At 70.4% G+C, this 56,892-nt stretch carries 47 protein-coding genes and 1 pseudogene (2 of these 48 cut by a window edge); 31 read left to right on the plus strand and 17 right to left on the minus strand.

The features are described 5' to 3' along the window. The 3 genes in view from ACZ5VC_RS12190 to ACZ5VC_RS12200 are tightly spaced (at most 18 nt apart) and all read right to left on the minus strand, a layout consistent with a single transcriptional unit that may run on beyond the window. On the minus strand, window positions 1-344 hold the beginning of the coding sequence (locus tag ACZ5VC_RS12190; protein ID WP_469119966.1) for a serine/threonine-protein kinase. The gene continues 697 nt to the left of window position 1, outside the view; the window shows 344 of its 1,041 coding nt (coding positions 1-344); it begins with the start codon at window positions 342-344; its stop codon lies beyond the left edge, outside the window. Beyond that, a complete protein-coding gene (locus ACZ5VC_RS12195; protein ID WP_469119967.1) occupies window positions 344-1,204 on the minus strand; it encodes an SH3 domain-containing protein in 861 nt (286 codons plus the stop codon). The genes ACZ5VC_RS12190 and ACZ5VC_RS12195 overlap by 1 nt, the downstream gene beginning before the upstream one ends. Window positions 1,205-1,222: 18 nt before the next feature. Next, entirely contained in the window at window positions 1,223-3,766 is a 2,544-nt protein-coding gene (locus ACZ5VC_RS12200) for an FHA domain-containing protein (protein WP_469119968.1), read from the minus strand. 141 nt (window positions 3,767-3,907) lie between these two features. Here ACZ5VC_RS12200 and ACZ5VC_RS12205 point away from each other — a divergent pair, with 141 nt between their 5' ends. Beyond that, window positions 3,908-4,516, plus strand: coding sequence for a TetR/AcrR family transcriptional regulator (locus ACZ5VC_RS12205; protein ID WP_469119969.1), 609 nt, complete (start codon window positions 3,908-3,910; stop codon window positions 4,514-4,516). 104 nt (window positions 4,517-4,620) lie between these two features. On the opposite strand, the gene ACZ5VC_RS12210 is transcribed toward ACZ5VC_RS12205, so the two are convergent. Next, a complete protein-coding gene (locus ACZ5VC_RS12210; RefSeq protein WP_469119970.1) occupies window positions 4,621-5,442 on the minus strand; it encodes a class II aldolase/adducin family protein in 822 nt (273 codons plus the stop codon). 259 nt (window positions 5,443-5,701) lie between these two features. Between ACZ5VC_RS12210 and ACZ5VC_RS12215 the strand changes: the two genes are divergently transcribed. Together ACZ5VC_RS12215 and ACZ5VC_RS12220 are read left to right on the plus strand one after the other, a co-directional pair. After that, a complete protein-coding gene (locus tag ACZ5VC_RS12215; protein ID WP_469119971.1) occupies window positions 5,702-6,388 on the plus strand; it encodes a ThuA domain-containing protein in 687 nt (228 codons plus the stop codon). Between the two features lie 130 nt (window positions 6,389-6,518). Further along, a complete protein-coding gene (locus tag ACZ5VC_RS12220; protein WP_469119972.1) occupies window positions 6,519-7,919 on the plus strand; it encodes an NADP-dependent succinic semialdehyde dehydrogenase in 1,401 nt (466 codons plus the stop codon). 25 nt (window positions 7,920-7,944) lie between these two features. Here the strand turns inward: ACZ5VC_RS12220 and ACZ5VC_RS12225 are convergent, their stop codons facing one another. The 5 genes from ACZ5VC_RS12225 to ACZ5VC_RS12245 form a co-directional block, all read right to left on the minus strand. Next, window positions 7,945-8,913, minus strand: coding sequence for a glutathione S-transferase family protein (locus tag ACZ5VC_RS12225; RefSeq protein WP_469120223.1), 969 nt, complete (start codon window positions 8,911-8,913; stop codon window positions 7,945-7,947). 50 nt (window positions 8,914-8,963) lie between these two features. Continuing rightward, window positions 8,964-10,010, minus strand: a complete 1,047-nt coding sequence (locus ACZ5VC_RS12230; RefSeq protein ID WP_469119973.1) for a PHP domain-containing protein — start codon at window positions 10,008-10,010, stop codon at window positions 8,964-8,966. Between the two features lie 101 nt (window positions 10,011-10,111). Then, window positions 10,112-12,247, minus strand: coding sequence for a SpoIIE family protein phosphatase (locus ACZ5VC_RS12235; RefSeq protein WP_469119974.1), 2,136 nt, complete (start codon window positions 12,245-12,247; stop codon window positions 10,112-10,114). A 118-nt stretch (window positions 12,248-12,365) separates the two neighbouring features. Continuing rightward, window positions 12,366-13,148: a VOC family protein gene (locus ACZ5VC_RS12240; RefSeq protein WP_469119975.1), complete on the minus strand. Its 783-nt coding sequence runs from the start codon at window positions 13,146-13,148 to the stop codon at window positions 12,366-12,368. A gap of 146 nt (window positions 13,149-13,294) precedes the next feature. Further along, window positions 13,295-14,002, minus strand: coding sequence for a nitroreductase family protein (locus ACZ5VC_RS12245; RefSeq protein WP_469119976.1), 708 nt, complete (start codon window positions 14,000-14,002; stop codon window positions 13,295-13,297). A 101-nt stretch (window positions 14,003-14,103) separates the two neighbouring features. On the opposite strand from ACZ5VC_RS12245, the gene ACZ5VC_RS12250 reads away from it, so the two are divergent. The 3 genes and pseudogenes from ACZ5VC_RS12250 to ACZ5VC_RS12260 all read left to right on the plus strand — a co-directional run bounded on the left by ACZ5VC_RS12250 (window position 14,104) and on the right by ACZ5VC_RS12260 (window position 17,553). Then, the gene (locus tag ACZ5VC_RS12250; RefSeq protein WP_469119977.1) at window positions 14,104-14,304 is read left to right on the plus strand and encodes a hypothetical protein; all 201 of its coding nucleotides are present in this window, start codon (window positions 14,104-14,106) and stop codon (window positions 14,302-14,304) included. Between the two features lie 217 nt (window positions 14,305-14,521). Further along, a pseudogene (locus ACZ5VC_RS12255) lies at window positions 14,522-14,659 on the plus strand (transposase); the annotation flags it as partial. 458 nt (window positions 14,660-15,117) lie between these two features. Further along, complete coding sequence (locus tag ACZ5VC_RS12260) at window positions 15,118-17,553, plus strand: immune inhibitor A domain-containing protein (RefSeq protein WP_469119978.1); 2,436 nt, start codon at window positions 15,118-15,120, stop codon at window positions 17,551-17,553. Window positions 17,554-17,702: 149 nt separating this feature from the next. Here the strand turns inward: ACZ5VC_RS12260 and ACZ5VC_RS12265 are convergent, their stop codons facing one another. From ACZ5VC_RS12265 to ACZ5VC_RS12275, 3 genes are all read right to left on the minus strand, one after another. Further along, window positions 17,703-20,591 carry an ATP-binding protein gene (locus ACZ5VC_RS12265; protein WP_469119979.1) on the minus strand — a complete coding sequence of 963 codons (2,889 nt, stop codon included), beginning with the start codon at window positions 20,589-20,591 and terminating at the stop codon, window positions 17,703-17,705. Between the two features lie 153 nt (window positions 20,592-20,744). After that, window positions 20,745-21,194 (minus strand): hypothetical protein, encoded by a 450-nt coding sequence (locus ACZ5VC_RS12270; protein WP_469119980.1) that lies wholly within the window; start codon window positions 21,192-21,194, stop codon window positions 20,745-20,747. A gap of 259 nt (window positions 21,195-21,453) precedes the next feature. Continuing rightward, on the minus strand, window positions 21,454-22,683 hold the full coding sequence (locus tag ACZ5VC_RS12275) for a M6 family metalloprotease domain-containing protein (RefSeq protein ID WP_469119981.1): 1,230 nt from the start codon (window positions 22,681-22,683) through the stop codon (window positions 21,454-21,456). A gap of 1,120 nt (window positions 22,684-23,803) precedes the next feature. On the opposite strand from ACZ5VC_RS12275, the gene ACZ5VC_RS12280 reads away from it, so the two are divergent. The 5 genes from ACZ5VC_RS12280 to ACZ5VC_RS12300 are packed head-to-tail and all read left to right on the plus strand — an operon-like array spanning window position 23,804 to window position 28,455. After that, window positions 23,804-24,997, plus strand: coding sequence for a branched-chain amino acid ABC transporter substrate-binding protein (locus ACZ5VC_RS12280; RefSeq protein ID WP_469119982.1), 1,194 nt, complete (start codon window positions 23,804-23,806; stop codon window positions 24,995-24,997). Between the two features lie 12 nt (window positions 24,998-25,009). Next, window positions 25,010-25,903: a branched-chain amino acid ABC transporter permease gene (locus tag ACZ5VC_RS12285; protein ID WP_469119983.1), complete on the plus strand. Its 894-nt coding sequence runs from the start codon at window positions 25,010-25,012 to the stop codon at window positions 25,901-25,903. Continuing rightward, the gene (locus ACZ5VC_RS12290; RefSeq protein WP_469119984.1) at window positions 25,903-26,940 is read left to right on the plus strand and encodes a branched-chain amino acid ABC transporter permease; all 1,038 of its coding nucleotides are present in this window, start codon (window positions 25,903-25,905) and stop codon (window positions 26,938-26,940) included. The genes ACZ5VC_RS12285 and ACZ5VC_RS12290 overlap by 1 nt, the downstream gene beginning before the upstream one ends. Next, a complete protein-coding gene (locus tag ACZ5VC_RS12295) occupies window positions 26,940-27,752 on the plus strand; it encodes an ABC transporter ATP-binding protein (protein WP_469119985.1) in 813 nt (270 codons plus the stop codon). The genes ACZ5VC_RS12290 and ACZ5VC_RS12295 overlap by 1 nt, the downstream gene beginning before the upstream one ends. Then, window positions 27,745-28,455, plus strand: coding sequence for an ABC transporter ATP-binding protein (locus tag ACZ5VC_RS12300; protein ID WP_469119986.1), 711 nt, complete (start codon window positions 27,745-27,747; stop codon window positions 28,453-28,455). Before ACZ5VC_RS12295 ends, ACZ5VC_RS12300 begins: the two co-directional genes overlap by 8 nt. Before the next feature lie 263 nt (window positions 28,456-28,718). Here the strand turns inward: ACZ5VC_RS12300 and ACZ5VC_RS12305 are convergent, their stop codons facing one another. Continuing rightward, window positions 28,719-29,150 (minus strand): nuclear transport factor 2 family protein, encoded by a 432-nt coding sequence (locus tag ACZ5VC_RS12305; RefSeq protein ID WP_469119987.1) that lies wholly within the window; start codon window positions 29,148-29,150, stop codon window positions 28,719-28,721. A gap of 112 nt (window positions 29,151-29,262) precedes the next feature. Here ACZ5VC_RS12305 and ACZ5VC_RS12310 point away from each other — a divergent pair, with 112 nt between their 5' ends. From ACZ5VC_RS12310 to ACZ5VC_RS12320, 3 genes are all read left to right on the plus strand, one after another. After that, window positions 29,263-29,832: a PadR family transcriptional regulator gene (locus ACZ5VC_RS12310; RefSeq protein WP_469119988.1), complete on the plus strand. Its 570-nt coding sequence runs from the start codon at window positions 29,263-29,265 to the stop codon at window positions 29,830-29,832. After that, complete coding sequence (locus ACZ5VC_RS12315; protein WP_469119989.1) at window positions 29,819-30,661, plus strand: SGNH/GDSL hydrolase family protein; 843 nt, start codon at window positions 29,819-29,821, stop codon at window positions 30,659-30,661. Before ACZ5VC_RS12310 ends, ACZ5VC_RS12315 begins: the two co-directional genes overlap by 14 nt. Window positions 30,662-30,760: 99 nt before the next feature. Next, window positions 30,761-31,951: an acyl-CoA dehydrogenase family protein gene (locus ACZ5VC_RS12320; protein ID WP_469119990.1), complete on the plus strand. Its 1,191-nt coding sequence runs from the start codon at window positions 30,761-30,763 to the stop codon at window positions 31,949-31,951. 933 nt (window positions 31,952-32,884) lie between these two features. Here ACZ5VC_RS12320 and ACZ5VC_RS12325 read toward each other — a convergent pair. After that, window positions 32,885-34,666, minus strand: a complete 1,782-nt coding sequence (locus ACZ5VC_RS12325) for a PucR family transcriptional regulator (RefSeq protein ID WP_469119991.1) — start codon at window positions 34,664-34,666, stop codon at window positions 32,885-32,887. 208 nt (window positions 34,667-34,874) lie between these two features. Here ACZ5VC_RS12325 and ACZ5VC_RS12330 point away from each other — a divergent pair, with 208 nt between their 5' ends. The 15 genes from ACZ5VC_RS12330 (at window position 34,875) to ACZ5VC_RS12400 (ending at window position 52,614) form a co-directional block, all read left to right on the plus strand. Next, window positions 34,875-35,357, plus strand: a complete 483-nt coding sequence (locus tag ACZ5VC_RS12330) for a general stress protein (RefSeq protein ID WP_469119992.1) — start codon at window positions 34,875-34,877, stop codon at window positions 35,355-35,357. 53 nt (window positions 35,358-35,410) lie between these two features. Beyond that, on the plus strand, window positions 35,411-37,312 hold the full coding sequence (dnaK, locus tag ACZ5VC_RS12335) for a molecular chaperone DnaK (protein ID WP_469119993.1): 1,902 nt from the start codon (window positions 35,411-35,413) through the stop codon (window positions 37,310-37,312). An 8-nt stretch (window positions 37,313-37,320) separates the two neighbouring features. Further along, window positions 37,321-37,932 (plus strand): nucleotide exchange factor GrpE, encoded by a 612-nt coding sequence (locus ACZ5VC_RS12340; protein WP_469119994.1) that lies wholly within the window; start codon window positions 37,321-37,323, stop codon window positions 37,930-37,932. 6 nt (window positions 37,933-37,938) lie between these two features. Further along, a complete protein-coding gene (locus ACZ5VC_RS12345) occupies window positions 37,939-38,892 on the plus strand; it encodes a DnaJ C-terminal domain-containing protein (RefSeq protein ID WP_469119995.1) in 954 nt (317 codons plus the stop codon). Beyond that, complete coding sequence (locus ACZ5VC_RS12350; RefSeq protein ID WP_469119996.1) at window positions 38,889-39,296, plus strand: chaperone modulator CbpM; 408 nt, start codon at window positions 38,889-38,891, stop codon at window positions 39,294-39,296. Before ACZ5VC_RS12345 ends, ACZ5VC_RS12350 begins: the two co-directional genes overlap by 4 nt. Then, complete coding sequence (gene clpB, locus ACZ5VC_RS12355; protein WP_469119997.1) at window positions 39,287-41,926, plus strand: ATP-dependent chaperone ClpB; 2,640 nt, start codon at window positions 39,287-39,289, stop codon at window positions 41,924-41,926. Before ACZ5VC_RS12350 ends, clpB begins: the two co-directional genes overlap by 10 nt. Then, entirely contained in the window at window positions 41,923-42,381 is a 459-nt protein-coding gene (trxA, locus tag ACZ5VC_RS12360) for a thioredoxin (RefSeq protein ID WP_469119998.1), read from the plus strand. The genes clpB and trxA overlap by 4 nt, the downstream gene beginning before the upstream one ends. A gap of 6 nt (window positions 42,382-42,387) precedes the next feature. Then, window positions 42,388-42,648: a UBP-type zinc finger domain-containing protein gene (locus ACZ5VC_RS12365; protein WP_469119999.1), complete on the plus strand. Its 261-nt coding sequence runs from the start codon at window positions 42,388-42,390 to the stop codon at window positions 42,646-42,648. Next, window positions 42,648-44,429, plus strand: a complete 1,782-nt coding sequence (locus tag ACZ5VC_RS12370; protein ID WP_469120000.1) for an FAD-dependent oxidoreductase — start codon at window positions 42,648-42,650, stop codon at window positions 44,427-44,429. The genes ACZ5VC_RS12365 and ACZ5VC_RS12370 overlap by 1 nt, the downstream gene beginning before the upstream one ends. A gap of 46 nt (window positions 44,430-44,475) precedes the next feature. Continuing rightward, window positions 44,476-44,973, plus strand: a complete 498-nt coding sequence (locus ACZ5VC_RS12375) for an Hsp20/alpha crystallin family protein (protein WP_469120001.1) — start codon at window positions 44,476-44,478, stop codon at window positions 44,971-44,973. 471 nt (window positions 44,974-45,444) lie between these two features. After that, the gene (locus ACZ5VC_RS12380; RefSeq protein ID WP_469120002.1) at window positions 45,445-47,367 is read left to right on the plus strand and encodes an MFS transporter; all 1,923 of its coding nucleotides are present in this window, start codon (window positions 45,445-45,447) and stop codon (window positions 47,365-47,367) included. A gap of 31 nt (window positions 47,368-47,398) precedes the next feature. Continuing rightward, a complete protein-coding gene (locus ACZ5VC_RS12385) occupies window positions 47,399-47,791 on the plus strand; it encodes a DUF2267 domain-containing protein (protein ID WP_469120003.1) in 393 nt (130 codons plus the stop codon). Between the two features lie 35 nt (window positions 47,792-47,826). Then, the gene (locus ACZ5VC_RS12390; protein ID WP_469120004.1) at window positions 47,827-48,126 is read left to right on the plus strand and encodes a DUF2267 domain-containing protein; all 300 of its coding nucleotides are present in this window, start codon (window positions 47,827-47,829) and stop codon (window positions 48,124-48,126) included. Window positions 48,127-48,818: 692 nt separating this feature from the next. Further along, the gene (locus ACZ5VC_RS12395) at window positions 48,819-49,952 is read left to right on the plus strand and encodes a hypothetical protein (RefSeq protein ID WP_469120005.1); all 1,134 of its coding nucleotides are present in this window, start codon (window positions 48,819-48,821) and stop codon (window positions 49,950-49,952) included. Window positions 49,953-50,445: 493 nt separating this feature from the next. Beyond that, a complete protein-coding gene (locus ACZ5VC_RS12400) occupies window positions 50,446-52,614 on the plus strand; it encodes an FUSC family protein (protein ID WP_469120006.1) in 2,169 nt (722 codons plus the stop codon). Here the strand turns inward: ACZ5VC_RS12400 and ACZ5VC_RS12405 are convergent. Next, the gene (locus tag ACZ5VC_RS12405; protein WP_469120007.1) at window positions 52,588-53,124 is read right to left on the minus strand and encodes a phosphate-starvation-inducible PsiE family protein; all 537 of its coding nucleotides are present in this window, start codon (window positions 53,122-53,124) and stop codon (window positions 52,588-52,590) included. The two genes, ACZ5VC_RS12400 and ACZ5VC_RS12405, sit on opposite strands and share 27 nt — an antisense overlap. Window positions 53,125-53,305: 181 nt before the next feature. Here ACZ5VC_RS12405 and ACZ5VC_RS12410 point away from each other — a divergent pair, with 181 nt between their 5' ends. Next, window positions 53,306-53,641 carry an adenine nucleotide alpha hydrolase family protein gene (locus tag ACZ5VC_RS12410; RefSeq protein ID WP_469120008.1) on the plus strand — a complete coding sequence of 112 codons (336 nt, stop codon included), beginning with the start codon at window positions 53,306-53,308 and terminating at the stop codon, window positions 53,639-53,641. Between the two features lie 224 nt (window positions 53,642-53,865). Here the strand turns inward: ACZ5VC_RS12410 and ACZ5VC_RS12415 are convergent, their stop codons facing one another. Together ACZ5VC_RS12415 and ACZ5VC_RS12420 are read right to left on the minus strand one after the other, a co-directional pair. After that, entirely contained in the window at window positions 53,866-55,119 is a 1,254-nt protein-coding gene (locus tag ACZ5VC_RS12415) for an MFS transporter (RefSeq protein ID WP_469120009.1), read from the minus strand. Between the two features lie 5 nt (window positions 55,120-55,124). Further along, window positions 55,125-56,486: an NAD(P)-binding domain-containing protein gene (locus ACZ5VC_RS12420; protein WP_469120010.1), complete on the minus strand. Its 1,362-nt coding sequence runs from the start codon at window positions 56,484-56,486 to the stop codon at window positions 55,125-55,127. A 208-nt stretch (window positions 56,487-56,694) separates the two neighbouring features. Between ACZ5VC_RS12420 and ACZ5VC_RS12425 the strand changes: the two genes are divergently transcribed. Continuing rightward, on the plus strand, window positions 56,695-56,892 hold the 5' portion of the coding sequence (locus ACZ5VC_RS12425) for an ArsR/SmtB family transcription factor (protein WP_469120011.1). It continues 174 nt past the right edge of the window; 198 of the gene's 372 nt are visible here — the first part of the coding sequence; its start codon is at window positions 56,695-56,697; its stop codon lies beyond the right edge, outside the window.

A 56,892-nucleotide genomic window follows, 5' to 3' on the forward strand; every position in this document is an offset into this window, starting at 1 on the left:
AGCGCCCGCAGGTCCTGCCCGGCGACGAACCGCATGGCGATGTACAGCACGCCCTCCGTCTCGCCGGCCTCGAAGACCGGGACGATGTGCGGATGGTCGATCGCGGCGGCCACCCGCGACTCATGGGCGAAACGCTTGCGGAAGGTGTCGTTGCGCGCCAGCTCCGGCGCGAGCAGCTTCAGCGCGACCGTGCGGTCGAGGCGCAGGTCCCTCGCCCGGTAGACGACGGCCATTCCGCCGCGTCCGATCTCGCTCTCGACGAGATAATCCGCGATCTGCTTGCCGAGCAGGCCCGAAGGCCGGCCGATGGGCAGGTCCGTGTCACCGGCGCCGGGCGCGGCCATCATCCCTCACCCGTCGCGGCGGACGGCCGCCCGTCCTCGTCGCGTTCCACCAGCCGGGTGGCCTCGGGCCGGGGGCCCTCGTCGTCCCGCTCCACCAGCCGGGTGGCTTCCGGTCCGGGTTCCTGCCGAGCGCTTTCGTGGTCCCGCTCCACCAGCCGGGTGGCTTCCGGCCCGGGTTCCTCCCGAGCGTCCTCGTCGTCCCGCTCCACCAGCCGGGTGGCTTCGGGCGGGCCCTTCGGTGGCTGGAGGCCCACCACCTGCGTCGGTTCGCGCCGCACCGCGCCGGGGCCCGCAGCCGCGGGCGCGACCGGTGCCGGCGGCTCGACGGCGGAGACCGGAGCCGCTGCCGACGGCCCCGCCGACGCGGCGTACGTACTCAGCCGGGTGCCGTCGCAGTGCACCCAGCGCTCGTGCTCGGCGTCGTACAGCCACATCGCCTCGCCGTCCACGACCATCCCGACGCGCAGACCGCGCGTCGCCGCGCGGAACCCCTCGCCGTCCATGCGCCCCGCCGCGAGATCCTCCGCGGACCGCCGGTACCTGGCCAGCGACTCCTCCGCACGCGCGAGCAGCGGACGGGGATCGGCCGCCCTGGCCGGTGGCTGGCCGGCGGCGGGCGGGTCCGGAGGTACGGAGACGAGCAGCCGCCCGTCCACCCACGCGGACCAGCCGTTGGAGCACAGGATCCGCCCCCAGTCGCCGACCCGGTCCAGCAGCTGCACCGGCAGGAACGGATCGAGCGGTTCCGTCGGGCGGTTCGGGTCGGGGGCCTCCCACGCCGGCATCCCCCCGCGCGGCACCACGTGGGTCGGCCGGAAGTCCGGGTCGAAGGAGCTGGCTGGACTGACGGGAAGGACCATGGGCGGCGCCTACTTTCGCTACTTACGCATGATCACAGGCTCGTGCCGGCGGAGCAGCTTCGCGACCACGAACCCGAGAACCAGACAGAGCACCACCAGCATCCCCATGTCGAGCAGCCACGCGCTGACCGTGTGCGCGAAGAGCGGATCCGCCGTCTTCTCGTTCGGGGCGATCTTCCCGAGGTCGACGGTCGATCCCATCGCCCCGAACGCCCAACGGGACGGAACCAGCCAGGCCAGCTGCTCGATGACCGGCGAGCCCTTGATGGTCAGCAGTCCGCCGCAGAACACGACCTGGACGATCGCGAGGAGCACCAGGAGAGGCATGGTGACCTCCTCCTTGCGCACCAGCGCGGAGACGAACAGCCCGAGCATCATCGCCGTGAACGCCAGCAGTGCCACCGCGAGGGTGATCTCCACCAGCGGCGGGAGCAGCACACCCTTGCCGCCGGGGGCGTTCAGCGGGACCCCGATCAGGGCCACCAGGGTCAGAACCACGGCCTGCACGACGGTTATCAGGCCCAGTACCACGATCTTGGACATCAGATACGCGGACCGGGACAGACCCACGGCTCTCTCCCGGCGGTAGATGGTCCGCTCCTTGACGAGCTCGCGCACCGCGTTGGCGGCGCCCGTCAGCACTCCGCCGACGCAGAGGATGAGCAGCACGTTCATCGTCGACTCGGGCCCGAACTCGCCCTCGGAGAGCGCCCTGGCCATCGCGCCCATCACGAACGGCAGCGCGATCATGATCGCCAGGAAGGTCCGGTCGGCGCCGAGCGCGGCCGCGTACCGACGCACCAGTGTCCGCAGTTGAGCACCCCAGCTCTGCGCCTTCGGCGGCGGCTCAGGGGGACCCACCTGCGCCCGCCCGGCCGCCACACCCGGTCGCTGCCTGGCGCTTTCGCTGTCGATGTACCGCTGCTGGAAGGCCGACTGCCGGTACAGCCCCGCCCAGTCACGGCCCCGGTCGTTCTCGAACGCCTCGAACGCCTCCGGCCACTGCGAGAAGCCGAAGAAGGAGAGGGAGTCCTCGGGCGGGCCGAAGTAGGCGATCTTGCCACCCGGGGCGAGGACGAGCAGCCGGTCGCACACGTCCAGGCTGAGCACACTGTGGGTGACGACGATGACCGTACGGCCGTCGTCGGCGAGGCCGCGCAGCATGTGCATCACCGAGCGGTCCATCCCGGGGTCGAGGCCGGACGTCGGCTCGTCCAGGAACAGCAGCGACGGCTTGGTCAGCAGCTCGAGAGCCACGCTGACGCGCTTGCGCTGGCCGCCGGAGAGGCTGTGGATCGCCTGGTCCGCGCGCTGTTCCAGACCCAGCTCGCGGATGACCTCGTCCACCCGGTCCCGGCGCTCCGCCTTGGCCGTGTCCTCGGGGAAGCGCAGCTCGGCGGCGTACGTGAGCGCGCGCTTGACGGTCAGTTGCAGATGGAGGATGTCGTCCTGCGGTACGAGGCCGATGCGCCGGCGCAGTTCCGCGTAGTCCCGGTAGAGGTCGCGGCCGTCGTAGAGGACCGTTCCCCGGTCGGCGGGGCGCAGTCCCGTCAGCGCGTTGAGCAGCGTCGACTTGCCGGCGCCGCTGGGGCCGACGACCGCGAGCAGGCACTTCTGCCCCACGGGGAACGACACCTGGTCCAGGAGCGTCTTGCGGCCCTGGTCGACGGTGACCGCCAAGTCCTGCACATCGAGCGAGACCTCGCCGGTGTCGGTGAACTCCACCAGTTGGTCGCCGATGAGACAGAACGCGGAGTGACCGATGCCGACGATGTCATCGGGGGTGACGCGCGCGTGGTCGACGGGGCGGCCGTTGAGGAAGGTGCCGTTGTGACTGCCAAGGTCGTGGATCCAGTACGTGCCGTCCGGCTCCGCGCGCAGCTCGGCGTGGAGCCGCGAGACCGTCAGATCGTCGATGACCAGGTCGTTGTCGGGGCCGCGCCCGATCCGGACGGTTCTGACCGGCAGCGGACGGACCGAGGTCGGCCGGCGGAAGGTGCCGGTGGCGGCGGGCATCGAGACGGAGGACGGGCGGGGCGTGGGGGGCGGGCCCTGCCCCGGCGAAGCCGGTGCGGGCGCGGGCCCGGGTTCGGCCTGGGGGTAGGGCTTCGGTTCGGGTGGTCCGGGTTCATATGCTCCCGGGAGTTGGGGTTCGGGCGGCGGTTCCCGCACGGGTTCTACGGGCGGTTCCGGCACGGGTTCTACGGGCGGTTCCGGCGACGGCGCCGCCGGTTGCTGCACCGGCGCCCCGAAGAGAACGCCCAACGGACCGTCCTCGGGATGCCCGAAGCGGATGACGGTTCCGGGCCCCACACCCCGGGCCTCGATGCGCCGTCCCTCCGCGAACGTACCGTTGGTGCTGCCCTCGTCCCGCAGCGTCCAATGGTCACCCTCGGGGCGCAGCACCGCGTGATGCCACGAGATGCGCGCATCCACCAGCACGATGTCGCTCAATGGGTCGCGCCCGATGCGGTATGCCCGGCTCGGACTCATCACCGTGGTGTCCCCGTCGATCTCGAGGACCAGCTCGGGCGCGGCGGGCACGACGGGCCGCTTTCCCATACATGGAGTTTAACTTTCCGGGCTCCGCCGCGCTCGGGGGCGCCTCCCGGCCAGTGGGGCGGCCCCCCGCGCGGCCGAGCCCGGCTCGGTGGGCCGAAGGTATCGTGGTCGCCCCGGTTCACGTCGGCGAAGGAGGGGCCCGTGCCCAAGGGTGTGACCAAGCGCCGGCCCCGGACCCGCGCCGCGCTGCTGGCGGCCGCACTCGAGACCTTCGCCGAGTACGGCTTCCACGCCACCTCCATCGAGCAGATCTGCGAGCGCGCCGGCTATACCAGGGGCGCTTTCTACTCCAACTTCAGCAGCAAGGAAGAGCTCTTCCTCGCGCTGTTCGACGCCCACAGCGAACGCACCCTCAACCGGCTCGCTGCGGCGGTCGACGCGGTCGACGCCGAGGACTTCACCCTGGAGCGGCTCGCCGAACTCGCTTCCCGGGTAGAGCCGGACGAGCGCGACTGGTATCTGGTCACCACCGAGTTCACCCTGCACGCCATCCGTGACCCGCAGGCCGCCTGGGTGCTGGCCCAGCACGACGCGCGGCTGCGGGCGGAGATCGCGCGCGGCCTGACGACCGTACTGCGCCGGGCCGGACGCGAACTGACCGTGGACGCCGACGAGTTCGCGAGGCTCCTCATCGCCGTCCGGGAGGGCGGCCTCGCGCAGAGCTATGTGGAGCCCGACAAGCTGCCGCCCGGCACCCTCGAACGGACCTTCCTGGCCGCCCTGCTGTCGGCCGTCACCACCGGGCGCTGAGCGCCGCTCCACGGACGACGGCGAGCCGACGGCCGCGTCGGTCTCACAACCGCTTCAGCCGCTCAGCCGCTCAGTCGTCCGGTCGTCCGGTCAGCCCCGTCGCGTCAGTCGAAGAGTTCCGGGTCGGACGCCGTGATCTGGTCCCACAGCGGGCGCGCCTGGAACCATCCCGCCAGATGCGTCCCCACCTGGGAGCGGGTGATCAGAGCCGTCTCCCGGTCGATCAACTGCGGTGTCCCTGCGGCCATGGCGAGGAGCTGTGCCTGGCACGAGCGCTCCATGGTGATGAACCACCACACCGCCTCGGCCACCGAGTGACCCACCGTCAGCAGACCGTGGTTCTTCAGGATCACCGCCTTGTGCTCGCCGAGCGCGCGGGCCACCCGCTTGCCCTCCTCGACCTCGTTCACCACGCCCCTGTAGTCGTCGTAGATCCCGTGGTCCTCGAAGAACGCGCAGGCGTCCTGGGTGATCGGGTCCAGCGGGATGCCCAGGCTGGAGAACGCCTTTCCGTGCAGTGAGTGGGAGTGCGCGGCCGCGATCGCGTCCGGACGGGCGGCGTGCACCTGGGAGTGGATGACGAAGGCCGCCCGGTTCACGGGGCGCCGGCCCTCGAGCAGCGTGCCCTGGTGGTCGACCAGGATCAGGTCGGACGCCTTGATCTGCTGGAAGCTCATGCCGAACGGATTGACCCAGAAGGCGTCCGGGTTCTCCGGATCGCGGACGGTGATGTGCCCGGCGACCCCCTCGGAGAACCCGAACTTCCCGAACAGACGGAACCCCGCCGCCAGTTGCTCCTTGCGGTACTGGCGTTCCTCCTCGACCGAGTCGAAGGTGGGCGGCATCGGCAGGGTGACGCCCTCGGGCATCGGACCGACCGCCGCGGCGAGGGCGGAGGGGAGTTCGGTGCGCGCATCGGTGCTCATGAGGAACTCCAGGGGAGGAGGGGAGAAGCGGGAGTGAGCCAAAAAGATACAGTCGTGTATCCGTTTGAACAATGGCCGGGCTCCGCGTGAGTCCGGGCGTCGGCGGGGTAGGGGCCTTGTGTCCCGGGGAGGCGGTGGCTACGGTCGCAGAAAGCGCTTACTCCGATGCTTGCGACTTGCGACTTGCGACTCATGACGACGATGACGATGACTTCCCGCTGCATGTGAACGTCAGCCGACGACCTCGCCAGGAGCCCCTGTGCCGACCACGCCCCACCCGCCGTCCCGCACAGACCTGCTCATCTATACCCGCACCCACGGCTACCGACATGACTCCATCCCGGCCGGCGCCACCGCCCTCGCCGAACTCGCCAAGGACCACGGCCTCGACCCCGAGACCACCGAGGACCCCGCCACCCTCGCTCCCGACCGCCTCGCCCGCTGCGCCGCGGTCGTCTTCCTCTCCACCACCGGCCCGGTCCTCACCGACCGGTCCCGCGCCGCCCTGGAGACGTATGTACGCGGCGGCGGCGGCTTCCTCGGGGTGCACGCGGCCGCCAACGCCGAACCCGACTGGCCGTTCTACGGAGAGCTCCTCGGCACCCGCTTCGACGGCCACCCCGAGATCCAGCGCGCCGAGGTCCACGTCGAGGACCCGCACCACCCCGCCACCGCCCATCTCCCGGCCCGCTGGAGCTGGACGGACGAGTGGTACAACTTCACGGCCAACCCGCGCGCGGCCCCCGTACACGTCCTGGTCCGCGTCGACGAATCCACCTACCGCGGCGGCACGCTCGGCGCCGACCATCCCCTGGCCTGGTGCCACGCCGTCGGGCGGGGCCGCTCCTGCTTCACCGCGCTCGGCCACAGCGCGGAGGCGTACGCCGATCCCGACTTCCGCGCCCACCTGGCCGGAGCCCTGCGCTGGGCGGCCCGCTCACCCTGACACGCCGGCGCACCCCGCCCGGCACTCCCGCCCCATCCCGCCGCTCGGACCCCGCCCCCGGCCCGCCTTGCGAGGCCGGTCCCGAGGCGTCAGGGTCGAGTAGGCGACCGACCCCGAGGAGGACGGACCCATGCCTATCGCCACGGTGAACCCCGCGACCGGCGAGACACTCAAGTCCTACGAAGCGCTCGGCCCCGACGGCATCGAACGGTGTCTGGCCGACGCCGACGCCGCCTTCCGGGCCTATCGCACCACGGGGTTCGCCGAACGCGCCGAGCTGCTCGAACGCGCCGCCGACCTGCTGGAGCAGGACCAGGAGGACATCGCCCGGACGATGACCCTCGAGATGGGCAAGCCGCTCGCGGCGGCGCGCGCCGAGGCCGCCAAGTGTGTGAAGGCGATGCGCTGGTACGCCAAGAAGGCTCCGGAGCTGCTCGCCGACGAACACCCGGCGGAGTCGGACGTCCGCGATTCCGGCGCCTCCGCCGCGCGTACGCACTACCGGCCCCTCGGTGTAATCCTGGCCGTCATGCCCTGGAACTTCCCGCTCTGGCAGGTCGTACGATTCGCGGCGCCCGCGCTCATGGCCGGCAACGTCGGGCTCCTCAAGCACGCCTCCAACGTGCCGCAGACGGCGCTGTACCTGGGCGACCTCTTCCACCGGGCCGGCTATCCCCGCGGCTGCTTCCAGACCCTGCTCATCGGGTCCGGAGCTGTCGAGTCGGTCCTGCGCGACCCCCGCGTCGCCGCCGCGACGCTGACCGGCAGCGAGCCGGCCGGCCGGGCGGTCGCGTCCGTCGCCGGTGACGAGGTCAAGAAGACCGTGCTGGAGCTGGGCGGCAGCGACCCCTATGTGGTGATGCCGTCGGCCGACATCGACAAGGCCGCGGCGACAGCGGTGACCGCCCGGGTGCAGAACAACGGCCAGTCGTGCATCGCGGCCAAGCGGTTCATCGTCCACACCGACGTGTACGACGCCTTCGCGGAACGGTTCGCCGCCGGGATGGCGGCGCTGACCGTCGGCGACCCGCTGGACGAGTCCACCGACGTGGGGCCGCTCGCCACCGAGCAGGGCCGCGCGGATCTGGAGGAGCTGGTCGACGACGCCGTGCACCACGGGGCCACCGTGCTGTGCGGCGGGGGCCGCCCGGAGGAACACGACCGTGGCTGGTTCTACCGGCCCACCGTCCTGGCCGACGTCACCCCGAAGATGCGGATCGACCAGGAGGAGACCTTCGGGCCCGTCGCCACGCTCTACCGTGTGGCGAACCTGGACGAGGCCGTCGAGCGCGCCAACGCCACGCCGTTCGGGCTCAGTTCCAATGTGTGGACCCGTGAGGACGAGGACGTCGAACGGTTCGTCCGCGATGTGCAGGCGGGCGGGGTCTTCGTCAACGGCATGACGGCTTCCCACCCCGCCCTGCCCTTCGGCGGCGTGAAGCGCTCCGGCTACGGACGCGAGCTGTCGGGCCACGGCATCCGCGAGTTCTGCAACGTCACCACGGTGTGGCAGGCGGCGGACAAGGGCTGACGCCGGGAAGCCCGGTGGGGCGAGCTCAGAGCGGAGGGAGCGGCGGCGTCGGGATTTCGGCCGACGGGCCCGGTGCCGTCCCCTCGCCGAACGGGCTCCCGGCCAGCTTCTCCCGGTGGTGCGGCGTCAGCCAGCCCGCCGGGTCCGGGCCCGCCGGCACGATCCTGGTCGGATTGATGTGCTTGTGCACCTGGTAGTAGTGGCGCTTGATGTGATCGAAGTCGACCGTGTCGCCGAATCCCGGCGTCTGGTACAGATCGCGTGCGTACGCCCACAGCACACGGTCCTCGGCCAGCTTGTTCCGGTTGCACTTGAAATGACCGTGGTAGACGGCGTCGAAGCGGACGAGCGTCGTGAACAGCCGGATGTCCGCCTCCGTGATCGTGTCGCCCATCAGGTACCGCCGGTCCGCGAGGCGTCGCGACAACGCGTCCAGGCGGGCGAAGAGCTTGCCGTACGCCTCCTCGTACACCGCCTGCGAGCGGGCGAATCCGGCCTCGTACACGCCGTTGTTGACGTCGCGGAAGACGTCCTCCATCAGCGCGTCCATCTCGTCGCGCAGCGGCTCCGGATAGAGGTCCGGGGCCCCCTCCCGGTGCAGGGCGGTCCACTCGGTCGCGAAGTCCAGGGTGATGCGCTGGTAGTCGTTCGTCACCAGCGCCCGGGTCGGGATGTCGACGATCGCCGGAACGCTCACCCCGCCCGGATAGTTTTTCTCTCGCGCGTCATAGGCCTCCTTCAGGAAGCCGATCCCGAGCACCGGGTCCCGGCCGTCCGGATCGAGGGTGAAGCGCCAGCTGCGCTCGTCCTGGATCGGGTCGGCCACGGCGACGGAGACGGCGTGCTCCAGGCCGAGCAGCCGCCGCGAGACCAGCGCGCGGCTCGCCCAGGGACAGGCGCGGCTGACGACCAGCCGGTAGCGGCCCGGCTCCACGGACCAGCCGTCGCGGCCGTCGGCCGTGATCCGGTCCGTGAAGTGGCTGGGAGAACGCATGAAAGCGTCACTGTCGCCCGCCGAAGCGGCGCGTGTACGGGTCTTGCTGTTCACGAGGACGCTCCCTCCGGTCGATGCGCGGGTACCCGACGGGTGCGTGTCCACTCCACGAGCTCGTCGGCCGTCCAGGTGTTGATCACCCGCTCCACCGGCACTCCGCACTCCTCGGCCCGCGCGCAGCCGAAGATCTGCCAGTCCAGCTGGCCGGGCGCGTGCGCGTCCGTGTCGATCGCGAAGAAGACCCCGGCGGCGACCGCCTGGCGCAGCAGTCTGCGCGGCGGGTCGAGCCGCTCGGGACGGCTGTTGATCTCCACCGCCGTCCCCGCCTCGGCGCACGCCGCGAACACCTGCTCCGCGTCGAACTGCGACTCGGGCCTGCCACGCCCGGTGACGAGCCGTCCCGTGCAGTGCCCGAGGACGTCCATCAGCGGGTTGCGCACGGCCTTCACCATGCGCCGGGTCATCGCGGGGGCGTCCATCCTGAGCTTGGAGTGGACCGAGCCCACGACGAGATCGAGCCGGTCGAGCAGCTCCGGTTCCTGGTCGAGCGAACCGTCCAGCAGAATGTCGCACTCGATCCCCGTCAGCAGGCGGAAGGGCGCCCACCGCTCGTTGAGCCCGGCCACCACGTCCAGCTGCTCCCGCAGCCGCTCCGGGGAGAGTCCGCGCGCGACGGTCAGCCGCGGCGAGTGATCGGTGAGGACGGCCCACTCATGGCCGAGGGCCTCTGCCGCCCGGCCCATCTCGTCGATGGGGCTCCCGCCGTCCGACCAGTCCGAGTGCAGATGGCAGTCGCCTCGCAGGGCGGCCCGCATCGCCTCTCCGCCCCCGGTCCGGGGAAGCCCGCTCTCCTCCTCCAGATGAACGAGATAGGAGGGAGCCTCACCGGCCAGTGCCTCCCGCACGACCTGGGCCGTCTTCGGGCCGATGCCCTTGACGGCCTCCAGTGTGCCGGCGGCGGCCCGCTGGGCGGCCTCGCCGTCGGCCATGGCGGCGACCGCCGCCGACGCCGTACGGAAGGCCTTGACGCGGTACGTGGGCGCCTGCGAGCGCTCCAGCAGAAAGGCGATCCTGTCCAGGGCCGCAACGGGATCCATCGCCGCGTCTCCTTCCGTCGCCCCCTGCCGCCCCGTCGGTCCGGGCTTCTCGCGGCGCCTGGGCGGTCACGCCGGCCCGCTCTCGCCTCACGCCGGCCGGCTCACGCCGGTTCGCTCACCCCGTCGCGGTCCGGTCGGCCCGAGCCGGCCGGCGGGCCGATCTCGCACCACACCGCCTTTCCCTCGCCCCGGGGCTCCACACCCCAGCGCGTGGCAAGCGCGTCCAGAAGGAGCAGCCCCCGCCCGGAGGTCGCCGCCTCACCGGGCGTACGCCGCCGGGGCCAGGCACTCGAACGGTCCTGCACCGACAGCCGCACCCGCCGCACCGGCTCAGGCAGCACCTCCAGTGTCAGCACCGCGCCGCCCTCGGTGTGCAGCAGCACATTGACCAGCAGCTCCCCGGTGATCAGCTCGGCGTCGTCGGCCAGCGCGCCCATGTCCCAGTCGCGCAGCGCCTCGCTCACGGCCGCCCGGGCGTCGGAGAGACCCTGCGGATCCGCCTGGTGGATGTACTGGTGTATGCGCGGCGCGCGCGGCGTGCCCGGGTCCGGGCTGCGCCGCAGTACGAGCAGCGCCACGTCGTCCCCGGCACCCCAGCGCTCCCACAGCTGCTCCGACAGATGGTCGGCGAGCGCCTCCGCCTGCGGCGGGCCGGTACTGATCGCCTCCGCCAGGGCGTCGAGCCCGGCGTCGATGTCGGACCCCGGCTGCTCGACCAGACCGTCCGTGTACAACACCAGCGTCTCGCCCGGCACCAGGTCGAGCCGGGTCTCCGGGAACTCCTCGTCCCCGAAGACGGAGGCGAGCCCCAGGGGCAGCCCGCCGCGGAGCTTGGGAAGACCCACGCGGCCGTCCGTGTGGCGGATCATCGGCCCGAGATGGCCCGCGCGGACCGCCCGAACCGTGCCCCCGTCAAGGTCCACCTGCGCGTACGTACAGGTCGCGAACCGCGCGGTGTCCAGTTCGGCGAGAAAGCGCGAGGCCCGGGCGAGCACGGTCGACGGGGCGTGCCCCTCACCGGCGTAGGCCCGCAGCGCGATCCGCAGCTGGCCCATGATCGCCGCGGCGTGGGTGTCATGCCCCTGCACGTCCCCGACGACGATGCCGACCCGTCCCCGCGGCAGCGAGATCACGTCGTACCAGTCGCCGCCGACCTGCCGGCCGCTCCACGCCGCGTGATAGCGCACCGCGATCTCGCCGCCCGTGATCTCCGGGATCCGGCGCGGCAGCATCGTCGACTGCAGACCCGTCGCCAGCTCCCGCTCCTCGTCGAAGAGGATGGCCCGCTGGAGCGACTGCGCGACGATCGCGGCCAGTCCGAGGCAGAGGTTGCGCTCATCGGCGGTGAACGCCGTACGGCCCCGGTAGAACAGCGCCATACCGCCGAGCGAACGCGCCTGGGCGATCAGCGGCAGATAGGCGGCGGCCTTGAACTTCAACCGGCCGATGTAGGGCGCGAGAACGGGAAAGTCCCGGCCCAGCGTGGAGAACTTGCTCACGAACAGCGGCCGGCCGTCCATCACCGTCTCGGCCAGCGGCAGCCCGCGCTCCAGCCGTCGCGCCCTGAGCCCGTCGAGCACCTCCAGCGAATCGCCGCTGAGCGCGATGATGTTCAGCGACCCGTTCTCGACGAGTCCGAGCGCGAGGCCGTCCGCTCCCAGCCGCGCGAGCCCGCCGGGGCCGGTGAGGGCCGCCGTCACATCGTCGACCGTCACCGCCCGGGACAGCGCGTGCGTGGTGCGCTCGACGATGCTCGTCTGCACCTGCCGGCGCTTCTCCAGTTCCAGCAGGAAGGCCGAATGGGTGACCTCGGCGGTCGTGTCCCGGACGATCCCGACGATCCGGTGCCCTCTGCCGGTCGCGTCCCGCAGGATCCGGGCCTGCACATGCGTCCACTGCTCCGCGCCGTCCTCCGCCGACATCCGGAAATGCGCCGTGTACGAGGAACGGCCGCTGCTCAGGGCCTCTCGGATGACGGAGTCCAGCTGGTCGCGCTCTTCCGTGTCGAGGTTGTGGACGAGCGCCGTCGGCCGGCCGTCGAAGGTGGCGGGGTCCAGGCCGAAGACAAGCAGGCCCGCCTCGTCGACATCGATGGTTCCTGAGTCGAGATCCCAGTCGAAACTGCCGGTGCGGTTCATGGCGAGCCGCTCCATTGGCCCGATCTCGCCGCTGAGCTGCCCGTCCGGTGCCGGGCGTGGCGGCGAGCCGGTGAGCTGTCCCCGGTCGTCGTCGGTCATCCCACCCATTGTCGAACCCACCGCCCGGGAATGCCATGGCGGCGACACAGGCAACCGTGCGCCGATCGAGTGGCCTTCCGCCCGCACCGGTGGGCCCGGACGGCTCGCCGCGGACGCGTCAGGTGTGCTGCGGCGCGGGCTGCAGAACGGCGAACACGGCCCCGGAGGGATCCGCGAGCCACGCGATCCTGCCCACATCGGGGACGTCGGCGGCGGGCATCAGGACCGTTCCGCCGGCCGCCCGGGTCCTGGCGGCGATGGCGTCCGCGTCCTCCGCGGTGAAGTACGGGACCCAGCGCGCCTCCTGGGCATCGCCCTGGAGCGGGGCGATCCCGCCGAACGAGGCGTCCTGCTGATCCCCGTCGGCCGTCGAGAGCACCCTGTACGTCATGCCCGGCGCCGGCATCTCCCGCGAGCGCCAGCCGAAGAGCGAGCGGTAGAACGCGAGGGCGGCCTCCGGATCGCCCACGTGCAGTTCCGCCCAGCACAGCGTGTGGGTGTCCGAGGCCGTCTCGAGACCCTTGACGGCGGCCGGCTGCCACACGGCGAACTCGGCACCGCCCGGGTCGGTGAGGCAGGCCATCCGGCCGGCGTCCATGACGTCGAGCGCGTCGACACGGACGGTCCCGCCGCTCTGCTCGGCCGCCCGCGCGGTGGCGTCGGCGTCGGGCGTCTGGAAGTACACCGTCCAGGCGGGACGGGCCCCTTCCTCGGTGAGCGGCCCGAGCGCGCCGAGCGTCTTGCCGTCCCTCTTGAAGAAGCCGTAGCCGCCCGCGTCGGGTCCCGCCGACTCGAAGTCCCAGCCGAAGACCGCCCGGTAGAAGTCCGCGGAGGCCGTGGTGTCGGGGCTGCCGAGATCGAGCCAGCTGGGGGAGCCGGTGGTGAAGTCCGTACCGAGCATGGGGCGGTTCCTGCCTTTCTGAGGGTGTCTGCTGCCACGATTGCCCATTGCCCGCTCGGGGCCCGGTTCGCGGCAGCCGTAAGGCCCGGGGTTCATCCGCACGGACCACCACCCCTGCGGAACCGCCGTCCGGGAGGCCGCCCCGCTCACCAGCCGTCTCGGTGCACCACGCTGCGCACCGGCTTGCGGCTGAGCGGCCCGAACCGGCCCATCGGCCAGCCCACGGGTATCACCGCGAACGTCCGCACGTCCTGGGGGATCCCCAGGGCCCGCTTCCACTCCCGCTCAAGCATCAGGTGCCAGATGGTGATGTTGGCGCCGAGCCCCAGGCCTCGCGCCGCGAGCAGCAGGTTCTGGACGCCCGGGTAGACGCTGGCGGCCTCCGCCAGTACCCCGAAGCGGGCCCGGCCGCGCATGAGACGGGCGAGACCGCCCGCGCCGAGGGCGGCCGCCGATGCCTTCGTACCGGCGAGGTCGGGCCGTACGGACGGATGGCGGTAGCAGGGGATGACCAGCGCCGGGGTCTCGGCGAAGTTGTCGCGCTGGTAGCGGATGGCCTTGATCAGGCGCTCGAACGCGGTGTCGTCCATGCCAGGAGGCGCGGACCGGCCCGCCGTGGCCAGATAGGCGTCCACGCACCTCTCCCAGAGCGGCGCCAGCCGGGCCATCACCGCCCGGTCGGTGACGACCACGTACTGGTAGCGCTGGGCGTTGGAACCGCTGGGCCCCCAGACCGCGGCCTGTATCAGCCGGTCCAGCAGCTCATCGGGCACCGGGTCGGGCCGCAGGCGTCGCATCGCCCGCGCGGTGGACATGATGTCGAAGAGACCCGGGTCCTCGTGATCGTCGCTCATGACCGCGGAGCATAGGGCTCCGGCGCCCTCGCCGGTCGCCCGGATGCGGTACGGGTGGACGGCCAGGAGAATGACGTCATCCGGACTAACGAGGAGGCGGCATGAACGCTGAGTCCGATTCGACCTCGAAGACGCAGGGCCCGACCCCGGACAGTCTTCTGCACACAGGCTCGGAAGGTGAGATCGCGGCCGAGGACCTGGTGCTGGCCTCGGGGCGGGATGTGACACCCGCGAGTCTCGCGTGGGCGGAGCGGCGACTGGCCGCGAAGGGGCGGGCGTCCCTCGACGAACTGCTGCCCTGACGCGCGGGGCCCGGACGGGCCCGGAGCACGGGAGCGGGCCGGCCCCGGCTGAGGGCGGGCCCGCGTCCCGGTGGGTCGGCACGCAGCCCCGTGAACCGGCGCCGGCCCCAGTACCGCAACCGACCTCAGGGGTTGCGTGCGCCGGCCTGGTGAGAGCCGCAGGGGACAGAACCACGCGGCGCGCATTCCGGGATTCTGGAACGCTCGGGCAGCGCGGATGGTCAAGGAATCCACTGAGGTGATGTGGGACCGGATTGCGCCGCTGCTGTCGGCCGATCCGGTCCGCGGCAGGCGGTGGGCCGATCACCGCCGCGCTTTTGAGGCCATCGCGTGGACGTACCGCACCAGCCGCCCCGGAGCGACCGTGAGCCTGCCGACCACGCTCTCGGACGCTCGCGTGGCGGGCTGAGCACCAAGGCCCTCTCGGTTCGCCGCCGTGGCCCACCCGACGTTCGACTCGCGGGCCCGCAAGACGGTCAAGCAGGCGTGGGCGGCGGCCATGGCGAGGGCGGTGTGGCGGTCCAGCCGACATAGCGGTGAGTGGCCGGCTTTTCCGCAGGCGTCCAGCCGTTCTCCCGCTCCAGCGGAGTTATCAACCCCCGCTTGTACGCCGGCGCCGGCTCCCGGGGCTCCACCCAGGCGAACCGTGCACGAACCATCCACGCAGCTCAGCCGGCCTCACCGACCAGCCTGGGCAGCCGCCCGCACCGCTTCCTGCGCCGTAAACCGCCACCACGCCGGCAACCGCCAAGCAGTCACACGAAGAACCGTTGCGGCACCAGGTCTTGCTCTTTTCCGTCCCCCTCCTGTGCAATGTCACACACTACAAGGAGGCTTGCTTTGAGACATCAGAGACGTACCAGTGCGCCCGCTACCTTGCTCACTGCCGCGGCCGTGCTGGCCGGATTGGCCCTGGTCGCCGTACCTTCCACGGCCGGCGCCGGCCCCACCGAGCGTGCTTCCGATGCCATGGCAGCCACGGTCGACCCCGGCGCGGAACTCGGCCCCGACCAGCACGACCTGCCTGGCCCCTTCACCAAGAAGAACCGGGCCCAGCGCAAAGAAGCCCTCGAGCAGGTTCTCTCCGGCAAGGCGTCCGCCAAGAAGCACGGCGCCTCCCAGGTAGTGCGCCTGGGCAAGGGAAAATACGCCGAGCTTGGCCGCCAGAAGACCGACAAGATACTCGTCATCCTCGCCGAGTTCGGTGACACGGTCGACAACACGACCACCTACGACCCGGACGGCACCGGTCCCAAGCCGCCGCTGGTCAAGTACGGCGGCGAGCCCGGGCCGGCGCACAACCGGATCGCGAAGCCGGACCCGACCATGGACAACTCCACCGCCTGGCAGGCCGACTACAACCGCGACCACTTCCAGGACCTGTACTTCTCGCACGACGCCGGCAAGGAGTCGGTGGCCAAGTACTACGAGCGGCAGTCCTCGGGCCGTTACTCCGTGAACGGCACAGTCGTCGACTGGGTGAAGGTCCCCTACAACGAGGCTCGCTACGGCTCCGACTTCTGCGGCGCCCACATCTGCGACAACGCCCAGGACCTGGTCCGCGACTCCGTCCACGCCTGGGTGACTGACCAGAAGACCAAGGGCCGTACCGACCAGCAGATCAAGGCCGACCTCGCCTCCTACGACCAGTGGGACCGCAACGACTACGACGGCGACGGCGACTTCAACGAGCCCGACGGCTACATCGACCACTTTCAGATCGTCCACGCCGGTGAGGACCAGTCCGCCGGCGGGGGCACCCAGGGGAGCAGCGCCATCTGGGCCCATCGCAGTTACGTCTATGGCCAGAACGCCGGGAACACCGGGCCGGCGGGCAACAAGGCCGGCGGCACCCCCGTCGGCGACACCGGCCTGTGGGTCGGCGACTACACCATGCAGCCCGAGAACGGCGGCCTCGGCATCTACGCACACGAGTACGGTCACGACCTCGGCCTGCCCGACCACTACGACACCAGCGGCACCGGCGAATCCTCCTCCGGTTCCTGGAGCGTGATGTCACAGGGCTCCTGGCTCGGCCGAGGCAAGAGCACCATCGGTGACCTGCCAGGCGACCTGAACGCTTGGGACAAGCTCCAGCTGGGCTGGCTCGACTACGCCACCACCAAGGCCGCCACCAAGGGCACCTACAAGCTCGGCTACGCCGAGTTCAACAGCAAAGACCCGCAGGCCCTGCTCGTCGACCTGCCCGACAAGCAGATCGCGACTCCCATCACCACCCCCGCCCAGGGCAGCAGACAGTGGTGGTCGGGCATGGGCGACAAGCTGACCAACACCCTCACCCGCTCCCTCGATCTCACCGGGAAGGCCACCGCCACCCTCGCCCTCAAGGGCTGGTGGGACATCGAGCAGGACTGGGACTTCCTCTACACCGAGGTCTCCACCGACGGCGGCACCACCTGGACCGCCCTGACCGGCACCACCGACGGCGCGCCCATCGGCCACGACGGCGCCGGCAGGCCCGCCCTGACCGGCACCGCCGGCGCCTACAAGAACCTGGCCTACGACCTCTCCGCCCACGCCGGCCAGAGGATCGACGTCAGGTTCCGCTACGCCACCGACGAAGCCGTCCAGAACAAGGGCTTCGCAGCCGACGCGATCACCATCACCGCCGACGGCGCCACCCTGCTCTCCGACGACGCCGAGGGCGGCGACAACGGCTGGACCGCGGGCGGCTTCTCCCGCATCGGCGAGGCATTCGTCAGCCGGTACCCGCAGTACTACATCGCTGAAAACCGTCAGTACGTCTCCTATGACGCCACTCTGCAGACCGGCCCGTACAACTTCGGCTGGCGGTCCACCCGGCCCCGGTGGGTGGAGCACTACCCCTTCCAGAACGGCCTGCTCATCTCGCTGTGGGACACCTCCCAGCCGGACAACAACGTGGGCCTGCACCCCGGCCACGGCCAGATCCTGCCCGTCGATGCCCACCCCACCCCGCTGCGCTGGCCCGACGGCACACCGATGACGAACCTGATCCAGGCCTTCGACGCCCCCTTCGGCCTTCAGCCGACCGACGCCTTCACCCTGCACCGCAACGACGTCGAGGTACGGGTGCCCACGGCGCCTGGCTTGCCGGTCTTCGACGACAACCACCGTGACCGCTACTACGACCCGGCCAACCCCACCGGCGGTGTGATCGTCCCGGACACCAACACCAGGATCACCGTCCTGAACGAAGCCGGCGACGGCCACCACGTCGTCCTGCGGGTCGAACCCTCCAACGGATGACGATGATCGGTCCGGCCGCCCGCGGGCACAGCCCCTTCACGCCGCACCACCTGACGGCGTGCCAGGCGGTGCCCGCGGGCCCGGCCGAGCAGGACCGGGCGACTCCGTCGAGAGTCCACACGGCCTCCGTCGATCTGGGCGATACCCCGTCATGAGCCTTTGCGGGCCAGGACGTCGTGGATGCCCTGCCTCGTGGCTCCCAGCTTCTTGAGTGTGCGGGCGACGTGGTGTTCGACTGTCCGGGGAGAGAGGAACAACGCCTCCGCGATCTCCCGGTTCGTCGCGCCTTCGGCGAGCATGCGGGCGACTTCCTGCTCGCGCGGTGAGAGTCGGTCCCCGTAGCCACGGCGGCCGGGCAGGGAAGGACGAGCCAGTCCCAGTTCCCGCAGTGCGTGCCGACATCGTGCCGCGTCGAGCGTGGCGTCGAGACGACAGTAGATCTCCATGGCCGTCGAGAGACCTTCGGCGAACTCGTCCGGGTCGCTGTGGGCGAGCGCCCGCGCCCGCAGCTCCGTGGCGCGAGCGACATCGTACGGACGGTTCATGCGGTCCCACAGGCGGCGGGCGGACTCGAAGTGCCGGGCACCTGCGGCGGGATCGGTGTCCTGCAGCAGGAAGCCGCGGGCGAGGTGGATGTCAGCGGTGGCGGCGGGTGCGTCCCGGCCCTGCATGCCGCGTTCGGCATCGTCGGCGAGGCGCTGGGCATCCCGGCGCCGGCCGCAGGCCAGAGCCGTCGCGACCGCGGTGGGAATCAGGCCGTTGCTCCTGGCCCATGCACAGGCTCGGCGCATGGCATCCACAGCGGGCGCAGCGGTTGACCAGGCCGCCTCCGGTTCTCCTTCGGCGAGCCGGATCGAGGCGATCCCGGCAGCCGCGCGGACCGCCGAGGTGACCTGGCACTCCCTGTCTCCGTAGGCAGCAGCGGCACTGAACAGCTCCAGCGCGCGGGCGCGTTGCCCGGCAGCGGCCGCCAGCAGGCCGCAGGTCAGGGCCTGTTCCGCCGTGACCATCGCGATGTAGGGGAACTCCGCGCCGAGGGTCGAGAACCGCTCATCGAGACCGGCCCAGTGCCCGGCGAGCCCCTCCAGGCGCAGTTGGGCGGTGCGGCTGTAGCACTCCGCCCGCGGGTACCCGACGTTCCGGGCGAGTTTCCGGCTCTCCTCCAGCAGAGCGGCGGCCTTCTCGGTGTGCCCGAGCTCGATGGCGATTTCGCCGACGTTGAAGAGGGCCCGCGTGGTCTGTCGCAGCATTGCCGGATCGTCCGAGTGGCGCGGCAGTTCTTCCACGGGCCCCCACACGGCAGGGCTGCCGTTCCTGGCCATGAGGGTGAACCGGGTGACGTCGAGCGCCGCCCGGGCGGCCGCGTCGGAGCTGCCCCGCAGCGCGTCGTGCGCACGCTCCATCCACGTAGCGGCCTGCTCGGAGGCTCCGTCCTGCTCGTTGGTGGCCAGCAGGGCCATGGCGCGGCAGGCGGCTTCCGGATTGCCGGCCAACTCGTCGACGGCCTTCTCCAGTTCCCGGAAACCGGCACGGTCGCCGGCGTGATGGACCATGAGGATCCCGAGGCTGAGTCGGACCTCGCCGCGCACCGAGGCCGGCAGCTGCGGATCGGCGAGGATGCGGCGCAGGACTGCGGCGCTCTCGGTGTAGTCCACCGCGTTGACGGCTATGCGGGCCAGGGCGAGAGCGGCCCGGCCCCGCAGGCCGGAGTCGACCCGCTCCTCGGTGAGGATCTGTTGCAGCAGGGTTGCCGCAGTACCTTCGTCACCCAGAGTGACGGCCTGGTCGGCGGCTGCCTCCGCCTGTTGGAGCCAGCCCTCGCGGTCGCCGAGTGACAGGGTGTGGTGCGCGATCTGAACCAGCGGAGGCGGCGACAGTGCCCGCAGGGCCTGGATCGCCCGCAGGTGCAGTCTGTTCCGCCGGGGACCAGGGATGTGCTGGTAGACGACCTGCTGGGCGAGGACATGCCGGAACACGTAGCGGGTGGAGCCCGCCTCGTGCAGTACGCGCGATCCCAACGCCTCGGTAAGACCTCGGACACCCTGCTCGGTGTCGAGTCCGCTGACCTGGGAGAGAATGGCCTCCGTCGCGGGAACCGCGACCACGGCCGCCGCCTCCAAGACCGCCACTCCGGGCGGTGACAGCCCCGTCAGGCGCTCGGTGACCGCTTCCCGGAGTTCCCTGGGCACCTCGGCGTGCTGGAGTTCGGTGACGTAGTCGCCGGCGGTGGCGAAGTCGGCGTAGCGGCCGTGCCCGGCGAGGGTGATCAGGTCCTCCTCGGCGACCAGCGGCATGCCCGCGCTGCGTTCGTACAGCACCCTGCCCACTGCGGCGGCGGCCTGCGGGCCGAGGGCAGCGGCGGCCAACTGCCGGACTTCGGACTCGGACAGCGGGGACAGGTGGATCTCGGCACCGCCGGTGCCGGGCGGACGGCGATAGGCGACACCCAGCACGGGCATGGGGTCGGGCAGGTCCTCGCCGCGGTAGGTGACGACGAGAGCGAGCTGCTCGGGCAGGTCGCGGGCGAGGAGCAGGAGCAGCTCCCGGGTCGCCTGGTCGATCCAGTGCACGTCCTCGATGACCAGCACCACCGGGCCCAACGCTCCGAGTACCGTGCGCGCTGCCTGGACGAGTTGGTGCTTCTCGCCACTGAGGTCGGGAGGGCGTGGGAGCGGGGGCGGCAGCCGGTCCGCCAGGTCCGGCAGCAGCGGAACCAGGGCGCCCGCGGTCGGAGGGATCTTGCCGGCGGGCGGGAGCCATGGGCCGACGCGGCGCAGGGCATCCACCACGGGTCCGAAGGGGAAGGGTTCACGCAGCGGGTGACAGAGCCCCGTCAGTACCCGCCCACCCTCGGCGGACAGTGCGGCGGCGGCTTCGTGGACCAGACGGGACTTGCCCATGCCGGCCTCTCCCTCGATCATGACGACCGCAGGGGGACGGCGCACGGCGTCGAGCAGGAGCTCCAGCTCCCGTCGGCGACCAACGAAGGGCAACTCTCCGCCGGAGTTCGTCTCCGGGTGATCGGAACGTAGCGCCATGGAAGACCGCCTACCTCGCGGACTCGCGGCACCGCGACGGACTCATCGGCGGTACCCAGTCCCCGGTCGCAGCCACGGTATCGCCACCTCTCGCACCTGGGCAAACCCCTACATCCCGTACCAGGGCGTCGCCCGTGACAGGTCCGAGCAGCGTCATCCCACCAGCCGTGGCACGCCCGCTTCGACGGCATGGTCGCCGTCGCGGGGGAGGGGCAGGACCGGTTCGGCCGCGGGATGGTCTTCGCCCTCGGCCTCCCCGAGGGGGTCGGCCGGCAGCTCCAGCACCTCGCACCGATGTGTCCTGATCCAGCGGATCGTCTCCCGGGCGGCCGCGTCGTCAAGGGAAAGGACGAACGGTCCGGGAATGATCAGGACCTGGTAGTAACCGTATGAGATCAGATCGAGCAGCCGCGTCTGCTGCGGCAGCGGTCCGCGCGACCGACTGCCGTTGTCCACGTAGATGAGCGGCTCCGGCAGGCCGGAGCGCGCGGCGTGCTGCATCAGCGCCTGGCGGTGGACCGCCATCTCCCACATGTCGCGGGGGTAGCAGCGAAGGTAGCCCGCCACCGTGGTCCGCCCGCTTCGAAGATCGCAAAGGTGCATTTCTGCCTCCATCTCCAGGGATGCCGGAGAACGGTCTGCGTAAGCCCGGCTCTGCCTTCAGCACACACGGTCGATCACCGCGGTATCAATGCGTACCGGCCCCCATCCCGGTGGCCGAAGCATGGGTATGACCGGACGGCCCTGCGGGAAAGGGCCGGCTTTCCGGCCCGTCGGAGCCACGGCACCGCGGGGTGGTGCCGTGGTGCGAGCCGCACCACCACACCACCCTGGGTGATCAGGAGGTTCCCTAACCGTGCGGTCACCACTTGACGGCGTTCACCGTGTCACCGTAGGCACCCGCGGACTGGATGTTGAACGTCACGTTGCTGGCGGCGTCGTAGTAGCTCTGACCCGCTGTCCAGGTCATGTCCATGGCGGTGCAGCCCGCCGGGGGTGCGGCGGCGTTGGGGTTGGTCACCACCTGAACGGGGCCGTTGCCGGACGCTACGGAGGTGTTGACCTTGTAGATGACCACGCCCGTGGCGCAGGGGTTGGGGTCGTTGTGGGCGGCCCGTCTGGACTCGGCGACGATGGCGGTGGTGGCGCTGGTGCGGACGACCAGGAGCTTGCTGCCCCCGGTGTACTCCACCGCGGTCAGCGCGACGGTGTTCTGGGTGTTCGACTGGTGGACGCAGGTGACCTGGCCGTCCGTGATCCAGCCGTTCTTCCAGCCCATCCAGCCGAAGAACTGCGGCCCCCGGCCGTTGATGTCGCCCATGACGTCCCAGCCGCCCACGAATCGGTGCTGGGTACCGCTGGAGGCGTAGAGGTCGGGCCAACCGAAGGTGTGGGAGGTCTCGTGGGCTGCGACCAGGTAGCGGGTGTTCCAGGTCCACATGTCCGTACCGAAGGTGACGGCCCACTTGATCGTGGTGCCGTTGATACGGACGTTGGCGGGGTTGCTGGGCCACCAGTCCCAGGCGGTGGAGCGATTGATCCACGAGTTGCTGGTCGGGATGACGTAGAACATGTCGTACGCAGCCAGGTTGGCGCCGGCATTGGCGGCTGCCTGGAGTGCGTCCCTCACGTACTGGCTGTGCTGCGCGTAGGTCGGGCTGTTCGGGAAGCCGTAGCTGTTGGAGTTCAACGGCATCCGTACCCACTGGTTCAGCGGCGCCTGCATGCTCAGCCAGGTGCGGCCGTAGGAGGCGTTCCACATCCAGTTGGCCGCTGGGGACAGGGTGTTGTAGTAGTCGGCGACATTTCCTGCTCCGGCGGCATCGGGGAAGTCGACGTAGACCACACCCACGTCGATTTGCTGCCCGGGCTGCTGGTACTGGGTGTAGTCGGTCTGCTGCCCCACGTGCCGCCCCGCGATGGTCCCTTGCAGTGCGCAGGACGAGGCGCTCCCGTTGTACGCAACGGCGCGGTCGGCGGGGACGACGAGCAGCGTGAGTATCGCGAGCAGGGTGGCCAGGACCACCAGGGGCAGTGCAGGCAGCGGGCGCGACCTTCGTCCGCTGCCGACGGGCATGCTTGGGATGCGCATGGAGGACCCCTCCGGGGAGATATGGGATCGGGATGTTCCGTCCGGGCCCCACGCGCTCCGGGGGCCGCGCGCGGTCCTGCGCTGGGCACGGTCGCCAGAGGACGGGGGCGGACAGGACCCGGCCTGTCGTGGAGCGTCGCCGCTGAGACGGCAGGCGGGGAAACCAAGTTGAGCTCGGCGTTCGACTCAAGGGAAGGCCGGCCGCAGCCGCCCTCCGGTTCACGAGACGGTTGTTGCTGCGGGTGGCGTCCGCGCGTGTGATGAGTGGCGCACGTGTACCGCTGCGGTCCTCGTCGTGAGGCTGCCCGGCGGACAGCGGGGACGAAGGGTAGGGGTGAATCGACTCAAGGGATCGTCCCGGAGATGTCCAGGCCCGTGGTTGAGTGGACGCACCGTACTACCGGGCCCAGGTCACGGCAATACACCTCCGGGATTTCCATGGGCCGATACGAGGGTCCGTGTGGTCGGCGCTCCCAAAGCACGTGGTCCCAGGCCCGCTTGGCGGCCTTTTCGCAGACACGCAGACACCTGAACTGCCGTAGGCCGGCGCCGTGCCGCTGCGGACGGGCCCATGCGGTGGCCGGTCTGTGAAGCCACCGCCGGGGTCTTTCATGTGGCGAGCAGTCAGCCGGTGCCAATCGCCACTCGGATCGGTGGCCGATGGACCCGGGCATGGGCGAGCCGCCGCCGTCGTCAACTCCGCTTCATGGCAGGAGTGTGACGGCGACGGCGACGGCGGCGGGGAGCCGCGCCCATGACGTCGTCGGGCCCCGCACCCAGCTCACACCTGTGATCACCGGGAATCAATGCGGAGGATCCCCTGTCCGAGGGGTCGAAGCGTAGGTACGGGGGAGAGGGCAAAGCGTGGGGTGGGCGGGCATCCCGCCGGCCGGGTGGGGCTTCGCGGGCGCAGTCGGCGCCGTGGTCGGTACGCCGGCCACCCAGGGCTGCGCTCGGCGCGACGGATCACGTTCGCATCTCGCCTATTGACCAACCGGGTACAGCACAGTGCAATATCACACATCACATGAGACAAGTGCTCGCCGCCTGGCTTTCGGCCGGCCTGCCCCCGCATCCCCGGCGCCGCCTCTCCCCGGCAATGACTCCCACAGGAGCAACCGTGAACAGACACGTCACCGCTCGGTCCTCCGCTTTCCGTAGATCCCGCCTCCCGGCACTGGCCGTGGTCCTCACGACGGTCGCCCTGTCCACCACCGCCTGCAACGGACTGCTCGGAGGTGGAGCGACAGGCGGACACGAAGGCCCACTCGTCCTGGGCATGCACGTCCCCCTGTCGGGGAACAGCGCGGACATCGGTCCCTATATGAAGAACGGCGCGCAGCTCGCCGTCGACGAGATCAACGCCGCGGGCGGCGTGCTCGGCCGGAAGCTGCGTCTGCAGGTGGAGGACGACGCCTGCGATCCCAAGACAGCGGTTGCGGCAGCCAACAAGCTCGTCGCGGCCGGAGCGACGGTCTCGGTCGGCGGCTACTGTTCCGGAGCGACGCTGCCCGCGCTGCCGATCTTCGACAAGCGGAAGATCCCCATGATCATCCCGGCGGCCAACTCCAACGAGCTCGTCGCCCAGCGCCTGAAGCACGTCTTCCTCATCAACGGGACCGGCAGCCAGCAGGCCGCCGCCGCCGTCGACTGGCTGACCAAGGACGGGGCCAAGAGGGTCGCCGTCATCGACGACAACACCAGCTACTCCAAGGACATCGCCGACCTCACGGCCGCCCGCCTGGGCACGGCGGGCGCACCGGCAAAGGCCACCGAGCAGACGGTCAACCCCGGCGAGAGCGACTACAGCCCGAACGTCACCAGCGTGCTGAAGTCGAACCCCGACTACATCTACTGGACCGGCTACTACCAAGAGGGCGGTCTGCTCATCCGTCAGTTCCGCCAGGCCGGCTACAAGGGGAAGTTCCTCGTCGCGGACGGATCGGTCGACCCCAAGCTCGTCAAGATCGCGGGTGCCGCCGACAGCCAGGGCGTCTACGCCACCATGACACAGACACCGCAGACCACCCCGGGCGCCGAAGGCTGGATCGCCTCCTACAAGAAGAAGTTCGGCTCCGCGCCGGGCCCGTACTCCACCCAGTCCTACGACGCCGTGCGAGTCGCCGCCGAGGCCGTCAAGAAGGCCGGCAGCACCGACGGGGACAAGATCACTACGGCGCTCGAAGGCCTGAACGGCTTCGACATCTTCTCGGGCCCCCTGAAGTTCACCCCCGAACACACCCTGAGCAACGGTGGCTTCGTGATCCTCTCCGTCAAGGACGGCGATTTCGTCCTGCGGGACTCGCTCAAGTAGCCCGGAGCTCTCATGGCACAGCTCATCTGGAACGGACTGTTCGTCGGCTCGTTCTACGCACTGGTCGCCCTCGGCTACAGCATGGTGTACGGGATCATCAAGCTGCTCAACTTCGCCCATGGCGACCTCTACATGCTCGGAGCGTTCACCGGGTACGCGATGGTCGGCGCACTGGCCGCAGCCGTCCCGGGCGGCTCGCTCATCACCCTGTTGGTCGTGCTCGCCCTGGCGATGCTGACGACGGGCCTCAGCGGCGTCATGCTGGAGCGGGTGGCGTACCGGCCGCTTCGCGGAGCGCCACGACTTTCCCTCCTGATCACCGCGGTCGGCGCGTCCTTCGCGCTGGAGTACGGCGTCCGCATCGTCGCCGGCCCCAACCCGCAGGTCTATCCGGTGCGCCTGGAGGGCACGAGGGTGTCACTGCTCGGCGCCGAGGTCACCGTGCAGCAGATCGTCTTCATGACCGTCGCCGCCGGGCTGATGGTCGCCCTCAACGCCTTGGTCATGCACAGCCGGCAGGGCCGGGCGATGCGCGCCATCGCACTCGATCCCAAAGCGTGCCTGATGATGGGGGTGGACGTCGACGCGGTCATCTCCCGCACCTTCTTCATCGGGTCGGCCCTGGCAGGCGCCGCGGGTGTCATGTCCGGCGCCTACTACGGGAAGATCGACTTTCTGATGGGCTTCATCATCGGGCTCAAGGCATTCACCGCCGCCGTGATCGGCGGAATCGGCAACATGAAGGGCACCATGCTGGGCGCCTTGGCCCTCGGTCTCCTGGAGTCCTTCAGCACCGACTGGTTCGGCGGCCAATGGCGGGACGTGTTCGCCTTCGGATTCCTCATCCTCTTCCTGACCGTGCGGCCGACCGGCCTGCTCGGCGATCGTGTGACGGAGCGAGTGTGATGGCAGTCGTTCAGGACCCACCGGTCAAGCCCGTCCGGGGCAGGGGCCCCTCGTTCGTCACCCGACTGCTGGAGAGCAGAAGGGCCGGCTGGGGCGGGCTGGCGATCGCCGTCCTCGCTCCGTTCGCCACCGCCACGCCCTACGCGCTCAACGTGATGACCAGCGCCGCCGTCTTCGTGATGCTCGCCGTCGGTCTGAACATAGTCGTCGGCTACTGCGGGCTGCTCGACCTCGGCTTCGCGGCCTTCCTCGCCGTGGGCGCGTACACGAGCGGCATCCTCGCCACACAGCTGGGAACCCCGCTCGTGGCCACCGTGCCGGTCGTCATCGTGGTGACCGTGCTGGCAGGGGTGGTGATCGGAGGCCCGACCCTGCGGTTGCGCAGCGACTACCTGGCCATCGTGACCCTCGGCTTCGGCGAGATCATCCGGATCGTCGCCAACAACCTGCACGTCACCGGCGGTCCTTCGGGCATCTACGGCATCCCGGGCCTCTTCGGCGACAGCCTCTCAGGGCCGGTCGCCTTCTACTACGCCACCGTAGTGATCGTTTCCGCCGCGGTACTGTTCGCCGCGCGGCTCGGCCGCTCCCGCATCGGCCGCGCGTGGCGGTTCATTCGTGAGGACGAGGACGCGGCCGAGGCGAGTGGGATCAACACCTACCGGGCCAAGCTGGCCGCCTACATCGCTGGCGCGGTGTGGGGTGGACTCTCGGGAGTGTTGTTCGCTGCCCAGCTGTCGGCGGTCTCCCCTGCAAGCTTCAGCTTCCTCCAGTCAGCCCTCGTCCTGATGGCGGTCGTTCTGGGCGGCATGGGCTCGACCCGCGGCGTCGTCATCGGTGCCGTCTTCATCAGCCTGCTGCCGGAGCTGCTGCGGGACTTGGCCGACTACCGCTTCTTCGTGTTCGGAGTGCTGCTCATCGCCGTGATGCTGATCCGCCCACAGGGCCTGTGGCCGCACCGCTCACGTGAACCGGCAACGCCGGCGCCGGCGAGTACGGCTGGTCTCCGCGACGCCGCGGCGAAGGAGGAAGGGTGATGCTCGAAGTACAGGCACTCCAACTGGCCTTCGGCGGGGTCCGCGCCGTCGACGGCCTCAGCTTCTCGGTCGGCGAGGGCGAGATCGTCTCCGTCATCGGCCCCAACGGAGCCGGAAAGACATCGGCGTTCAACTGCGTCAGCGGGTTCTACCGGCCCAGTGGGGGCACCGTCCGGCTCGCGGGTCAGGAGGTGACCGGTCTGCGTCCCTCGGCGATAGCCGCTCGCGGGCTGGCCCGGACGTTCCAGAACCTGCGGCTGTTCGGCGAGTTGTCCGTGCTGGACAACGTGCGGGCCGGCACCCACCTGTGGTCGAAGCAGAGCTTCCTCGACGCGCTGCTGCACACGCCTCGCTACCGGAGGAGCGAGGGCGAGAGCACCGACGAGGCCCACAAGTGGCTGGACTTCGTCGAGCTCCGCGGTGACCGGACGGGCCTCGTACGCCACCTGCCTTACGGCGAACAGCGACGGGTGGAGATCGCCCGGGCGCTGGCCCGGCGGCCGAAGCTGTTGCTGCTCGACGAGCCGGCCGCCGGGCTCAACCACGGAGAGAAGGACGAACTCCGCGACCTGATCCGCCGGATACAGCAACTGGGCACAGCGATCGCGCTCATCGAACACGACATGGGCCTGGTCATGGAGGTGTCCGAGCGGATCGTCGTACTGAACTTCGGCCGGGAGATCGCGGACGGCGCTCCGGCCGACGTACGGCACAACCCCGCGGTCATCGAGGCCTATCTCGGCCGGGACACCGACGACGAAGTCCGGGACGCTCGCACCGGACTCTCAGAGAAAGGGGCGGACCATGCTTGAGATCCACGGCCTCCACGTCAAGTACGGGGGAGTGCGTGCACTGCGAGGCCTCGACCTGACGGTGGGCGAAGGAGAGATCGTCGCCCTGCTCGGCAACAACGGCGCAGGAAAGACCACCACCCTGTCGGCCGTGTCCGCACTGGTGAGGCCCGCCGCCGGCCGCATCGTGCACGCCGGTGAGGACATCACCAGGACGGCTCCCCCTGCGATCGTCGACCGGGGAGTGGTGCACGTTCCGGAGGGACGGCGCATCTTCAGCACCCTGACCGTGCACGAGAACCTGCTGATCGGCGGGTATCTGGTGCGCAACCGCGCCGATCTCGCACGCAGGGTGGACGAGGTCTACGAGCTGCTGCCCCGGCTGGCCGAGCGTCGCGACCAGCAGGGCGGGACGCTGTCCGGCGGCGAGCAGCAGATGCTCGCCATAGGCCGCTCCCTGGTCGCCCGCCCTCGCCTGCTGATGCTGGACGAGCCCTCCATGGGCTTGGCGCCCCTCATGGTCGCCGCGGTGATGCAGGTGATCAGCGACATCAATCTCAGCGGCACGGCTGTGCTCCTCGTCGAACAGAACGCCGCCGCTGCGCTGAGAATCGCTCACCGGGGATATGTGATCGAGAACGGCAGGACCGTACTGGAGGGCGGGGCGGCCGACCTGGCGCGGGACCCACGGGTTGCCGAAGCCTATCTGGGCGTGGCGTCGTGACCGGGACCCGGTCCGGATCAGGTCCACGGTCGCGCGAGGTGGTGATCCGCGGCAGCGTCTCCGACGGCTGATCCGCGTCAGCCGGCACGAACACCGGCGCCGCCGGCCGCACGGAGAACTGCCGGATCGGCACCTTCCTCGCCCACGCATCCGCTTGAGGGTCACCATCTGCGCGGGTTACGTTTCCGGCGACCCGGCAAAGCCCGAGCCGGCCGCTGCCACTACCGACGCCGAGGCCACGACCCCCACATGCGGTGACAGTGCTAGTGGGGGGCCGGCGCGGGGACGAGGCCGTCGGCGACCAGGCCGGTCAGGACCGCCTCGCCCAGCGCCTGTACCGCGGAGTGAGGGCGGACCATCACGGTGATCTCCTTGATCCGATCGTCGGGGTCGAGGTGCAGCAGGTCGATGCCGTGTATCTGCTTGCCGTTCACGGTGGCCCGGAAGAGCAGGACGCCCGCCGGCGCCTCGGTGCCGTCGGCGCCCGTCTGGGCGTCGCCGTCGAACTCCCCGATGTACCGGAAGTCCTCGAAGGTCCGCAGGAGGACTCCGAAGAGCCCCATCACCAGGGGCTTTCCTTCGAACGGCGTGAACTTCACGGGGCTGTAGAGCCGGATGTCGTCGGTGAGCAGGTCACCGAGAGCGGCGAGGTCGCGGCTGTCCACGGCGGCACGGAAGCGGTCCACGGCGGTCATGGATTCTCCTCATAGTCATATTTCTGAGTAGTCAGTTTCATGACTATCATGGGCGCGGGTTCATGAACAGGGGAACTCCGTAAGTGGAGCGGCAAGGGGAAGGGGCGGTTCCATGGCGCTGCGGCACGCCGTACTGGCGGCGCTGCTCGACGAGGAGTTGAGCGGCTATCAGCTGGCCAAGGCCTTCGACATGGGTGTGGCGAACTTCTGGCACGCGCTGCCCCAGCAGCTCTACGCCGAGCTGGCCAGGCTGGAGAAGGAAGGGCTCGTCGCCGGCCGCGAGGTGGTTCAGGACACCCGTCCCAACAAGCGCCTGTTCCAGGTCACCGACGCCGGACTTGCCGAGCTGGAACGGTTCGCCGCGGAGACCACCAAGCCCTCCTTCATTCGTGAGGATCTGCTCGTCAAGGTCCAGGCCGCCGATCATGTCGACACCGAGGCACTGATCGCGCAGCTCACGGAACGGGCCTCCTTCGCCGCGGCGAAGGTCGAGCTGTTCGAGGTGCTGCTGCGGAAGATGCGCGGGGACCTGGACGAGGAGGCCTTCCTGCGCCACGGCGACCGGATCGGTCCCTATCTGACCTGTCTGCGCGGTCTGGAGTTCGAGCGGGGCAACCGCGACTGGTGCGCGCGGGCCGTCGCGATCCTGACGGAAAGGCGGGCGGCCCGTGCCCAGAGATGAGTACACGCGCTTCGTCGCCCTGGGCGACAGCCAGACCGAGGGGCTCGGCGACGGCGACGACACCGTGGGTCTGCGGGGGTTCGCCGACCGGCTCGCCGAACGCCTCGCGCCGCATCACCCCGGCATCCGGTACGCCAACCTCGGCGTGCGCGGCCGCCTCGCCGGACAGGTCCGCGAGGAACAGCTCGCACCCGCGCTCGCCCTGAACCCGGACCTGGCCACCGTCGTCGCCGGGGTCAACGACCTGCTGCGGCCCCGCTTCGACGCGGACGAGGTCGCCGGTCACCTGGAGGCGATGTTCGCGGCGCTCACCGCCCAGGGAGCCGTCGTCGTGAGCCTCACCTTCCCGGACGTCACTCGCATCACCCCGCTGGCCCGGCCTCTCGGCTCACGGGTCGTCGCACTGAACGACCGGATCCGGCAGGCGGCGCGGCGGCATGACGTCGTCCTCGCCGAGACCTCCCGCCACCCCGTGGTCACCGACCCCCGCCTGTGGAGCCCGGACCGGCTCCACGCCAGTCCGCTCGGGCACGACCGCATCGCAGCCGCCCTGGCCCACGCCCTCGGGCTGCCCGGCAGCGACGACTCCTGGACGCACCCGCTGCCGGAGCCGTCGGCAACCGCCGCCGGATGGCGCGCAACGCCCGGCGAACTGCGCTGGGCCGCCTCCTTCCTCGGGCCCTGGCTCGGACGACGCCTGCGCGGCCGCTCGTCCGGCGACGGCCGCACGGCCAAACGCCCGGACCTGCTCCCCGTACTCCCCGCTCCGGCGCTCGGCACGGCGAAGGGCAACGGTGGATCCCCGGGCGAGGCCCCGCCCCGGCCGTGACTCTTCCGCGGAGAAGCCCTCTTCCAGATTCTTGGAACACGTTCTACTCTGGCGCGGCCGCAGTCGCGGGCCAGCGAGCGCGAGACGCCTGGAGGGGCCGTGCACCTCGAATACACGCCTGAACAGCAGCAGTTGCGCGCCGAACTGCGCGCCTACTTCGCCGAGCTCGTCCCGGACAACGTCTACGCCCGCTATGCCGATCCCGCGGCCCAGAAGCGCTTCTACCGCGAGACCATCCGCCGCCTCGGAACCGACGGCTGGCTCGGCGTCGGCTGGCCGGAGCAGTACGGCGGGCGCGGGCTCAGCCCCATGGAGCAGTTCATCTTCTTCGACGAGGCCGCCCAGGCGGGCGTTCCGTTGCCCCTCATGGCGCTCAACACCGTCGGCCCCACGATCATGCAGTTCGGCACCGACGAGCAGAAGGCGTACTTCCTCCCCAGGATCCTCGCCGGCGAGATCGACTTCGCCATCGGCTACAGCGAGCCCGACGCCGGCACCGACCTCGCGGCGCTGAAGACCCGCGCGGTCAGGGAGGGCGACGAGACCACCGGCCATTACACGGTGAACGGACAGAAGATCTGGACCACCAACGGCGACACCGCCGACTGGGTGTGGCTCGCCGTCCGCACCGACCCGGACGCCCCGCCCCACAAGGGCATCACCATGCTCCTCGTCCCGACCGGCGACCCCGGCTACTCCTGCACCCTGATCAACACCCTCGCCTCGCACGACACCACGGCGAGCTACTACGAGAACATCCGCGTCCCGGCCTCCCGTCGGGTCGGCGAGGAGAACAAGGGCTGGCGCCTCATCACCAACCAGCTCAACCACGAGCGCGTCACCCTCGCCGCCCACGGCACCATGGCCATCCGCGCCCTGCGCGACGTCCAGCGCTGGGCCGCCGACACCAAACTCACCGACGGGCGCAGGGTCATCGACCTCGGATGGGTCAGGAAGCGCCTCGCGCAGACCCACACCAAGCTCGACGCGATGAAGCTCCTCAACTGGCAGATGGTCAACGCCGTCCAGGAGTCCACCCTCACCCCGCAGGACGCCTCCGCCGTCAAGGTCTACGGCTCCGAGGCACGCCGCGACGCCTACGCCTGGCTCATGGAGGTCGTCGGATCCGCCGGCGCCCTGAAGGAGGGCTCGGCGGGAGCGGTGCTCCACGGCGAGCTGGAGCGGGGCTACCGCTCCGCCGTCATCTTCACCTTCGGCGGCGGCAACAACGAGATCCAGCGCGAGATCATCTCCTGGATCGGCCTGGGCATGCCGCGCGTGCGGCGCTAGCGCCGGGCGACGAGGATTTTTCGTTGGTACAAAAGAGGGATAGCCGGCACCAAGATCACGGGTGTTTTCAGAGGTGCCGGCGCATCACCTCGATACATGTGGCTCGGGCCGCGTTCGATCGGTCCCGGGGGTACGGGATTCCGAGGTTCATGCCGCTGTCGGTGGTTGCTGCCAGGCGAGGCTCATCTGCGCACCGGCTGACGCTCTTGCCGTGGCCACGAGGGTCGCGTAGGGGCCCGCGACGGTTGTGGCCTCGATCTGGAGCCATGCCATCTCGATGAGGTCCAGAAGGCCCTTAGGGCTGGTCCAGCGCCGCTCTTCAGGGTCGAGCGGGTGCCAGAGGCAGAGGGCGCGCGGCGGCGCCTCGCCTCGTCATGGCTTCAAGGCTGAAGCCAACCGCCTGGCAGTGCAGATGCGGAGGGAGTTGGGGCTCGGCCCCGCCTCACCGATCGCGCTTTCGCAGCGGGAAGCCGTGAGTGCTCTCACCGTGCACGCTGCCCCGGCGACAGATCTGGGTGAACGACTCGCACGACATGGGGCGGCAGAACAGCTCGGCCAGCCATGCGATCGCCCGTGCTCTCCTGATGCATCCGCCCGGCCCGGCTCAATGGCGACCGACGGAACCGGCTTCGCATGCTCAACCCCCGCTGCGATCGCAATCCCCCCAATTACCTTGGTCTTTCTCGGCCTCGCCGCCGCCCTGTACTGCTACAAGCGCCTCCTCCGCCTCACGACATGACACAGTCCAAGGTTCGAGTTCCACGGCGCGGAGGAACCGCTCGGAGCAGGACACTTGCGGTGTGTGCGGCAGGCCATCGCCTTCGAACCGCTGCCGGCGGCCTGCGTGATGCCTGACGAGCCATTTCGGCGGAGCGCAGCCTGCTCCCCACCGTGATGGGGACAGCGGAGCCGGCCCCGCGGTGCGTGGGCGCCTCAACCGGGTCCGCCCAGCATGATCTTCAATACCCGGGTCGCGACCTGCAGGTTGAGGCGGTCCTCCACGCTCGTGAGGTCATGGCCGCTGATCTCGCGGATGCGCTGGAGCCGGTAGCGCAGCGTGCTGCGGTGGATCGCGAGGGATTCGGCGGTCTCGGCGTAGTTGCCGCCGCAGTCGAAGTACCGGGAAAGGGTCTCCACGAGCGCCGTACGGTGCCGGCCGTCGTAGTCGACGAGCTGTCCGAGCCATTCCCGAACGAACGCCTCCAGCTCCTGGTGTTCGTTTCCAGGCCCCAGGATGCGGTAGAGGCCCAGATCGTCGAAGAACGTCGTGCCGTAACGCCTTCGGGACCGGCGGCGTACCTCCAGGGCACGCAGTGCTTCCTGGTAGCGGCCGGGGATACCGTCCGGGGTGTCGCAGCGGGCGCTCACCCCGATCGTCCCGTCCGGTGTTCCGGTCTCCCGGGCGAGCGTCTCGTACAAGGCGTGGTCGTGGGGGCTGCCCTCGGCGACCAGGACCACGTGGCCGGAACGTCGGGTCAACAGCGAGCGCATGCCCAGGGCAGAGGCCGCCCGGGCCACGGTCTGCGCGAAGGAATCGTCCGCAGTCCGAATCGACCACTGCACCACGACGACGTAGTGGCTGCGGTGCAGGTCGTGTCCGACCGCCTCGGACCGGGCGTAGGCGCTCGCCGCGTCCGTCCCCGCCAGGAGATCGTCGACCAGCTCGCGGCGCAGCCTCAGCTCCAATTCGGCCACATTACGAAGGTGCGCCAGCTCCAGGGCGAGCGAGGCGGCGGCATGTTCCAGCGCGAGCACGGTGTGCTCGTCGGCCTCGCCCCGGGCATCGACCAGGGCCAGCAGGCCCAGGATCTCGCCGTGCGGGCGGACCAGGGTGATCAGCCGGTCCTTTAGCCGCACCGGCCCGACCTCCCGGGCGACGACGTGCAGCATTTCGTCCTGGCGCACGGGGTCCGGTTCCGGATAGGGGTCGGGGCGGCTAGGACCGGTCCAGGACCTCAGCCGACCGAAGCGGTCCTCGACCAGCGCGGGGAGTCCAGTGAGCCCGTACAGTGCGCGGGTGACGGCCTCCTCGCCGCCGCCCGCGGCAACGACGTCGGCCATGAGCGCGTGAACGGCCCGCTGGTACCCCAGCTCAGCCACGGCGGAGATCAGCTGTCGTTGGAGGGCGGTGCGTTCCCCCCTGAGCCGGTGCAGCTTCAGCGCGTCCTCGCGTTGGCGGTGGTGTGCGAAGGCGACTGACAGAGCAGCAGCGGTGTGCTGGACGAGCGTGGCGAGCAGGGAGCGCTCGGCCTCGGTGGGCCGGGAGGGGGACGTCACCACGAGGTAGCCGTGGAGTCTCTCAAGTCCGCGCAGTCCCAGGGCCCGGCCCCAGGCCCTGCCGGGTACGGTCACAGGGCCGTCTTGCCCGGCCAGCTCCCGCACTCTCCGGTCCACAGCCGAGGCATGGATCTGCCCGTTCCTCGGGCTGGGGGCCAGGTCGCCGTCCACTTTGAGGTATCCGGCCTCGGCGCTGTATGGCCCTGTGGCGGCTATGTAGTCCATGGCCAGGCGCAGGATCTCGCCTTCGTCCGGGGTGTCGAACAGGGCGCGGGAGAGCACCATCAGTTCGCGGAGGGCATGGTCGGCTGGTGTGGGAGCGGGTGGGCGGGGCTCTCTCCGCCCGTCCGTGGGGTGCCGCCCGGCGCTGCCCCGCGGAAGGCTGCCCTCCCGGTCAGAGCAGCGGCCGTACAGGTTGTGCGCCCGGCTGCCGGCCATGGGATCACTCCGTTCTCCCCAAGCCTATAGAGGACAGCGTTGTTCCGGGTACCCGCTCTCGGGCCGGTTATCCGAGATTCTTCCTCTCGTACTCGTAGGGCGACCGGACCCATGCATTTCTGACTCGCCAGGCGCAGGCGTGGAGCCACTCGGCTCGCCACCCTGGGTGTGTTCAACCTCCGTGCGCACCGGCAGAAAGGGCAGGGCGATGACCGAGCAGCATCGCAGGCCGGTTGCCTCGTACAAGGAGTACTGGGAAGCCGAACGCACCGTTGACCACCTCTCTGACCATGGGTTTCCCGTGGAGAGGGTGGCGATCATCGGCCAGGACGTGCGCCTCGTCGAGCAGGTGATCGGCCGGATGGACTATGGCAGGGCTGCCCTTCACGGAGCGGCGAGCGGTGCGCTCCCCGGTGTCCTGATCGGCTGGCTCTTCGGCCTTGTGAACTGGCTCGACCCCGTCGTCTCCGCCCTGCTCCTCGCCGTTTACGGGCTGATCTTCGGAGCGATCGTCGGTGCGCTGTTCGGCGTGCTGCTGCACGCCCTGCAGGGCGGGCGCCGGGATTTCGCCTCGCTCCGCTCGATGCAGCCGAGCCGGTACGAGGTCGTCGTGGACGAAGCGGTCGCCGACGAGGCCGTACGGCTGATCGGAGGGCTGCAGACCACCGACGGTGGTCCCACCCGTACCTGAACGAACGTGATCCGGAGAGTCGGCGCGGGCCGCCGCACCGGGAGGAGTTCCTCATGGCCAAGGCAGTGGGCATCGACCTGGGCACCACCAACTCGGTGATCGCCGTGTGGGAGGGCGGCGAGCCGTCCGTCGTGCCCAACAGCGAGGGCAACCGCACGACACCGTCCGTGGTGGCCTTCACCGACACCGGCGAGCGCCTGGTGGGCCAGCTGGCCCGGCGCCAGGCGATCCTCAACCCCAAGGGCACCATCTACTCGTCCAAGCGGTTCATCGGCCGGCACTTCGACGAGATCTCCGAAGAGGCCAGGGCGGTGGCGTACGACGTCGTCGAGGGCGACGGCGGGGCGGCCCGCTTCAAGGTGCGCGACAAGCTGTACGCGCCCGAGGAGATCAGCGCGCAGGTGTTGCGCAAACTCGCCGACGACGCCTCCAAGCAGCTGGGGGAACGGGTCACGGAGGCGGTCATCACGGTGCCCGCCTACTTCAACGACGCTCAGCGCACCGCCACCAAGGACGCCGGACGGATCGCGGGACTGGAAGTGCTGCGGATCATCAACGAGCCGACGGCGGCCGCCCTCGCGTACGGCATGGACAAGAAGCAGCACGAGACCGTCCTCGTCTTCGACCTGGGCGGCGGCACCTTCGACGTGAGCATCCTCGACGTCGGCGACGGCGTGGTGGAAGTGCGCTCCACCGCCGGCGACAGCCACCTGGGCGGCGACGACTTCGACCGGCGTCTGGTGGATTACCTCGCGGACGACTTCCAGAAGGAGAACGGCATCGACCTGCGCAAGGACCCGCAGGCGCTGCAACGACTGTTCGAGGCGGCGGAGAAGGCCAAGACCGAGCTGAGTTCGGTGACGCAGACGCAGGTCAGCCTGCCGTTCATCACCGCAGACGCCTCGGGCCCCAAGCACCTCACCGACTCGATCATGCGGTCCACGTTCGAGCAGATCACCGGCGACCTGGTGGAGCGCTGCCTGGGACCGGTCCAGCAGGCCATGGCCGACGCCAAGGTCGGCGAGAGCGACATCGACGAGGTCATCCTCGTCGGCGGTTCCACCCGCATTCCCGCCGTCCAGGCCCTCGTGCGCCGGCTGACCGGCGGCAAGGAACCCAACATGAGCGTCAACCCCGATGAGGTCGTGGCCCTGGGCGCCGCGATCCAGGCCGGGGTACTCAAGGGCGAGGTCAAGGACGTCCTGCTGCTCGACGTCACGCCCCTGTCGCTGGGCGTCGAGACACGCGGCGGAGTGATGACGAAGATCATCGAGCGGAACACCACCATCCCCGTGCGCCGCAGCGAGACCTTCTCCACCGCCGAGGACAACCAGCCCGCCGTCGACATCGTCGTCCTCCAGGGCGAGCGCGAGCTGGCCGCCGACAACCGGGTGCTGGGCCGGTTCCAGCTCACCGACATCCGGCCGGCGCCGCGGGGCGAACCGCAGATCGAGGTCACCTTCGACATCGACGCCAACGGCATCCTCAACGTCAGGGCCCGCGACCGGGACACCGGCAAGGAACAGGGCATCACCATCAGCGAGAGCTCCAACCTGGACCGCAGCGAGGTCGAACGCATGGTCCAGGAGGCCGAGCGCAACCAGGGCCAGGACCGGGAACTCCGCGAGGCCGTCGACGCCCGCAACGAGCTCGACGCCGTCGCGTACCAGGTCGAGAAGCGCCTCGCCGAACTGGGCGACGCAGCCCCCGCGCACGAGAAGGCACGCGCCGAGATGCTCGTGTCCGACGCCCGGGCGGCGGTCAAGGAAGAGGCGGGCATGGAGCGCGTGCGGCCCCTGACCTCCGAACTCCAACAGGTCCTCGCCGGGCTGGCGGCCCAGCAGGGCGCCGCCGCCACGGGCGGCCCCGGCCAGGACGCCGCCACCGGTGGTGGTCCCACGAGTGGCGGTGGCGATGACGACGACGTCATCGACGCCGAGTTCGACAAGGACTGAGGCGCGCCATGCCCAGCTACCCCCAGGAACCCGGCCGTTCCGCGTCGGATCCGGTGCAACCGCTCCCGGAAGGCGCCCTACGCCCTCCTCGCGGCGATTTGCCGCAACCGGGCCCGCCGCCCCAGCCGGAAGCGGCGAACGACGAACCGGGACCCGACGCCGCCGGCCCCGCATCTGGCGAGGACGAGTACACGACCGCGATCCAGGAACTGGAGGACCGCTGGCGGCGCGCCCTCGCCGACCTCGACAACCTCCGCAAGCGCCACGCCAGGGAACTGGAGCGGGAGCGTACGGCCGAGCGTTCCCGTACGGCCGCCGCCTTCCTGCCCGTCCTGGACAACCTCGAACTCGCCCTGACCCATGCCGGGGCCGACCCCGGCGCGATCGTGGAGGGCGTCCGGGCGGTCCGCGACCAGGCGGTGAACGTCCTCGAACTGCTCGGCTATCCGCGGCACGCGGAGACCGGCGCCGCCTTCGACCCGGCCCGGCACGAGGTGGTCGGCGTCGTCGAGGACCCGGATGCCCCACCGGGCACCGTCGTCGACGTGCTGCGCCCGGGCTACGGGGACGGCGAACGGCAGCTCAGACCCGCCGCCGTGACTGTCGCGAAGCGGGAGTGACCGGCGATGGCACAGGACTTCTACGAGGTGCTGGGCGTGTCGCGAACCGCGAGCCAGGACGAGATCCAGCAGGCATATCGCAAGCTCGCCCGGAAGTACCACCCCGACGTCAACAAGGACCCGGGGGCGGAGGAACGCTTCAAGGACCTCAACGAGGCGTACAGCGTCCTGTCGGACCCGAAGACACGGGCCCGTTACGACCGCTTCGGCGAGGACTTCCGCAAGATCCCCGAGGACTTCGACGAACGGGTCGCGGCCGGAGCGGGCGGCGGCTTCCGCGCTCGGAGGACCGCGGGCGCGGGCGGCCCCCGTGTCCGGTACGCCACCGGCTTCGGCGACGACTTCGCAGCGGACGGTGTCGACATCGAGGACCTGCTCGGCTCGCTCTTCGGAGCAGGCGCCGCCCGCGGCGGTGTACCGGGAGCCGACCAGGAGGCCGAACTGCCGCTCACCGTCGAGGAGGCGTACAGGGGCGGCGGTCGCACCGTCACGCTCGCCGGTCCCACCGGGCAGCCGCGGCGGTACGAGGTCGACGTGCCGCCGGGCGTCACCGACGGGCAGCGCATCCGGCTGGCGGGCGAGGGCGGCCGGGGAAGTGGTGACGCCCCCGGAGGCGACCTCTACCTGCGGGTGCGTATCCAGCCCCACCCCCGGTTCCGGCTGGACGGCCGCGACGTGCACGTCCAGCTTCCGGTCGCCCCCTGGGAGGCGGCCCTGGGTGCGACCGTGCCGGTGCCCACCCCTGGCGGTGGCACGGCCAAGGTCACGGTGCCCGCCGGCTCGTCCAGCGGCCGGCGGCTGCGGCTGCGCGGCGAGGGCATGCCGAACCCGCGCGGCGCGAACGGCGACCTGTACGCCGAACTCCGCGTCATGGTGCCGCCTACCTTCGGCAACCGGGAGCGCGAACTGTTCGAGGAGCTCGCCGCCACCTCCTCGTTCGACCCCAGGAGGACGCGATGAACGACCGACCCACGGGCGCGGCAGGCATCGGCCGGGCCGGCATGGGCGACCGTCCGGTACGAACGGGCCCCGACGCCACCGCCTCGACGACTGTCCGGTACACGCTCGTGCCCGCCCCCAGGCTCACCCTGGACGCCGTGGCACGTCGCTCGGGTCTCCACCCCGATCTGGTCCGCCGGTTCGTCGCCCTCGGCCTGGTCGACGCCGAACGCGACGCCGCCGGGCACCTGGTGTTCGACCCCACGGCCCCGGCGGTCCTCGCCCGCATCCAGCGACTGCGCTCCGGACTCTGCCTCAACTACGCATCCATCGGCCTGGTACTCGACCTGCTCGACCGCATCAGCCTGCTCGAAGCCGCCCTGCGCGGCCGCGGCACGAGGAGTGAAACACCCCCATGGACATGAACCGTCTCACCCAGAAGTCCCAGGAAGCCCTCCAGGAGGCCCAGACCGCGGCCGTCCGCATGGGCCAGACCGAGGTCGACGGGGAACACCTGCTGCTCGCACTTCTCGATCAGGAGGACGGTCTGATCCCGCGGTTGCTGCAACAGGCCGGCACCGAGCCGAAGGAACTGCGTGCGGCCGTGCGCGAGGAACTCTCCCGCCGCCCGAAGGTCACCGGCCCCGGCGCGCCACCCGGCCAGGTCTTCGTCACTCAGCGCCTCGCCCGCCTGCTCGATGTCGCCGAACGGGAGGCAAAACGCCTCAAGGACGAGTACGTGTCCGTGGAGCACCTCCTGCTCGCCCTGGCTGAAGAGGGCTCTTCCACCGCCGCCGGGCGCCTGCTCAACCAGGCCGGCGTCACCAGGGACTCGTTCCTGAGCGCGCTCACCCGGATCCGCGGCAACCAGCGCGTCACCTCGGCCAACCCCGAAGTGGCCTACGAGGCTCTGGAGAAATACGGCCGCGATCTCGTCACCGAGGCCAGGGACGGCAGGCTCGACCCGGTCATCGGCCGGGACGCCGAAATCCGCCGCGTCACCCAGATCCTCAGCCGCAAGACCAAGAACAACCCCGTCCTCATCGGCGACCCCGGCGTCGGCAAGACCGCCATCGTCGAGGGCCTCGCCCAGCGCATCGTCCGCGGCGACGTGCCCGAAGGACTCCGCGACAAGATCGTGTTCGCCCTCGACATGGGCTCCCTGGTCGCCGGCGCCAAGTACCGCGGTGAGTTCGAGGAACGCCTCAAGGCCGTGCTGTCCGAGGTGACGGCCGCCCAGGGGCGCATCCTGCTCTTCGTCGACGAACTGCACACCGTCGTCGGCGCGGGCGCCGCCGAAGGGGCCATGGACGCGGGCAACATGCTCAAGCCCATGCTCGCCCGCGGCGAACTCCACATGATCGGCGCCACCACCCTCGACGAGTACCGCAAGCACATCGAGAAGGACGCCGCCCTCGAACGCCGCTTCCAGCAGGTCCTGGTCGACGAGCCGAGCGTGGAGGACACCATCTCCATCCTGCGCGGCCTGCGCGAACGCCTGGAGGTCTTCCACGGCGTCAAGATCCAGGACACGGCGCTGGTCTCCGCGGCCACCCTCAGCCACCGCTACATCACCGACCGGTTCCTGCCCGACAAGGCCATCGACCTCGTCGACGAGGCGTGCGCCCGGCTGCGTACCGAGATCGACTCGATGCCCGCCGAACTCGACGAGATCACCCGCCGCGTCACCCGCCTGGAGATCGAGGACGCGGCCCTCTCCAAGGAGACCGACCCCGCCAGCAAAGCCCGCCTGGAGGAGCTGCGCAGGGAACTGGCCGACCTGCGCGGCGAAGCCGACGCCAAACACGCCCAGTGGGAGGCCGAACGGCAGGCGATCCGCCGCGTGCAGGAACTGCGCCAAGAACTGGAGCAGGTCCGCCACGAAGCGGAGGAGGCCGAACGCGCCTACGACCTCAACCGCGCCGCCGAACTCCGCTACGGCCGCCTCCAGGACCTGGAGCGCCGACTCGCCGCAGAGGAGGACCAACTGGCCGCCAAACAAGGACAGAACCGGCTGCTGCGCGAGGTCGTCACCGAGGAGGAGATCTCCGAGATCGTCGCCGCCTGGACCGGCATCCCCGTCGCCCGCCTCCAGGAGGGCGAACGCGAGAAACTGCTGCGCCTCGACGAGATCCTGCGCGAGCGCGTCATCGGCCAGGACGAAGCCGTCAAACTCGTCGCCGACGCCATCATCCGCGCCCGCTCCGGCATCCGCGACCCTCGCCGCCCCATCGGCTCGTTCATCTTCCTCGGCCCCACCGGCGTCGGGAAGACCGAGCTGGCCAAGACCCTCGCCCGGAGCCTGTTCGACTCTGAGGAGAACATGGTCCGCCTCGACATGAGCGAGTACCAGGAGCGCCACACCGTCAGCCGGCTCATGGGCGCACCGCCCGGATACGTCGGCTACGAGGAAGGCGGCCAGCTCACCGAGGCCGTACGCCGCAAGCCGTACTCGGTCGTGCTGTTCGACGAGATCGAGAAGGCGCACACCGATGTCTTCAACACCCTGCTGCAGATCCTCGATGACGGTCGCATCACCGATGCTCAGGGCCGCACCGTCGACTTCCGCAACACCGTGATCATCATGACGTCCAACATCGGCTCCGAGCACCTCCTCGACGGCGCCACCGCCGAGGGTGAGATCAAGCCGGACGCCCGCGCCCTGGTGATGGGCGAGCTGCGCGGGCACTTCCGCCCGGAGTTCCTCAACCGCGTCGACGACATCGTGCTGTTCAAGCCGCTCGGTGAGCGGCAGATCGAGCGGATCGTGGAGCTGCAGTTCGACGAGCTGCGGCGGCGGCTCGCCGAACGCCGCATCACCGTCGAACTCACCGAGGCCGCTCGGGAACTGATCGCCCACCAGGGATACGACCCGGTGTACGGGGCGCGGCCGCTGCGGCGTTACATCTCCCACGAGGTCGAGACACTGGTCGGGCGCGCCCTGTTGCGCGGCGACGTCCAGGACGGTGCGAGGGTCCGCGTCGACGCCGAGCACGGGGAACTGGTGGTCGCCTACGACCAGCATGAGGGGGCCCGGGAAGCGAGGGCGGCGTGAACACCACCCGGACGACGACGGTGACCTGCTCGCACTGCGGGCGCACCAACCGGGTAGCCGTGGCCGCCGAGGGCCGCCCCAGGTGCGGCAACTGCAAGCAGCCTCTGTCGTGGACGGCCGACGCGGGCGACGACGACTTCACCGAGGTTGTCGAGCAGGCCACCGTGCCCCTCGTCGTCGACCTGTGGGCCACCTGGTGCGGCCCCTGCCGCATGGTGAGCCCCGCGCTGGAGAAGGTCGCCGCCGATCTCGCGGGAACGATCAAACTGGTCAAGGTCGACATCGACAAGAACCCGCGCCTGGCGCGACGGTTCGAGGTCCAGGCCGTACCGACGCTGCTGGTCCTCGACAAAGGACGGACCATCGCCCGGCAGGCGGGTGCCGCACCGGCCCCTGCCCTGCGGCGGTGGGTGGAGCAGTCGATCGCCGGCCGCGAACCGGCCGGGAAAGGATGATCGGCCATGACCGTACGAACCGACCCCCACCTCGCCCTCGTACGCCCCGTCACCCCGCGCGCTCCAGGATGCGAGGAATGCCTCGCCATGCATTCCCCCTGGGTCCACCTCAGGCTCTGCCTGACTTGCGGCCACGTCGGCTGCTGTGATTCCTCGCCGAACCGACACGCCCGCCGTCACGCCGCCGCCGACGGCCACCCGATCGTGGGGTCAATGGAGCCCGGCGAGGACTGGCGATGGTGCTTCGCCCACGAGGCGCTCGTGTGATGCCCGGCGACGAGACGCGGCCGGGTGCAGCGCCGGTGCCGGACGAGGCGCATGAGAGCGTCCCCTTCGAGACCCCCGACATCTACGGCGCCTATCCCCGCCTGTCGGACGACCAGATGGCCCGCCTGGCGCAGCATGGCCGGCGGCACGTGGTTGACGCCGGTGACGTCCTGATCCGGGAGGGGGAGCGGTGCGAGGCGTTCTACGTCGTCCTCAGCGGTTCGGTCGCCATCGTCGAGGGCTTCGGAACGCCCGGCGAACGCCTGCTGCGTGTGCACGGCCCTGGCCGCTTCATCGGCGAACTCGGCCTCCTGAACGGACAGGTGGCCTTCTACACCGCCGCGGTCAGGGACCCCGGCGAGATCCTCGCCCTGTCTATGGATCAGCTGCGCGACCTGGTGACCCGGGACTCCCTCCTTGGTGATGTGGTGCTGCGCGCCTGCCTGGGCCGCCGTGCCCTGCTCGTCGGGCAGGGCGCCGGTTTCCGCATCATCGGCTCGCGCTATTCGCCCGATACCCGGCGGCTGCGCGAGTTCGCCGCCCGCAACCGGCTGCCGTACCGCTGGATCGATCTGGAGACGGACGAGGAGGCCGAGGCGCTGCTGCGCCGCTTCGCGGTCGGTCCGGAGCAGACGCCGCTGGTGATCTGGCGTGACAGGACCCTGCTGCGCAATCCGAGCAACGCCGAACTGGCCCGGTTGATCGGCTTGCCGCCCCTGCCGTCGGGCAACGGCCGCGGCGATCTCCTGATCGTCGGTTCCGGTCCGGCCGGTCTCGCCGCCGCGGTGAACGCCGCCTCGGAGGGCCTCGGCACGACCGTGGTCGAGGCGATGGCCACCGGCGGCCAGGCCGGGACGTCCTCCCGCATCGACAACTGCTTCGGCTTCCCCTCCGGCATCTCCGGCGCCGAACTCACCGAGCGCGGGGTGCTCCAGGCGGGCAAGTTCGGCGCCCGGATCAGCCTCCCGGCGGAGGCGGCCCGGCTCGAACCGCGGGACGGTCACTACGCCGTCGGGTTCGCCGACGGCAGCGAGATCACCGTCCGTACCGTCGTCCTGGCCACCGGCGCCCGCTACCGCCGCCTCCATGTGCCCGGCATCGAACTGTTGGAGGGCGCGAGCGTCCACTACTCGGCGACCGTCTATGAGGCCCAGCAGTGCCGTACCGACCCGGTGGCGGTGGTCGGCGGCGGCAACTCCGCGGGTCAGGCCGTGCTCTTCCTGGCCGGGTACGCACCACAGGTGTATCTGCTCGTCCGTGGGCCGAGCCTCGAGGCGCACATGTCCCGGTACCTGATCGATCAGGTCGAGCGCCACCCGCGGGTGCGCGTGCTGCTGCACACCGAGATGACCGAGGCACTCGGCGACAAGGTGCTGGAGGCGGTCACCGTGGTCGACCACCGTACGGGCGAGCACCGCCACCTCGCGGTGCGGGCCCTGTTCGTCTTCACCGGCGCAGACCCCCACACCGAGTGGCTGTCCGGCGCGCTCGCCCTCGACGCGCGCGGCTACGTGCTCACCGGCGCGGAGGCGCAGGCGTGCTCCGTTCCCGAGCTGTGGCAGAGCCAGGGCCGCGACTGCCTGACGTTGGAGACCAGCCTGCCTGGCGTCTTCGCCGCCGGCGACATCCGCAGCGGCTCGGTGAAGCGCGTGGCCTCCGCGGTCGGCGAAGGCGCGATGAGCATCCACTTCGTGCACCGCTACCTGGGCCACACGTCCGCGCCCGGCGGCACCGACAGCTCCCCGCACACCCGTCCGAAGGAGTCCGCTTGGCTCGCATGACACCCAGCGGGCGACGAGATCACAAGAAGGAGAAGGAGGCGATGGAATGACCACGCCCGTCCGGCGCCACCGCGGTGGCGCGATGCAGGACAGGCCCCTTGGCTGGGCACGCAATCCGCTGACGGAGTTCGACCAACTGCTCAGCGAGATGAGCGGACTGATCGAATCCACGGTGGGAGGCGCTGCGCCCGCAGTCGCGTGGACACCCCTGGCGGATGTCACGGAGTCCGACGACGCCTTCCACGTCGAGATCGAACTCCCCGGCGTCAAGAGCAAGGACATCAACGTCGAAGCCAATGGCCAGGAGCTGGTGGTCACCGGAGAGATCAAGGAAAAGGAGCGCAAAGGCGTCCTGCGCCGGAGCACCCGCCGCACCGGAGCCTTCGAGTACCGGCTGCGGCTGCCCGGAGAGGTCGACACCGAAAAGATCAATGCTCAGATGTCGGACGGGGTGCTCACCATCACCGTCCCCAAGGCCGAGGTCGCAAAACCCCGGCACATCGAGATCAGTGAAACGAGTGAAGGCGCCGAGAGCAGCGGCTGAGACGCGAACGCCGCGGTCCCGGACACCCATCCGGCACCGCGGCCGGGCCGGCGAGGCTCAACACCCGGGGTGACTCATGAACGACGTCCCGTATCACAACCCCTCACGGCGGCGGCTCGGCACGCGGCTCCCCACCGGCTTCCTTTCGGCGCCGCAGACGCCAGGCGCGCAGCAGCCGAAGGGGGAGCAGACCCAGCGGTGCTCGCCGACCCATGTCCGCCTGGTCCTCGCGGTCGAATGCCCGGGCGTAACGCTCGGCGTCCTGGGCCGTCGGATATCGCTTGATTCCCTCCGCTCCGCACCCACGCGCGCAGTGCCAGAGCATCGTGTCGCCCTCATGGAGAAAGCGAAAACGGTGTCCCAGAAGGTGGCAGCGCAGCACAGAAGACCACCCTAGGCGGACCGGCCCATTCCGGCCTGTTCTGGCCCTCTCCAGGCAACAGCCCATGGCCCTGAACGAGGAGGCATGGCATGACCACCACCGCCGAGATCGGTGTCGTCACGACCAAGGTCCCCGCCCGGCTTGACCGGCTGCCGTGGTCCCGATTCCATTGGCGGATCGTCATCGGTCTGGGAACCGTCTGGATTCTGGACGGACTCGAAGTGACGATCGTCGGGGCGGTTGCCGCCCGTATGACCGAGCCGGGCAGCGGCATCAACCTGACCAGCGCCGACATAGGCACCGCCGCCGCCATCTACGTGGCAGGCGCATGCGCGGGCGCTCTCCTGTTCGGGAGGCTCACCGACCGCTACGGGCGCAAGAAGCTGTTCATGCTCACGCTCGGCATCTACATCCTCGCCACCGTCGCGACCGCGTTCGCCCACGATGCGTGGTACCTCTACCTCGCCCGCTTCGTCACGGGCATGGGCATAGGCGGAGAGTATGCCGCGATCAACTCGGCCATCGACGAGCTGATTCCTGCCCGCAACCGCGGGCAGGTGGATCTGGCCATCAACGGCAGCTACTGGGTCGGTGCGGCGCTCGGCAGCCTGGTCGCCGTGCTGCTTCTCAACGAGAGTCTGCTGGCAGCCGACCTCGGCTGGCGGCTGGCCTTCGGCCTGGGCGGCATCCTGGGCCTGGGCATCATGCTGGTACGCCGCCATGTGCCGGAGAGTCCGCGCTGGCTGTTCATCCACGGGCATGAAGCCGAGGCTGAACGCATCGTCGACCGGATCGAGGCCGAGGTGCGCCAAGAGACCGGCAGCGAGCTGCCGGAACCGGGCGAGGCGGTCACCGTACGGCAGCGCGACGTCATCCCGTTCACGGAGATCGCCGGCGCGGCTCTGCGGCGGTATCCGCGTCGCGCCGTTCTCGGTCTGGCGCTCTTCGTCGGACAGGCGTTCCTGTACAACGCGATCGTCTTCGACCTGGGCACGATCCTGAACGGCTTCTTCGACATCGGCTCCGGCTCGATCCCCTACTTCCTTGTCCTCTTCGCGATCGCCAACTTCCTCGGACCACTCCTTCTCGGCCGACTGTTCGACACCGTTGGCAGAAAGCCGATGATCGCGGGCACCTACTTCGGCTCGGCGGTCGTGGCCGCCGTCCTCGCCGTCCTGCTGATCAACGGCTCCCTGACGACATGGTGGTTCTTCCTGTTGGTCTCGCTGACCTTCTTCGTGGCGTCCGCGGGAGCGAGCTCGGCCTACCTGACGGTGAGCGAGGTCTTCCCCATGGAGACCCGAGCCCTGTCCATCTCGCTGTTCTTCGCGATCGGCACGGCCGTGGGCGGAATCACCGGCCCGCTGCTGTTCGGCCACTTGATTCACAGTGGCGATGCCGACCTGGTGGCCATCGGCTTCCTCGTCGGAGCGGCAGCCATGGCGCTGGGCGGGCTGGCAGAGGTCTTCTTCGGTGTCCGGGCCGAACAACAGTCCCTGGAGAACATCGCCCGGCCGCTCACCGCCGAGGAAACTGAGGCAGCCCGCCGCAACGAGCCCGCGCCACAGGACGCACGAGACCGCCTCCGCACCTCGCCTGTCCGGCAGGCCGCGCACGAGCGGGAACTGCGGATCGCCGACCGCACCGCCCGCCGCCGGGAGCGGGAGCGCGCCGGAGCCCGCCGCTACCGCCCGGGCACCGGACCGGGCAGCACCCTGTACTCGCCGGGCATGGCCGGCACCGCGGGCACGGCAAGCCGTACGTCCGCCATGGCCGAACAACGCCTCGACGACGAGATCGAACAGATCACCCACGCGCTCCAAGAGGCCGGTCCGACGAGCCGCGACCGACTCGAACAGGCCGTGGGCGGCCGTTCCTGGGGCCCCGGTCGCTTCCGCCGTGCCCTGCGTGAGTCCGAGCGGGAGTCCCGGGCCAAGAGCCTTGCGAACGGCAGCTACGCGCCGGCGGACGGACCCGGCCGGCCCGACAGCGCACCGGGCGACCCCCCATGACCAGCGGTGACCGGGGCAGAAGGAGGCAGCGATGAAGTACGACGGATTCCTCGCCCGTGTACGCGAGCGAGGCGAATACAACGACCAGGACGAAGCCGCGGACGTCACCAACGCCGTGCTGGAAGTGCTGGCCCAACGGATCAGCCCGGGAGAGGTCAAGGACCTCGCATCCCAGCTGCCCGGCCCACTGGGACAAGTTCTGGACCATGCCACGCCGCAGCAGGCGCGGAGCTTCGGGATCGAAGAGTTCTACCGCCGGGTCGCCGAGCGCACCCATGCCCGGCCGCGTACGGCGCAATGGGACGCCAGCGCGGTCCTGACCACCGTTGCCGACGTTGTCACCGGCGGAGAGCTGAATCAGATCATCAGTCAACTCCCCTCCAGTTACGCGGTCCTCTTCGGCAAGGCCGACCTCGCGGACTGAGCCCGTGAGGGCTCAGAACGCAAGGCCCACGAAAAATGGTTGAGACAGGTTCCTCCTCGTTCGACACCATGGTGGACAAGGCCAATCGCCTCCTCAAGGACGTCGAGGAGGCCTTCGAATGGCCCAAAGAACGGCGCAAGCAGTCGTACGCGGCACTTCGGGCCGTGCTGCACCCGCTCGGGGATCGTCTCCCGGTCGAGACGGCCGTACAGTTCGGCGCCCAGCTGCCGACCATCGTCAGGGGCGTCTATTACGACGGCTGGAAACCGGCCGAGACGCCCGGGAAGATGAGCAACGAGGAGTTCTCCGCACGGGTCCGGAGCGAATTCCCGTAGGCGGTCGAGGGCGGCAGCGAGAAGCTGGTGCGCACCGTACTGAAAATCTCTGGAGCGCCATGTGAGCGCCGGCGAACGGCAGCACCTCAAATCCCGGGTGCCGAACTCGTTTGCCGCGCTCCTGCCGTGATTCGGGCGGAGGAGATCACGAGCGCATCCCAGCGCGCCGAGCAGGCCTGCGGGCGTCCCGGCCGTCCCCAACCTCACAGGGCAATACACCTAGGTCGCGGGTGGTTGCCGAACATCCACCGTGGTGGCGAACACGCCAGGGAGCGCTCGGGAGCGGCCGGTGAACAGCAACCAGGGCCGGTTGACGGGACCATCACGCCTAGCAGCCGCAAACCGCTCGCGGCCGCGGGCAGGACGTGGTGCGTGCGGTGCCTCGCAGGCGTTCTGGCTCCTCCCGGGTGGCAGGGCTTTGCCGGACTCCGGGATCAGCGCTCCGATCACGCCTATGGTCGTTGGCGCGGCGTGCGGTGCGGGACAAGGCGGGCCGGAGCGGGTGTTCGCGGTGGCGCACGCGATCGTGGCCTGGTGGTGAGAGCAGGCCACGTGCTGGGAGGACGAGGAGATCTGCCGTACCGCCTGCAGCTGCTGGCGGAGGCCAGCGTGTGAGGTGGCGCCGCCGTCCCTTCGAAGGCATCCTGTGGGCACTTGCGATCGCGGGGGCAGCCGACGAGAAGGGTCCAGCGATGCGGGTGTCGTCTCAGGGAGTGACGGTCGTGGCTCTCCTGGCGGATCCGGATGCGCCGACGGAGATCGCGCAGCGCATGGCCCGGATACTTCCAACTCGGCTCGCCGACAAGGCAGGCTCGGGGCGACGGTTCGACGTGAAGGTGGTCAGTGAGCCCTTCACCGCGGGAACGGAGGACCCGCCCACCTTGATGCGCCGGATCGTGGACCGTGGAAGTGCGGAGAATTGGGACATCGTGGTGGCCCTCACCGACCTTCCGTTGCACTTACACGGGCGCAAGCTCGTTGTGGATCTGAGTCACGAACACGGCTTGGCGCTGCTGTCTCTTCCTTCGCTGGGGGGCTTGCGGCTGCAGACGAGGGCCCGGCGGGCCGTGGAAGAAGCTGTGCTCGGCTTGATGGGTCCGCAGGCCACTGGTGCTGAGGGATCTCCGGGAAGTCAGCCGCTGCGGGGGCCCTTCATCGGTCGTCTCGCGCCTGTCCATCCGGGCCACGTAGGTGAGGAGGAGATCGCCGATCTTCGGTACGTCGTCAGCGGGCCGCGCGGTTACCTGAGGGTGCTCGTCGGTATGGTCCGCGCCAACCGGCCGTGGCGGTTGGTGCCGGGCTTGTCGAAAGCCCTGGCGGCCGCACTCGCCACGGGAGCGGTCGCCACTGTGAACTCCACCGTCTGGAGCCTGGCTGAGGCCCTGGGCGTGCCTCGCCTCGGGATCGCCATGGTCGGATCTGTCGCGATCATGATCGGCTGGCTGATCGTAGACGCGCAGCTATGGCATCGATCAGCAGAGGGCTCGCCGGAGGCGAGGCAGAGGGCGCGGCTCTACAACGCCTCGACGGTCGTGACCGTAGGTATCGGGGTGCTCGTCTGCTACGTGGGTTTGATGGTCATCAACTTGGTGTGGGCTCTGTTCATCCTCAACGACCGAGTGTTCGCTTCCATGACACGAACCCCGCTGCATGCCACGGAGTACTGGACGTTGTCCTGGTTCGTCGCTTCGGTCGCCACCGTGGGCGGCGCGCTGGGATCAGGCTTGGAGAGCGATGAGGCGATCCGGGCAGCCGCCTACTCCAAGCGCGAACAGGAACGTCGCAGCGTGCTGCAGGACGACCACGGTGACCAGCCCTCGAAGTGAACCGATACCGGCGCAAACGGCTCCCGGGCGCGCGTGTGGCATCGCCGCTCACCGACTAGCAGGCCTACCGGGAGTTTCGGCTACACGCGGCGGTCCTTCGGGCCAGCCCACGCCCGCTGAACCAGGGCCGTCCCTCAGTCGGCGGGCGACGCGCACCAGGCCAAGCATGGCAGCGGCAGCAGCGCGATGTGCTACGGCGAATTGATGATGGCGATGACGGGGCGGGTGTTGTCCCGGTCGGACAGGTCTGTCACCCTTCTGCAACCGGCTTGGTGACCTCCGTCGGCCATCCCGGATCACGAGGACGACGCCGAGCCGTGGCCGCTGGGCTGGCCAGGCGGCGCTGGGGTGTGGTCATCGATTGGCCTGTACGCGAGGGTGCCGGTTTGTGAGTGTAGGTCGCGGCCCGGGCGCGCCCGCCGAGCGCGGTGCCGTCAGGAGGCGACGGCGCGGCCGAGGCGACCCGGCAGGCGTTCCGGCTAGGCTCACACGCGTGACGTGGCTGCGGTCCTTCGGGGAGGTCGTGCGATCCGGGCTCACGATCGAGGAGACGCGGCTGGAGCCCCTGCTCGCGCTGCGCACGGCCGCTGGGGTGGCGATCGTCATCGGGCCGGCGCTGTGGCTGGCCTCGCCCGAGTACGCCGCGTCCGCCGCCCTCGGTGCCTATTCCGCGGGTGGGGCCACCTTCCAGCGCACCTGGCGTCCGCGCAAGGTGATCGCGCTCGGCGCGGGCGCGGGTCTGGCGCTCAGCACCTTTGTGGGCTACCTGGCGGCGGGGCGACTCGTGACGTTCCTCCCCCTGCTGGCCGTATGGGCCTTTGTCGCGGGGATGGCGTGGGCCGTCGGATCGACCGCTGGGATCGTCGCGGCGACGACCGTCGGCAGCATGCTCGTGACCATCACCCTGCCCACGAGCGTCGGGCGAGCCCTGGAGCACGCCGGGGTCATCGCACTCGGGGGCGTGGCGCAGGCCGTGCTGATCTTCCTGTTCCCGATCCGCCGTTGGGGGGCGCATCGTGAAGCGCTCGCCGACGCCCTGGCCGCCCTGGCGGACTACGCCCGCCGGCTGCGGCACGACCCGACCGCCCCGTTCGACCCGGAGCCGTTGATGACGGCCCGGGACGCGGCCGCCGTGACGCCATCACAGGCGCGCACCCGTCCTCCCGTCCTCCACGGCCCCCGGGGACTCGCCGAGCGCATTCTGCCGGTCGTCGCCGCGCTCTCCGACCCGGACGTCGGCGCCCCGGCGGAGGGACCCGGGCGGGACCGCGCGCGGGAGTTGCTCGACGTGGCCGCCGACGTCCTGGATGCGGCCGCCCGCTCGATCCGCCGCGGCACTCCCGCCGAGGTGCCGCCCGGCAGCGCGAGCGTTCTGCGCGTCGACGAGGAGCACGAGGTGCTGGAGGGGCCAGCGCGGCAGGCCGCCGAGCGGCTCGTCGAACTGCTCGGCGAGGCTTTGGAGATCGCCGGGAGCGGCGACGCGGGCGGGAAGACGCCCCCGCCGCTCGACCCCGTGAGCGCCCAGTTCCGGGTGCGCCCGACAATGCTCCGACTGGTCCCGGGGGTCGTCCGGGCGGTCCGCCGTGAGCTCCGCCGTGACTCTCCCGTGTTCCGGCACGCCGTCCGCCTGGCGGCGGTGGCCACGCTCGGCTATCTGATTGCTGCCCGGCTTCCCCTGGATCACGGCTACTGGGCGCCCATCGCCTCGGTGATGGTGATGCGGCCGGACTTCCACCGGACGTACGCGCGTGCGGTTGCCCGTCTCACCGGGACCCTGGCGGGGGTCGCGCTCGCCACCGGGATGGTGCAGGCCCTGGGCCCGGACATCCATGTGTTCGGCGCGCTGGCGGCGGTCTCGGCGGGCCTTTCGTACACGCTGATCCGCACCGGCTACGCCTACTCCCAGTGCTTCACTGCCGCGTACGTCGTGTTCCTACTCGGCATGGGCGGCCAGGCATGGGAGCAGACGGTCCCGGAGCGGGTGGTGCTCACCCTGCTCGGCGGGGCCCTGGCAATGCTGGCCTATGCGGTGTTCCCCGCGTGGGAGACGCCCCGACTGCCGGGCCGGCTTGCGGACTGGCTCGCCGCCGACGGCCGCTACGCGGCCGCGGTGCTCCGCAACTACGCCGAACCGACCCGGGAGCATCACGTCGACATGCGCAGGGCCCTGCTGGCGAGCAGGGAGGCACGTGCCGCGTGGCAGGAGGCATACGACCGGGCAAGGCAGGAACCGGTCCGCCCCAGGGGTTTGACGTCGCGCGAGGCGGAGGAGGCGCAGGAGGCTCTCAAGGGGTTCGGCCGGGCGGCGATGCTCATGGAGAGCCACGTCCCGCGGGCCGACAGCAGTTTCGTCCCCGAGGCGGAGCGGTTCGCCGAGGCCCTGGAGGCGGACACCGCGCAGGCGGCAGTCGACGTGCGCGAGCACAGGAATCCGGACTGGGGACGCGTGGAGGAGGCGCTCCACGCGTGGGAGGGCGCCGCCGCCGGGGACCGGAGCCCGGTGGCGCGGCGCGGGGCGGAACTGCAGAAGCAGGCCTTGGAGGACCTGACGACGGCCGTGAGCCGCACCCCCCTGGAAAGGGACGTCGGCTCTGCTCGCGAGGAGCAGCGGGTGCGGGCGGCGGAAGGTGATGGATCAGGACCCGCGCACCGGGGTGGGTGACGAAGTCGGCGAGGGGGAGCGGCGCGCCTCCTGGAGCGGGAAGTAGTCTCCCGGCCGCGTCGAGCGCCGCCACACGTACGCAGCTGTCGCCATCACGAGGATCAGCCCCGCCAGGATGAGCAGTTCGATCCCCTCGACGTTCCACCGGAAGGACTTCTCCGCCTCGGCCGTCACGATGAGCACCTTGCGGATGCCGGCAATCACGCCGACGACGAGGAACGGCTCCGCGTCGAGGGTCTGGTTCCTGATGGTGAGGCGGACGGTGTGGAGCAGCTCGGCCACGATGAACAGCACAAGGCTGTTGTCCAGGGCGGAGAGAACGACCGTCTCCTCGCGGTACGGGCCCTGAATCGACGTGATGACGTCGTGGGCGACCCCGACGGTCAGGAGCCCCGCGAGCAGTACAAGGAGTGCCGCGACGACGAGGTGGATGCCGTCCTCGATGAGCTGCAGGAGGCCCTGTACCCGGCCGCCCTCGATCTTCGGGAGAATAGGTCGCACAGTCCGCATGCTAGGCGTGCCGCGCCCCGCAGGCGCGGCGTGCTGCCGAACGGGTGGACGCGCGGATGCCTCCCTGTTCGACGGCGCCCCTGGCGGCGCACCAACTGCTGGGCGAAGGTCGAGCGCGGGCGCGGGAGGGCGGGAAGGGACCAGGCCGCCGCTCGACGATCCGGACCCGTGCCCCGTTGTCTTGGGCCTCCAGTACCAGGGCGAGGCCGAGACGTACCCCACCGCCGTCGTGAAGGAAGAGTTCTACGAGGGATGGCAGGCGCACGTCCTCGTCCGGGCCGCCGCCGGTGCGGGGCTGCGCGTCGTCGGCAGCCGCAGGCGCCGTGCCGTGTCCGGCCCGCACACCGGGCCGGTCGGACACGCGTACGAGTCTCACATCGCCCCGATCATCCCTGACCTTCCGCCCCTGGGGCGGAGGGCCGCCCGACTACTGAGTCGGGCCGTGTCGATCCGGCTGGCGCAACTCGCCACCGGCGGCACCTGGCATGCCAGCGCCGAGTTCCTGAGATGGCGATGATCCCGACGAGCCGTACCTGCCCGAGGCTTTCGTGCGCGGAGCTACGGCGCCTGTCGGCATCGACCTGGGCATCGGGACCTGACCGCCGTCGGACGCACACGGGATCTCCGCCCGCAGGCAGGTGACGAACGTTCCCTGGTGCCAACTAGCGATCCTGGTCACAGTCGGGCGACGAGGGGCGAGGGTTGGCACGCACAGGGGACAGTCGTCACCGGATGCGCTGATCAGGACTCCTTCCGTCCCGTCCTGGTCGTCCTCGGTGGAAGTGCCGTCCGCGCCTTCACGGGGCATGTCACCGCAAGAATCGTCGCGACGAGTGAAAGGGCGGCAAGGGCGGCGAAGAGATGCGCGTAGCCGCCGAGGGGACCAGCGAGGGCAGCTCCGGCCCAGGGAGCGAGCGCTGCGGCGCTGCGACCGGGGGAGCCGAGGAGCCCGGAGAGGCGGCCGTAGTGCGTGGTACCCCAACGATCGGTGACCGCGGTGGCCTGGAGGAGTGTGAGGTTTCCCCGGACGACCCCTGCCGCGACCGCGACGATGACCAGCAGCGGAATGGGGCCCGGGATGAGACCGAGGGCTCCTGTCGTGGCGCAGCCGAGGGCGATGAGCGTGGTCGTACGGGTCGTGACGGACGTGCGGGCGGACAGGCTCGCGTACAAGGTGCGCCCAAGGGTCTGGCCCGCACCGCCGAGTCCCAGGGCCCAGGCGGCCGTTGACGGACTGGCCCCGCGTTCGGCGAGGAGGGGGATCAGGCCCATGACGACGGCGTACATGGCGAAGTTGGAGAGGGTGAAGGACGCGGCCAGCAGGATGAAGGACCTGCTGCGGGGGATCGGGGTGCGGTCCGTGCTGGGTGGTGATGGCGGGGCGGCAGGCCAGGGTGCCCGCAGGGCAAGCCCGTGTGCCGGGATGGTGATGGCAGCCAGGATCACGGCCAGTACGGCGTACGTCTGCCGCCAGCTGAGGTGTTCGGCGAGAGTGGCGGTCAGCGGGGCGAAGACGGTGGACGCGAGTCCGCCGGCGAGGGTGACGATCGTCAGGGCGCGGACGCGGTCCGGCCCCCACCAGCGGGTGACGGCGGCGAACGCGGGCGGGTAGAAGGTGGCTGCCATCGAGACTCCGGCAAGCAGCCAACCGAGAACGAACACACCCAGGTTGGGGGCGGCGGCGATGAGCAGGATCGCGAGTACCCCGAGAGCGGAGCCCGCGGTCATCACAGTCCTGGGGCCTCGGCGGTCGAGGGTGCGGCCGACCGGGATGCCGACGACGGCCGAGACGAGCAGGGCAAGGGAGAAGGCGGCGGTCGCGGCGTTGACGGACCAGCCGGTGTCCGCCGTCACGCGGGGGAGGAGCACCGGGAAGGCGTAGTAGACGACGCCCCAGCTCGTGATCTGCGTGGCGCAGAGGGCGGGCAGTACGGCGCGTGGCCGCGACCGGGTCCCTGTTCCGGTCGCGGACGCGCCGGCCCGGGTGTTGATCACGCCGCTCAGCAGCCGCCGGAGGCGGTGGCGGAGGCGCCGATGGTGAGGGCGGCCGGGGCGGCGCAGCAGCCGCCGTCGTTCTGCTCGGCCGCGTCGGGCTCGTCGAAGAGGCCCGCGCCGCCGCAGACTCCGGTTTCGGGAAGGGTGAGTTCGACGCGCTCGGCTGCCTCGCGGTCGCCGGCGAGGTGGGCTGCGATGGAGCGGACCTGCTCGTAGCCGGTCATGGCGAGGAAGGTGGGGGCGCGGCCGTAGGACTTCATGCCGACGATGTAGACGTCCTTCTCCGGGTGGGTGAGCTCGTTCACGCCGTGCGGGTAGACGGTGCCGCAGGAGTGCTGGTTGGGGTCGATCAGCGGGGCCAGCACGGTAGGCGCCTGGAGGCGCTCGTCCAGGCCGAGGCGGAGCTCGTCGAGGAAGGTGAGGTCGGGGCGGAAACCGGTCAGGACGACGACCTCGTCGACGGGATCGAGACGGCGGCCGTCCTCTCCGACGAGGACGAGGCGGCCGTCGGTGTCGCGGTCGACGGCCTCCGTGCGGAAGCCGGTGACCGCGTCGGCGTACCCGTCGTCGACGGCTGCCTTCGCGGCCAGGCCGAGGGCGCCCCGGGCGGGAAGCTGGTCGGCCTCGCCTCCGCCGAAGGTGGAGCCGGAGATGCCACGCCGCAGGATCCACAGTGCGTGGGTGCCCTGTTCGTCCTTCGCGAGGCCGGCGAGGTGGGCGAGGGCGGTGAAGGCCGAGGCTCCGGAGCCGATGACGGCGGTGCGCTTGCCGGCGTAGCGGGCGCGGACGGCGGAGTCCTTGAGGTCCGGGACGCGGTAGGCGACGTGGTCGGCTGCGCTCTTCTCACCCAGGGCGGGGAGTCCGCTGCCGCCGGCCGGGCCGGGGGAGGACCAGGTGCCGGAGGCGTCGATCACGGCGCGGGCGAAGACGCGCGCCTCGCCGCCGTCGCCACCGGTGTAGTGGATGACGAAGGGCTGGGCGTCGCGGTCGGCGTCGACGACGCGGTCGCGGCCGGTGCGCGAGACGCCCGTGACGGTCGCGTCGTAACGGACCGTGTCGCCGAGCGCGTCGGCCAGGGGCTGGAGGTAGCGCTCGGCCCAGTCGCCGCCGGAGGGGTACGTGGTGGCATCGGGCTTGACCCAGCCTGTGGGCGCGAGGAGTTTCTCTGCGGCCGGGTCGACGACCTCGCCCCAGGTGGAGAACAGACGCACGTGAGACCACTCGCGTACGGCAGCGCCGGCTGCCGGACCGGCCTCCAGGACCAGCGGTTCGATGCCGCGGTCGAGCAGATGGGCGGCGGCCGCGAGGCCGGCGGGGCCGGCCCCGATGACGACGACGGGCAGGTCGGTGGTGGCGGGCGCGTCCACGGCAGGCTCCTCGTTGTTTCGACATCTGTCGATGGCTTGCCCGATCAGCATGGCACTTGCTTCGATGAGCGTCAACATAGACATCCATCGAATTCAAGGTCTCGCGGGGTCGGCCAAGAAGTCGAACGCATCGCACGCCACCTGGCGGTCCGTCTCATCCGCTCCTGGGCCCCTGCCCTCCTGCTTCGACGTGTGTCAACATAGACACATGTCGAATGTGAAGGCTCTGTCGCTCCTGGAAGCCGATCAGGCCGTCGCACCGTGCTGCCCGCCGCTGACCGAGCGCCCCATCTCCGCGAGCGAGGCGGAGGTGGCGGCGAGGATGTTCAAGGCCCTGGGAGACCCTGTCCGCCTGCGCCTGTTCTCCTCCGTCGCCTCCCACGAGGGCGGCGAGGCGTGCGTGTGC

This window comes from Streptomyces sp. NPDC033174, assembly GCF_055577795.1.

What these genes read in the sequence shown, in the direction of transcription:
- ACZ5VC_RS12195 (WP_469119967.1), bottom strand. Translation starts at nt 1,204, where the DNA reads ATGGTCCTTCCCGTCAGTCCAGCCAGCTCCTTCGACCCGGACTTCCGG.
- ACZ5VC_RS12200 (WP_469119968.1), bottom strand. Translation starts at nt 3,766, where the DNA reads ATGGGAAAGCGGCCCGTCGTGCCCGCCGCGCCCGAGCTGGTCCTCGAG.
- ACZ5VC_RS12210 (WP_469119970.1), bottom strand. Translation starts at nt 5,442, where the DNA reads ATGAGCACCGATGCGCGCACCGAACTCCCCTCCGCCCTCGCCGCGGCG.
- ACZ5VC_RS12220 (WP_469119972.1), top strand. Translation starts at nt 6,519, where the DNA reads ATGCCTATCGCCACGGTGAACCCCGCGACCGGCGAGACACTCAAGTCC.
- ACZ5VC_RS12225 (WP_469120223.1), bottom strand. Translation starts at nt 8,913, where the DNA reads ATGCGTTCTCCCAGCCACTTCACGGACCGGATCACGGCCGACGGCCGC.
- ACZ5VC_RS12230 (WP_469119973.1), bottom strand. Translation starts at nt 10,010, where the DNA reads ATGGATCCCGTTGCGGCCCTGGACAGGATCGCCTTTCTGCTGGAGCGC.
- ACZ5VC_RS12235 (WP_469119974.1), bottom strand. Translation starts at nt 12,247, where the DNA reads ATGACCGACGACGACCGGGGACAGCTCACCGGCTCGCCGCCACGCCCG.
- ACZ5VC_RS12240 (WP_469119975.1), bottom strand. Translation starts at nt 13,148, where the DNA reads ATGCTCGGTACGGACTTCACCACCGGCTCCCCCAGCTGGCTCGATCTC.
- ACZ5VC_RS12245 (WP_469119976.1), bottom strand. Translation starts at nt 14,002, where the DNA reads ATGAGCGACGATCACGAGGACCCGGGTCTCTTCGACATCATGTCCACC.
- ACZ5VC_RS12250 (WP_469119977.1), top strand. Translation starts at nt 14,104, where the DNA reads ATGAACGCTGAGTCCGATTCGACCTCGAAGACGCAGGGCCCGACCCCG.
- ACZ5VC_RS12260 (WP_469119978.1), top strand. Translation starts at nt 15,118, where the DNA reads ATGTCACACACTACAAGGAGGCTTGCTTTGAGACATCAGAGACGTACC.
- ACZ5VC_RS12265 (WP_469119979.1), bottom strand. Translation starts at nt 20,591, where the DNA reads ATGGCGCTACGTTCCGATCACCCGGAGACGAACTCCGGCGGAGAGTTG.
- ACZ5VC_RS12270 (WP_469119980.1), bottom strand. Translation starts at nt 21,194, where the DNA reads ATGCACCTTTGCGATCTTCGAAGCGGGCGGACCACGGTGGCGGGCTAC.
- ACZ5VC_RS12275 (WP_469119981.1), bottom strand. Translation starts at nt 22,683, where the DNA reads ATGCGCATCCCAAGCATGCCCGTCGGCAGCGGACGAAGGTCGCGCCCG.
- ACZ5VC_RS12285 (WP_469119983.1), top strand. Translation starts at nt 25,010, where the DNA reads ATGGCACAGCTCATCTGGAACGGACTGTTCGTCGGCTCGTTCTACGCA.
- ACZ5VC_RS12290 (WP_469119984.1), top strand. Translation starts at nt 25,903, where the DNA reads ATGGCAGTCGTTCAGGACCCACCGGTCAAGCCCGTCCGGGGCAGGGGC.
- ACZ5VC_RS12295 (WP_469119985.1), top strand. Translation starts at nt 26,940, where the DNA reads ATGCTCGAAGTACAGGCACTCCAACTGGCCTTCGGCGGGGTCCGCGCC.
- ACZ5VC_RS12300 (WP_469119986.1), top strand. Translation starts at nt 27,745, where the DNA reads ATGCTTGAGATCCACGGCCTCCACGTCAAGTACGGGGGAGTGCGTGCA.
- ACZ5VC_RS12305 (WP_469119987.1), bottom strand. Translation starts at nt 29,150, where the DNA reads ATGACCGCCGTGGACCGCTTCCGTGCCGCCGTGGACAGCCGCGACCTC.
- ACZ5VC_RS12310 (WP_469119988.1), top strand. Translation starts at nt 29,263, where the DNA reads ATGGCGCTGCGGCACGCCGTACTGGCGGCGCTGCTCGACGAGGAGTTG.
- ACZ5VC_RS12325 (WP_469119991.1), bottom strand. Translation starts at nt 34,666, where the DNA reads ATGGCCGGCAGCCGGGCGCACAACCTGTACGGCCGCTGCTCTGACCGG.
- ACZ5VC_RS12330 (WP_469119992.1), top strand. Translation starts at nt 34,875, where the DNA reads ATGACCGAGCAGCATCGCAGGCCGGTTGCCTCGTACAAGGAGTACTGG.
- dnaK (WP_469119993.1), top strand. Translation starts at nt 35,411, where the DNA reads ATGGCCAAGGCAGTGGGCATCGACCTGGGCACCACCAACTCGGTGATC.
- ACZ5VC_RS12340 (WP_469119994.1), top strand. Translation starts at nt 37,321, where the DNA reads ATGCCCAGCTACCCCCAGGAACCCGGCCGTTCCGCGTCGGATCCGGTG.
- ACZ5VC_RS12345 (WP_469119995.1), top strand. Translation starts at nt 37,939, where the DNA reads ATGGCACAGGACTTCTACGAGGTGCTGGGCGTGTCGCGAACCGCGAGC.
- ACZ5VC_RS12350 (WP_469119996.1), top strand. Translation starts at nt 38,889, where the DNA reads ATGAACGACCGACCCACGGGCGCGGCAGGCATCGGCCGGGCCGGCATG.
- clpB (WP_469119997.1), top strand. Translation starts at nt 39,287, where the DNA reads ATGGACATGAACCGTCTCACCCAGAAGTCCCAGGAAGCCCTCCAGGAG.
- ACZ5VC_RS12365 (WP_469119999.1), top strand. Translation starts at nt 42,388, where the DNA reads ATGACCGTACGAACCGACCCCCACCTCGCCCTCGTACGCCCCGTCACC.
- ACZ5VC_RS12370 (WP_469120000.1), top strand. Translation starts at nt 42,648, where the DNA reads ATGCCCGGCGACGAGACGCGGCCGGGTGCAGCGCCGGTGCCGGACGAG.
- ACZ5VC_RS12375 (WP_469120001.1), top strand. Translation starts at nt 44,476, where the DNA reads ATGACCACGCCCGTCCGGCGCCACCGCGGTGGCGCGATGCAGGACAGG.
- ACZ5VC_RS12380 (WP_469120002.1), top strand. Translation starts at nt 45,445, where the DNA reads ATGACCACCACCGCCGAGATCGGTGTCGTCACGACCAAGGTCCCCGCC.
- ACZ5VC_RS12385 (WP_469120003.1), top strand. Translation starts at nt 47,399, where the DNA reads ATGAAGTACGACGGATTCCTCGCCCGTGTACGCGAGCGAGGCGAATAC.
- ACZ5VC_RS12390 (WP_469120004.1), top strand. Translation starts at nt 47,827, where the DNA reads ATGGTTGAGACAGGTTCCTCCTCGTTCGACACCATGGTGGACAAGGCC.
- ACZ5VC_RS12395 (WP_469120005.1), top strand. Translation starts at nt 48,819, where the DNA reads ATGCGGGTGTCGTCTCAGGGAGTGACGGTCGTGGCTCTCCTGGCGGAT.
- ACZ5VC_RS12405 (WP_469120007.1), bottom strand. Translation starts at nt 53,124, where the DNA reads ATGCGGACTGTGCGACCTATTCTCCCGAAGATCGAGGGCGGCCGGGTA.